General features: G+C 67.0%; 48 protein-coding genes and 1 pseudogene (1 of these 49 running past the window's edge). 18 read left to right on the forward strand and 31 right to left on the reverse strand.

The window, feature by feature from the left end; genetic code table 11:
• Positions 1-744 precede the first annotated feature (744 nt).
• Positions 745-1,506 (forward strand): heparan-alpha-glucosaminide N-acetyltransferase, encoded by a 762-nt coding sequence (locus HNP48_RS33135; RefSeq protein WP_184865488.1) that lies wholly within the window; start codon positions 745-747, stop codon positions 1,504-1,506.
• Between the two features lie 80 nt (positions 1,507-1,586).
• Here the strand turns inward: HNP48_RS33135 and HNP48_RS33140 are convergent, their stop codons facing one another.
• The 5 genes from HNP48_RS33140 to HNP48_RS33160 form a co-directional block, all read right to left on the reverse strand.
• Positions 1,587-2,372 (reverse strand): peptidylprolyl isomerase, encoded by a 786-nt coding sequence (locus HNP48_RS33140; RefSeq protein WP_184865490.1) that lies wholly within the window; start codon positions 2,370-2,372, stop codon positions 1,587-1,589.
• Between the two features lie 67 nt (positions 2,373-2,439).
• Positions 2,440-2,727 (reverse strand): BolA family protein, encoded by a 288-nt coding sequence (locus HNP48_RS33145; RefSeq protein ID WP_409362596.1) that lies wholly within the window; start codon positions 2,725-2,727, stop codon positions 2,440-2,442.
• Positions 2,728-2,729: 2 nt separating this feature from the next.
• A complete protein-coding gene (locus HNP48_RS33150) occupies positions 2,730-3,269 on the reverse strand; it encodes a septation protein A (protein WP_184865494.1) in 540 nt (179 codons plus the stop codon).
• Between the two features lie 150 nt (positions 3,270-3,419).
• Positions 3,420-3,827 (reverse strand): peptide-methionine (R)-S-oxide reductase MsrB, encoded by a 408-nt coding sequence (gene msrB / locus HNP48_RS33155; protein ID WP_184865495.1) that lies wholly within the window; start codon positions 3,825-3,827, stop codon positions 3,420-3,422.
• Positions 3,824-5,308 carry a YdiU family protein gene (locus HNP48_RS33160; protein WP_184865496.1) on the reverse strand — a complete coding sequence of 495 codons (1,485 nt, stop codon included), beginning with the start codon at positions 5,306-5,308 and terminating at the stop codon, positions 3,824-3,826. The genes msrB and HNP48_RS33160 overlap by 4 nt, the downstream gene beginning before the upstream one ends.
• A gap of 423 nt (positions 5,309-5,731) precedes the next feature.
• On the opposite strand from HNP48_RS33160, the gene HNP48_RS33165 reads away from it, so the two are divergent.
• The 3 genes from HNP48_RS33165 (at position 5,732) to HNP48_RS33175 (ending at position 8,440) form a co-directional block, all read left to right on the forward strand.
• Positions 5,732-6,025, forward strand: coding sequence for a DUF4148 domain-containing protein (locus tag HNP48_RS33165; RefSeq protein WP_184865497.1), 294 nt, complete (start codon positions 5,732-5,734; stop codon positions 6,023-6,025).
• 53 nt (positions 6,026-6,078) lie between these two features.
• The gene (locus tag HNP48_RS33170; protein WP_184865498.1) at positions 6,079-6,372 is read left to right on the forward strand and encodes a DUF4148 domain-containing protein; all 294 of its coding nucleotides are present in this window, start codon (positions 6,079-6,081) and stop codon (positions 6,370-6,372) included.
• 187 nt (positions 6,373-6,559) lie between these two features.
• Complete coding sequence (locus tag HNP48_RS33175; RefSeq protein WP_184865499.1) at positions 6,560-8,440, forward strand: DUF1963 domain-containing protein; 1,881 nt, start codon at positions 6,560-6,562, stop codon at positions 8,438-8,440.
• A 120-nt stretch (positions 8,441-8,560) separates the two neighbouring features.
• Here the strand turns inward: HNP48_RS33175 and HNP48_RS33180 are convergent, their stop codons facing one another.
• From HNP48_RS33180 to HNP48_RS33190, 3 genes are read right to left on the reverse strand one after another with little or no spacing between them, the layout of a single operon-like run.
• Complete coding sequence (locus tag HNP48_RS33180; RefSeq protein WP_094290671.1) at positions 8,561-9,316, reverse strand: GntR family transcriptional regulator; 756 nt, start codon at positions 9,314-9,316, stop codon at positions 8,561-8,563.
• Between the two features lies 1 nt (position 9,317).
• Positions 9,318-11,090 carry a glycerol-3-phosphate dehydrogenase/oxidase gene (locus HNP48_RS33185; protein WP_184865500.1) on the reverse strand — a complete coding sequence of 591 codons (1,773 nt, stop codon included), beginning with the start codon at positions 11,088-11,090 and terminating at the stop codon, positions 9,318-9,320.
• Positions 11,087-12,631: an FGGY family carbohydrate kinase gene (locus HNP48_RS33190; protein WP_184865501.1), complete on the reverse strand. Its 1,545-nt coding sequence runs from the start codon at positions 12,629-12,631 to the stop codon at positions 11,087-11,089. The genes HNP48_RS33185 and HNP48_RS33190 overlap by 4 nt, the downstream gene beginning before the upstream one ends.
• Before the next feature lie 181 nt (positions 12,632-12,812).
• Between HNP48_RS33190 and HNP48_RS33195 the strand changes: the two genes are divergently transcribed.
• From HNP48_RS33195 to HNP48_RS33235, 9 genes are all read left to right on the forward strand, one after another.
• Complete coding sequence (locus HNP48_RS33195; protein WP_184865503.1) at positions 12,813-13,859, forward strand: substrate-binding domain-containing protein; 1,047 nt, start codon at positions 12,813-12,815, stop codon at positions 13,857-13,859.
• Positions 13,860-13,870: 11 nt separating this feature from the next.
• On the forward strand, positions 13,871-15,391 hold the full coding sequence (locus HNP48_RS33200) for a sugar ABC transporter ATP-binding protein (RefSeq protein ID WP_184865583.1): 1,521 nt from the start codon (positions 13,871-13,873) through the stop codon (positions 15,389-15,391).
• Positions 15,388-16,428, forward strand: a complete 1,041-nt coding sequence (locus HNP48_RS33205; protein WP_184865505.1) for an ABC transporter permease — start codon at positions 15,388-15,390, stop codon at positions 16,426-16,428. Before HNP48_RS33200 ends, HNP48_RS33205 begins: the two co-directional genes overlap by 4 nt.
• Positions 16,425-17,432: an aldo/keto reductase gene (locus HNP48_RS33210; RefSeq protein ID WP_184865508.1), complete on the forward strand. Its 1,008-nt coding sequence runs from the start codon at positions 16,425-16,427 to the stop codon at positions 17,430-17,432. Before HNP48_RS33205 ends, HNP48_RS33210 begins: the two co-directional genes overlap by 4 nt.
• Positions 17,433-17,471: 39 nt before the next feature.
• A complete protein-coding gene (locus HNP48_RS33215; RefSeq protein WP_184865510.1) occupies positions 17,472-18,320 on the forward strand; it encodes a class I fructose-bisphosphate aldolase in 849 nt (282 codons plus the stop codon).
• Between the two features lie 5 nt (positions 18,321-18,325).
• The gene (locus tag HNP48_RS33220; protein ID WP_184865512.1) at positions 18,326-19,507 is read left to right on the forward strand and encodes an ABC transporter substrate-binding protein; all 1,182 of its coding nucleotides are present in this window, start codon (positions 18,326-18,328) and stop codon (positions 19,505-19,507) included.
• Between the two features lie 274 nt (positions 19,508-19,781).
• Positions 19,782-24,461, forward strand: coding sequence for an Ig-like domain-containing protein (locus tag HNP48_RS33225; RefSeq protein WP_184865514.1), 4,680 nt, complete (start codon positions 19,782-19,784; stop codon positions 24,459-24,461).
• Positions 24,462-24,704: 243 nt separating this feature from the next.
• Positions 24,705-24,998 carry a DUF4148 domain-containing protein gene (locus HNP48_RS33230; RefSeq protein WP_184865516.1) on the forward strand — a complete coding sequence of 98 codons (294 nt, stop codon included), beginning with the start codon at positions 24,705-24,707 and terminating at the stop codon, positions 24,996-24,998.
• A gap of 55 nt (positions 24,999-25,053) precedes the next feature.
• A complete protein-coding gene (locus HNP48_RS33235) occupies positions 25,054-25,347 on the forward strand; it encodes a DUF4148 domain-containing protein (protein ID WP_184865517.1) in 294 nt (97 codons plus the stop codon).
• Between the two features lie 97 nt (positions 25,348-25,444).
• On the opposite strand, the gene HNP48_RS33240 is transcribed toward HNP48_RS33235, so the two are convergent.
• A complete protein-coding gene (locus HNP48_RS33240; RefSeq protein ID WP_184865519.1) occupies positions 25,445-26,083 on the reverse strand; it encodes a 3-oxoacid CoA-transferase subunit B in 639 nt (212 codons plus the stop codon).
• Positions 26,084-26,085: 2 nt separating this feature from the next.
• Positions 26,086-26,793, reverse strand: coding sequence for a CoA transferase subunit A (locus tag HNP48_RS33245; RefSeq protein WP_184865521.1), 708 nt, complete (start codon positions 26,791-26,793; stop codon positions 26,086-26,088).
• 77 nt (positions 26,794-26,870) lie between these two features.
• Here HNP48_RS33245 and HNP48_RS33250 point away from each other — a divergent pair, with 77 nt between their 5' ends.
• Positions 26,871-27,416, forward strand: coding sequence for a PAS and helix-turn-helix domain-containing protein (locus HNP48_RS33250; RefSeq protein WP_184865523.1), 546 nt, complete (start codon positions 26,871-26,873; stop codon positions 27,414-27,416).
• A 3-nt stretch (positions 27,417-27,419) separates the two neighbouring features.
• Here the strand turns inward: HNP48_RS33250 and HNP48_RS33255 are convergent, their stop codons facing one another.
• The 7 genes from HNP48_RS33255 to HNP48_RS33285 form a co-directional block, all read right to left on the reverse strand.
• Positions 27,420-27,815 carry a carboxymuconolactone decarboxylase family protein gene (locus HNP48_RS33255; protein WP_184865524.1) on the reverse strand — a complete coding sequence of 132 codons (396 nt, stop codon included), beginning with the start codon at positions 27,813-27,815 and terminating at the stop codon, positions 27,420-27,422.
• A gap of 106 nt (positions 27,816-27,921) precedes the next feature.
• On the reverse strand, positions 27,922-30,111 hold the full coding sequence (gene katG, locus HNP48_RS33260; protein ID WP_184865526.1) for a catalase/peroxidase HPI: 2,190 nt from the start codon (positions 30,109-30,111) through the stop codon (positions 27,922-27,924).
• A gap of 154 nt (positions 30,112-30,265) precedes the next feature.
• Positions 30,266-31,183, reverse strand: coding sequence for an SMP-30/gluconolactonase/LRE family protein (locus HNP48_RS33265; protein ID WP_184865528.1), 918 nt, complete (start codon positions 31,181-31,183; stop codon positions 30,266-30,268).
• Positions 31,184-31,205: 22 nt separating this feature from the next.
• A complete protein-coding gene (locus HNP48_RS33270; RefSeq protein WP_184865530.1) occupies positions 31,206-32,186 on the reverse strand; it encodes a tripartite tricarboxylate transporter substrate binding protein in 981 nt (326 codons plus the stop codon).
• A 35-nt stretch (positions 32,187-32,221) separates the two neighbouring features.
• On the reverse strand, positions 32,222-33,157 hold the full coding sequence (locus HNP48_RS33275) for an NAD(P)-dependent oxidoreductase (RefSeq protein WP_184865532.1): 936 nt from the start codon (positions 33,155-33,157) through the stop codon (positions 32,222-32,224).
• Entirely contained in the window at positions 33,154-33,840 is a 687-nt protein-coding gene (locus tag HNP48_RS33280) for an RraA family protein (RefSeq protein ID WP_184865534.1), read from the reverse strand. Before HNP48_RS33280 ends, HNP48_RS33275 begins: the two co-directional genes overlap by 4 nt.
• 119 nt (positions 33,841-33,959) lie before the next feature.
• Complete coding sequence (locus tag HNP48_RS33285) at positions 33,960-34,955, reverse strand: tripartite tricarboxylate transporter substrate binding protein (protein WP_184865536.1); 996 nt, start codon at positions 34,953-34,955, stop codon at positions 33,960-33,962.
• A gap of 120 nt (positions 34,956-35,075) precedes the next feature.
• On the opposite strand from HNP48_RS33285, the gene HNP48_RS33290 reads away from it, so the two are divergent.
• Genes HNP48_RS33290 through HNP48_RS33300 form a run of 3 tightly spaced genes read left to right on the forward strand, consistent with a single transcriptional unit; the run spans position 35,076 to position 37,232 of the window.
• The gene (locus HNP48_RS33290) at positions 35,076-35,870 is read left to right on the forward strand and encodes an IclR family transcriptional regulator (RefSeq protein ID WP_184865538.1); all 795 of its coding nucleotides are present in this window, start codon (positions 35,076-35,078) and stop codon (positions 35,868-35,870) included.
• 31 nt (positions 35,871-35,901) lie between these two features.
• Complete coding sequence (locus HNP48_RS33295) at positions 35,902-36,483, forward strand: peroxidase-related enzyme (protein ID WP_184865540.1); 582 nt, start codon at positions 35,902-35,904, stop codon at positions 36,481-36,483.
• 8 nt (positions 36,484-36,491) lie between these two features.
• On the forward strand, positions 36,492-37,232 hold the full coding sequence (locus HNP48_RS33300) for a hypothetical protein (RefSeq protein WP_184865542.1): 741 nt from the start codon (positions 36,492-36,494) through the stop codon (positions 37,230-37,232).
• Positions 37,233-37,234: 2 nt separating this feature from the next.
• On the opposite strand, the gene HNP48_RS33305 is transcribed toward HNP48_RS33300, so the two are convergent.
• From HNP48_RS33305 to HNP48_RS33320, 4 genes and pseudogenes are all read right to left on the reverse strand, one after another.
• Entirely contained in the window at positions 37,235-40,318 is a 3,084-nt protein-coding gene (locus HNP48_RS33305) for an EAL domain-containing protein (protein ID WP_221480441.1), read from the reverse strand.
• 348 nt (positions 40,319-40,666) lie between these two features.
• Positions 40,667-41,089 carry a thioesterase family protein gene (locus HNP48_RS33310; protein ID WP_184865546.1) on the reverse strand — a complete coding sequence of 141 codons (423 nt, stop codon included), beginning with the start codon at positions 41,087-41,089 and terminating at the stop codon, positions 40,667-40,669.
• Positions 41,086-41,982 (reverse strand): annotated as a pseudogene (locus HNP48_RS33315) (DMT family transporter). The gene HNP48_RS33310 and the pseudogene HNP48_RS33315 overlap by 4 nt, the downstream one beginning before the upstream one ends.
• A gap of 6 nt (positions 41,983-41,988) precedes the next feature.
• A complete protein-coding gene (locus HNP48_RS33320; RefSeq protein WP_184865548.1) occupies positions 41,989-42,771 on the reverse strand; it encodes an SDR family oxidoreductase in 783 nt (260 codons plus the stop codon).
• Between the two features lie 140 nt (positions 42,772-42,911).
• Between HNP48_RS33320 and HNP48_RS33325 the strand changes: the two genes are divergently transcribed.
• A complete protein-coding gene (locus tag HNP48_RS33325) occupies positions 42,912-44,618 on the forward strand; it encodes an electron transfer flavoprotein-ubiquinone oxidoreductase (protein ID WP_184865550.1) in 1,707 nt (568 codons plus the stop codon).
• 68 nt (positions 44,619-44,686) lie between these two features.
• Here HNP48_RS33325 and HNP48_RS33330 read toward each other — a convergent pair whose 3' ends face one another.
• From HNP48_RS33330 to HNP48_RS33375, 10 genes are all read right to left on the reverse strand, one after another.
• On the reverse strand, positions 44,687-45,805 hold the full coding sequence (locus HNP48_RS33330) for an AIR synthase-related protein (protein WP_184865552.1): 1,119 nt from the start codon (positions 45,803-45,805) through the stop codon (positions 44,687-44,689).
• A 90-nt stretch (positions 45,806-45,895) separates the two neighbouring features.
• Positions 45,896-47,563, reverse strand: coding sequence for a methyl-accepting chemotaxis protein (locus HNP48_RS33335; protein WP_184865555.1), 1,668 nt, complete (start codon positions 47,561-47,563; stop codon positions 45,896-45,898).
• A gap of 118 nt (positions 47,564-47,681) precedes the next feature.
• Positions 47,682-51,338 (reverse strand): hydantoinase B/oxoprolinase family protein, encoded by a 3,657-nt coding sequence (locus HNP48_RS33340; RefSeq protein ID WP_184865557.1) that lies wholly within the window; start codon positions 51,336-51,338, stop codon positions 47,682-47,684.
• Positions 51,339-51,378: 40 nt separating this feature from the next.
• Positions 51,379-51,927, reverse strand: coding sequence for a hypothetical protein (locus HNP48_RS33345; protein ID WP_184865559.1), 549 nt, complete (start codon positions 51,925-51,927; stop codon positions 51,379-51,381).
• A gap of 35 nt (positions 51,928-51,962) precedes the next feature.
• Positions 51,963-52,928: a TRAP transporter substrate-binding protein gene (locus tag HNP48_RS33350; RefSeq protein WP_184865561.1), complete on the reverse strand. Its 966-nt coding sequence runs from the start codon at positions 52,926-52,928 to the stop codon at positions 51,963-51,965.
• A gap of 79 nt (positions 52,929-53,007) precedes the next feature.
• Positions 53,008-54,318 (reverse strand): TRAP transporter large permease, encoded by a 1,311-nt coding sequence (locus HNP48_RS33355; RefSeq protein ID WP_184865563.1) that lies wholly within the window; start codon positions 54,316-54,318, stop codon positions 53,008-53,010.
• An 11-nt stretch (positions 54,319-54,329) separates the two neighbouring features.
• Positions 54,330-54,878: a TRAP transporter small permease subunit gene (locus tag HNP48_RS33360; RefSeq protein ID WP_184865585.1), complete on the reverse strand. Its 549-nt coding sequence runs from the start codon at positions 54,876-54,878 to the stop codon at positions 54,330-54,332.
• 67 nt (positions 54,879-54,945) lie between these two features.
• A complete protein-coding gene (locus tag HNP48_RS33365) occupies positions 54,946-55,914 on the reverse strand; it encodes a TRAP transporter substrate-binding protein (protein WP_184865565.1) in 969 nt (322 codons plus the stop codon).
• A 15-nt stretch (positions 55,915-55,929) separates the two neighbouring features.
• Positions 55,930-56,688: a putative hydro-lyase gene (locus HNP48_RS33370; RefSeq protein WP_184865587.1), complete on the reverse strand. Its 759-nt coding sequence runs from the start codon at positions 56,686-56,688 to the stop codon at positions 55,930-55,932.
• Between the two features lie 522 nt (positions 56,689-57,210).
• A protein-coding gene (locus tag HNP48_RS33375) for a LysR family transcriptional regulator (protein WP_184865567.1) crosses the window boundary here: on the reverse strand, positions 57,211-57,671 show its 3' portion. The gene runs 448 nt beyond the window's last position; 461 of the gene's 909 nt are visible here — the last part of the coding sequence; its start codon lies off the right edge, out of view; its stop codon occupies positions 57,211-57,213.

Genomic DNA, 57,671 nt, shown 5'->3' on the forward strand with positions numbered 1-57,671 from the left:
GCGTTATCGCCAAAGGGTATTGCACAACCTCGCCACAAAGGCCAAGGTCATGGGGATGCAACTCGTCCCTTGCGGCAGCGCTGTTTAAGAACCTCAGGAAAATCAACTGGTTGTCTGTTGTTTCTTGAGAGATCACGAAGCGTGTGTGTCCTGCGGCACACACGCCACCCCAGCTTCTGCGCTTCTCGGCACGGTCAGAAGGGGGTGGATACCGAGACGGGCCATTGCTTCGCTCGGCCCGATCTGCCTCGCTGCGCTTGGCCTTGCAGAGCGATCGCGCCCACGCGTCGGCAGCGCGCAGCGCGTAACCGACACCCGGCGTAGCTGCGCAGCAGCAGCCGTCTCTGACCCCGCTCCCACCCCTTCTGGCTGCGCCGAGAAGCGCAGGAGCTGGGGTGGGTGCATGTGCCGAAGGACACATGCACTTCGTCGTCTGGCTCGTCGATGCTGTTTGACCGGAGCTGCCTCGCAGAGGCAGCGCAGGGAGTTCATCGACGCCCACCCCAGTTCCGAGCATCGCAGGCTGCCCCCATCGCCCTTCGGGCGATGGGGGACGCAGACTGGGGGTCGCCTTCTCTTTGGTGACTTTCTCTTGGCGACGCAAGAGAAAGTTACTGCGCCGCCGAGCGCACATCCCGGCCTCCGCCCTCAAAACAAAAGCCGAAGCACCCACAACCACAAACGGCAACACGCCCCCCCCACCACGCTACGATCCACCCCAAGCCCACCGCGCTTGCGCCCCGAATGAACCCACTCTCAAAACCAACCCGTTACGAAGCCGTAGACGCCCTGCGCGCAGCCGCCATGGTCTGGATGGCCGCCTTCCACTTCTGCTTCGACCTGGCCCATTTCGGCGTCTGGCCCCAGGACTTCCGCAATGACCCGGTCTGGACCACCCAGCGCACCCTGATCCTGAGCCTGTTCCTGTTCTGCGCCGGCCTGGGCCAGGCCATCGCGCTGCACCAGGGCCAGACCTTCCAGCGATTCACCCGCCGCTGGCTGCAGATCGCCGGCTGCGCCCTGCTGGTGAGCCTGGGCTCGTTCTTCATGTTCCCGCGCAGCTTCATCTACTTCGGCGTGCTGCAGGGCATGGCGGTGATGCTGCTGATCGCGCGCTTCACCGCCGGATGGGGCGCCTGGCTGTGGCTGTGCGGCCTGGTGGCCCTGGCCCTGCCCGCGGCGGCCACCCATCTGCTGACGGGGGCGTGGAGCGACCTGGCCCCGGCCTTCAATGCGCGCACGCTCAACTGGCTGGGCCTCGTGGCGCGCAAGCCCTTCACCGAGGACTATGTGCCCATCTTCCCCTGGCTGGGTGTGCTCTGGTGGGGGCTGGCTGCGGGCCAGTGGGCCCTGCGCAGGGGGAGCAGCGGCTGGCTGCAGGCGCCGCTGCCCAGGATGTTCACCCCCCTGGCGGTGCTGGGCCGCTGGTCCCTGAGCTTTTACATGGTGCACCAGCCGGTGCTCATTCCCATCGCGATGGGGCTGGCCTGGGTCTCCAAGCCGTGACGTGATTGGCCAAGCAAATCCCATGAAAAAACGCGGCCGAGGCCGCGTTTTTGCTGGGAGGGGGGCTTATTGGGGATCGATTACTCGACCTTGGCCTTGGAGCGCAGCTCTTCCTGGTACTTGGCCAGCTTTTGCTGTTGCAGTTGCTGGGCGACCTGGGGCTTCACGTCTTCGAGCTTGGGCAGCTCGGCCTGGCGCACGTCGTCCAGACGGATGATGTGGTAGCCGAACTGGCTCTTGACCGGGGTCTGCGACATCTTGCCCTTTTCGAGCTTGATCATGGCTTCGGTGAATTCCGAGACATAGCTCGAAGGGCTGGCCCAGTCCATGGCGCCGCCGTTGGCACCGGAGCCTGGGTCCTTGGATTGCTTCTTGGCGATCTCTTCGAACTTGGCGCCCTTGTTGATGGCGGCGATGGCGGCCTTGGCGTCGGCTTCCTTCTCGATCAGGATGTGGCTGGCCTTGTATTCCTTGCCGCTGTTGGCGGCAACGAACTTGTCGTACTCGGCCTTGATTTCCTCGTCCGTCACGGGATTGTTCTTCTGGAAGTCCACGAACAGTTCACGGATCAGGATGGTCTGGCGTGCCATTTCCATCTGGACCTTGAAGTCACCCGAGGTTTCCAGGCCGCGCTTTTGCGCTTCCTGCATGAAGACTTCGCGGGTGATCAGTTCGTCCTTGATCTGGCCTTCGACTTCCGGCGTCACGGGGCGGCCCGAGTTGGCCAGTTGGCGCTTGAACACTTCAGCGCGTTCCTTGGGGATGGCCTTGCCATTGACGATGGCGAGATTCTGGGCGGAAACGGGCAGGGCCATCGTGCCCAGCACGGCAGCGGCCACGAGGCCGGACAGGAGCTGTTTCTTCATGCGGAATCCAAAAAATGAGAAGGTAATTTGCCAGCTGAAATCCGGCAGATGGAGATATAAGGCCGGTTCAGAGAATTTCAATGGCAAGGGCGTGAACGCCCTGGTCGATAAATTCCTGCAGCGAATCATACACAAGCCGGTGGCGCGCCACCCGGGCCTTGCCTGTAAACATTGGTGAGGCGATCCGCACGCGAAAGTGGGTGCCAAAGCCGGTTCCATTGGCGCCCGCGTGGCCGGCATGGTCGGCGCTCTCGTCGATCACCTCCAGCGCCGTGGGCGCCAGGCGCTCGGCCAGGCGCGCCTGCATCTGCCGGGCCAGGGAGGGCGTGGCGGCGGCATCGGGGGTCGTCGCCATGGTCATGCAGCGGGCTCGTCGTTCTTGAGGTGGGGCGCAATGTAGATGCCCTGCGCCACCAAAAAGACCAGCGGAAACGCATAGCCCCAGAGCTTGAACTCCACCCAGGCCTCGGTGCTGAAATTGAGCACCACATAGGCATTGATGGCTGACATGAAGGCGCAGTAGAGCACCCAGGCCACGTTCAGGCGCATCCAGACGCCCTCGGGCAGCTCCATCTGGCTGCCCAGCAGCAGCTTGAGGTAGTTCTTCTTGAGAATCCACAGCGCCACCGCGAGCGCCAACGCCATGGCGCCATAGAGCACCGTCGGCTTCCACTTGATGAAACGGTCATCCTGCAGCACCAGGGTGAGCGTGCCGAACAGCAGGATCAGCACCAGCGTCACCTTGTGCATGGTCTGCAGGCGCCGGTCGATCAGGTAGATCAGGGCCATCTGCACCACCGTGGCCGCCATCAGCACGCCGGTGGCCACATAGATGTTGTAGAACTTGTAGGCGCCGACGAACAGCAGGATGGGGAAGAAGTCGATCAGGATTTTCATTGAATGCGAACGTCAGTTCTTCATGTATTGCGCTGCACCCCACACGGCGCGCTGGCCAGACCAGCGGCCGCCGCGCAAGGGCCGCCCCGCCGCGCTGGCGGCGTCCCCCTTGAGGGGGAAGGCGCGAAGCGACTCAGGGGGTGCTTCATTTCACTTGTCTTCGAAATCGAGAGAGGCCGAATTCATGCAGTAACGCAGGCCGGTGGGCTGGGGACCGTCTTCGAACACATGGCCCAGGTGGGCCCCGCATTGTGCACACACCGTCTCGGTGCGCACCATGCCATGGCTGTGGTCCACGATTTCCTGGATGGCGCCCGGCACGGCTTCGGAAAAACTGGGCCAGCCGCAGCCCGCGTCGAACTTGGTGTGCGAATCGAACAGCTTGGCGCCGCAGCAGATGCAGTGGTAGCTGCCGTCGGCCCAGTGGGCCTCGTACTTGCCGGTGAAGGGGCGTTCGGTGGCAGCGTAGCGCGTTACCTGCAGGGCCGCGGGTTCGGCGCCCTTTTCCTGGAGCACGGCCTGCCATTGGGCATCGGTCTTGTGGACGGGATAGGTCATGATGAACAGCTGATCTCGATGGTGGACGCCCAGGCGGGCGGGAAGGCAGCGTAGGAATCGTGCCCCGGATGCTCCTCACATGGGCTCGCCAGCAGCCGCTGCAAGGTTTGGAGCACGCTGAAGTCGCCAAGTTTCGCTGCACGGATGGCTTCTTCGCACAAATGGTTGCGCAGCACGAACTTGGGGTTCACGGCCAGCATGGCCTCCGATGCACGGGCCCGGTCGGCCAGCCGGGGCTCGGCCAGGTACGTGGCCAGCCAGGCATCCCAGCCCTCCTGGTCGGGCACCATGCCGCGCACAGGCTCGAATTCGCCCGTGCCGACAGCATGCGACAGGCGGCGCCAGAAGATGGGGTAGTCCACGCCGCCCTTGGCCAGCAGCACCAGCAGGCCATCGACCAGTTCGGCATCGCCCTCCCCGGCCACAGTGCCCAGGCCCAGCTTGGCACGCATGCGGGCCATGAATTCGGCCGGGAACACTGTCTTGTACGACTCCAGCGCGGCCATGGCCAGTTCCTGGTCGCCGATCAGCGGCAGCAGCGCCTGCGCCAGGCAGAACACATTCCAGTACGCCACATTGGGCTGGCGGTTGTAGGCATAGCGGCCCTGGGTGTCGCTGTGGTTGCAGACATGGCCGGGCACGAAGGAGTCGAGGAACTGGAACGGGCCGTAGTCGATGGTCAGGCCCAGGATGCTCATGTTGTCGGTGTTCATCACCCCATGGCAGAAGCCCACGGCCTGCCACTGCGCCATGAGCACGGCCGTGCGCTCGCTCACCGCCTGCAGCAGCGCGGCGTAGGGGTTGCCCGCCAACTCGCTGCGCCCCCGGCATTCAGGGTAGTAGCGGTCGATCACATAGTCGGCCAGGGCCTTGAGCTCCGCCTCCATGCCATTGGCCGAGAAATGCTCGAAGTGCCCGAAGCGGATGAAGCTGGGCGCCACGCGGGTCACCACGGCCGCCGTCTCGACCTCTTCGCGGCGCACCGGCGCGGGCGAACCCGTGATGCACAGCGCGCGCGTGGTCGGCACGCCCAGGGCATGCATGGCTTCGCTGCACAGGAACTCGCGGATGCTCGAGCGCAGCACGGCACGGCCATCGCCCATGCGGGAATACGGCGTGCGGCCAGCCCCTTTGAGCTGGATCTCGTAGCCACCAGCCGTTTCGCCCAGAAGGATGGCACGGCCATCGCCCAGTTGCCCCGCCCAGATGCCGAACTGGTGCCCGCTGTAGACGCTGGCCAGCGGCCGTGAGCCCGGCAGCACCGTGTTGCCCGTGAAGGCCTGCAGGGCCGCGTCGCTGCGCAGCCACGCCTCGCTGATGCCCAACAGGCCTGCCACGTCGGCGCTGGCCCCCACCCAATGGGGGCTGGGCAAGGGCGTGGGCTGCAGCTCGGTGAAAAACGCCGGGCCCAGGCCCGCAAACCCGTGGCGCCAGGCCAGGCCGGATGCCGATGCGGCCTCGCTGTCGATGGACATGTTCATGCCCCGATTGTCCCCGAGCCGCGAGGCCCCGCTCCCAGTCGGGACATGCCGAGGTTTGCGGCCTGTTTTGTCACCAATCGTTTCCAGACCGGCAACGATCCGCGCAGGACTTCAGAAAAACCTTCGGGACCATGAAAAAGCAGGAAAACCCAATTCAATCAATACCTTAAACGGATTTCACCGACCCCGACAAGACATCGTCACACAGGGCAATCACAGGGTAAACCCGCTGCTTTTACTGCAATCATTATTCCTAAAACTGAAATAGATAGTTCGCGACTGAATGGTTTTTTCATGAACACCATCGGCGTACAGTTCAACCCATCGATGAGCCGAACCCGCAAGGCGACTCACCGAACCCGGTCCGAAATGGTTTCGCTCCGGTTTGTCTGAGACGCTGTTTTACTTTCAAAGGATTTCATCATGAACACGACCGCCCGCTTCCTCTCCATCGCCGCTGTGGCTGCTTTCGCTTCCTTCGGTGCCCACGCCGACGAAGCCGATGCTTCGCAATTTGCCACCAAGTTCGACACCAACCGCACCCGCGCCGAAGTGGCAGCCGAAGCCGCCACCGTGGCACAAACGCGCAGCATCGAGCCCGCTGGTTCGCGTGTGGCGACCTACAAGTCCACCGCCGACCGCGCTGCTGTGCGTGCCCAGGCTGCTAACGCTGTGCGCACCGGCCAGATCTCCCACGGCGAAGTCGGCGCCCTGTAAGACGCGCTGTACCGGCCCCTGCTCCATTGACCAAATCAAGAATCGAGATCACCATGAACAAGACCGCACGTTTCCTGTCCATCGCCGCTGTGGCTGCTTTCTCTGCCTTTGGCGCCCACGCTGACGAAGCTGACGCTTCGCAGTTCGCCCTGAAGTTCGACACGAACCGCACCCGCGCCGAAGTGGCCGCTGAAGCCGCTACCGTGGCCCAGACCCGCAGCCTGGAACCCGCTGGTTCGCGCGTCGTGACTTACAAGTCCACCGCCGACCGCGCTGCCGTGCGCGCCGCCGCTGCCGAAGCCGTGCGCCTGGGCCAGATCCCTTCGGGCGAAATCAGCGCCTTCTGAACACCCAGCCTGACAAGGCTCGTCAGTTGCGGGCCTTCCCATGGTGGTGGTGTTTCACGGTCGTGGGCACCGCCACCATGTGGAAGTGTTTCCCCCATACTCTTAAAAGGGCTCCCATGCGGGAGCCCTTTTTCATGGGCGCGGGTTTGCCACAATCGACAGGGACATTTGCCGACCTGCCCGCACCATGACCCGTACCTCCACCGCCCCGCCCCAGGACGTTTTCCAGATCGGCACCACCTCGTTCTCGTTCTCCGCAGATTCCAAGGTGGTGTTCGAAGACGGTGGCATGCGTTTCGATTTCAAGGCCAACCCTGTGCCCGCGCGCGGTACGCTGCGCGAGGAAGCCCTGCGCGCCTGGGATGGCACCCCTGCACCGCATCTTTGGTCCAGCGGCCTGTTCCATTTCGACGACCGCGCGGGGGAACCGCATCGCGTGTTTTCCTACCCGAACACCGACCCGGGCTCCCCATTCCATCTCTACGTCCAGGGTGTGGCGTACGGCCTGCGCTTTTTCGGCCAGGTCGAGCTGGCCCCTGACCGCATCGCCCTGCGCGGCGTGCTGCGCCAGGAGCACCATGACGATGCAGAGGGCACGCCACTGCATCTGGTGCGCCACTTTCCGCGGGGCGAAGTACGCCCCAGGCCACGTGACTTCCACAGCCTGGACGCCGCACAGGCCGTGCCCGCCGGCACAGTGCGCCACCTGACCTTGCGCCAGCAATGGCGACCGGAGACCCCCAAGACAGACCGGTTTCCCGAAGAAGTGCTGGCGTTCACCGCCATCGAGTCGCTGATCCTGGACTACGCCTCCACGGACCACGCCCGTTTCACGGAACTGCCCGAGGCCATCGGCACGCTGCAACAGCTGACCCGGCTGGACCTGTCGAACACCAGCGTGCGCCACCTGCCCGACGCCATCGGGCAACTGAGCCAATTGCGCCACCTGGCCATGTCCCCCGGGATGCTCACCAGCGTGTCCGAACAGATCGCCCAACTGCCCCACCTCGAACGGCTGGACCTGGCCTACAACCAGCTCACGTCACTGCCCGAAGCCATAGGCCACATGCCCTCGCTCAAGGCACTGAATCTGAGCGGCAATGCCTTCACCTCGCTGCCCGCGTCGATCGACCGCATCGAGAACCTGCAGGTGGACGTGCGCTACCTGCCGCTGTTTCGCGACATGCGCTACCGCCCCGAAATCGAGGTGACCACGAGCGCCGAGCCGTTTCTGGCCCGCAGCAGCCCGGCGCATGCCGCCCTGCTGCATGACGGCCTGGCCCGGCACGGGCTTCTGGACCACGAACCCCTTTTGCTGCGCCACGCGCGCCAGGCGCTGCGCTGGCGCACGACCGACCCCGACGCGCCGCCGGTACTGGGCGGCACCCGATTTGGCGGGGCGCCGGACCTGCCGCCCGGCCTGCCCTACCCCACCACCGATGGCAAGCCCTGGCACTTCTATGCGCAGCTGGACCTCGACGCCATCGCAGGGCTGCAAAGCTGGCTGCCGCGTACCGGACGGCTGTATTTCTTTGCCGAGAGCCAGGACCCGTCCGACGGCGTGCGCGTGTTGCACGACACGTCCCCGCGGGCGTCCCTCGCACCCCATACCTGGGGGCCAGAGGTCGATTCGGTGGACGACATCGATGTGTCACGGGCCTACAAGGGCTACCGCGCCGTGGTGGACGCCACCGTGTCCCTGCCCATCCTCTACAACGGCCATGATCGCTACACGGGCGAGGATGCCGGACTCATGGAGATCTATGGGGATGACGCACTGAGCGATACCTATGCAGAGCTGGCCGACGAACTGGCATTCAGCCCGGACAACCAGCATGGCGTGCACCTGCAGAACGCCTTTGTCTTCACCCAGCACGAAAGCCCCGAAGAACAATCCGTGGCGCTGCAACGCGGCAGCCCTGGAGAGTGGGTGGTCCTGTTGCGCCTGGGCTCCGACCAGCACCCGGGCTTCGAGTTCTGGGATGCCGGCACACTGACCTTTACCATCCACCGCAAGGACCTGGCCTTGGGTGACTTCTCGCGCGTGCTGGGCTTCATCGAGTCTTGAGTGATCGAAAGAGCGGCAAACAAAGCTCAGCGAAGCGGTTCTGGCTAGGCGCTGCGTCGCAGGCAGTACGGGTAGTACGACAAGACGCAGCAACGACGCCAGAAGAGCTTTTTTTGCCGCTCAGGTCGTGGTTTGCACATGCAGGCGGCTCGACTTGCAGCGGTGCAAGGCGTTGTAATACTCCAGGCGCCGGCCATTGGCGCCATAGGCGATGGACTCGATGCGCAGCAGCGGCTCAGGGGTTTCCAGCTGCAGCAGGCCGCAGGTCTCGGCATCGGGCAGCACGGCGTCGATCCAGCGCTCGGCGCGCACCAGGCGCACGCCGTACTGGCGGCGCAGCACGTCATAGAGCGAGCGGTCGTCCAGGCGCATGCGGTGCAGGCCGGGCGCCAGGTCGGCGGGCACCACGGTCTCCACCAGCAGGCGCAACTCGCCGTCCACGCTGCGCAGCCGCTTCAGGGCCACGACCTGGGTGTCGTCGGTGAGGCCCAGCGCGCTGATCTCCTGCGGCGTGGGGTCACGCAGTTGCTGCGACAGGATCTGCGTGCGCACCGAGCGGCCCTTGCGCTCCATTTCGTCGGAGAAGCCGAGCACGGTGGAGACAAAATCCTCGTCGCGCTCACGCGCCGCGACAAAGGCACCGCGGCCCTTGATCTTGTAGATCAGGTTGTTGCGCACCAGGTCGGCCAGGGCCTCGCGCACCACGATGCGCGAGATGCCGAACTGCTCGCCCAGTTCGGCCTCGGAGGGCAGCTTGGCGCCGATGGCCAGGTCACCCTGCAGGATCTGCAGGCGCAGGGCATCGCGGAACTGCGCCCACAGGGGCGATTCGGAATTGCGGTCGAGAAGCGGCTGGAGTTCGTTCGGTGAATTCACGTCATGTCGGGCTCAGGGCCGGATGGGTGGTCAAAGGTGCATGGAAAGCCGGCACGGCATCGGAATCGGGGGCTGCGGGGGCCAGGCGCACGCCATGGCGCTCGCGCAGTGCAGTGGTGCAATTGTGCAACTCCTGCCGCTCGCGCCCTGCATCCCAGCCCAAAGCCTCTGCGGCAATGCCGGCCATCTCGGCCAGCGCGGCATCGGTGACCAGGCCGCGAATGGCCAGCAGCGTGCGGCGGATCACGAGGTCGTCGAGGTGGATCACACCGGTTTCGGTGCACAGCCAGGCCACCTCGGCCGCCGAGTAGTCAGGGGCGTGCTGCAGTGGCACGTCGCCTGCCACCTTGAAACGCGGGGCCATGCGCAAGGCCTCGGAGCCGTAGCGGCGCAGCAGCGCCTGGGCGCGCTCGCGCGCCAGGCCCGCATCCTGGGCAATGCGCTCGATGAAACGCTCGGTCGCCTGCCCGCCCTGCGGCATGCCCGAGCCCCCGCCAATCGGCAATTGCCGCGTGGAGGCCGTGCGCTCGCGACCCAACAGATGCAGCACCTCGTTGGTGGCCTCTTCGGCCAGCGCACGGAAGGTGGTCCACTTGCCGCCCACCAGGCCCACGACCGGAATGTCGCGCGAAGGAGACGGAGGGTCGATCACCACCGAATGGTCGCGCGAGATCTGCCCGGGCTTGTCCGCGTCCGAGCGCGCCAGGGGCCGCACACCCACATAGGTGTAGACCACATCCTTGCGCCCGAAGGACAGGTTGGGGAAGACCTCGCCCAGCACCTCCAGCAGGTAATCCACCTCGGCCGGCTCGGTGGCGATCTGGTCGGGGTCGTCCACCGGGATGTCGGTGGAACCCACGAGCACGCGGTCCAGGAAAGGGTAGACGATGCACACACGGCCATCGAGCGCCTCGAAATACGCCATGCGCCCCTGCAGGGCATCGCGCAGCGCCGGGTGGTCGAGCACCAGGTGCGAGCCCTTGGTGCCCATCACGCGCGGCACGGCGCCACCGAGCAGTGCCGTGCTGCGGTCCAGCCAGGCGCCGCTGGCATTGACCACTGCATCGGCCGTCACCTGCACCACCTCGCCCGTGGTCTCGTCGCGCAGCGTGAGGGTCTTGCCCGCGCAGCCCATCACACGGCAGTGGTTGGCCGCCGCAGAGCGGGGCTGGTCGCGGCAGGCATCGCGCACCAGCTCCAGCACCAGCCATTCGGGGTGGCTGATCCAGGCGTCGAAGAACGTTGCGGTCCAGCGCACGGCGGCGCGGAACAGCTGGCGGTCGGCCGGCTGCACGCGGCTGATGCGGTGGTTGGGCATCACGCGCTGGCGCCGGCCCAGCAGGTCGTACAGGCGCAGGCCCGTGGCCACGGCCAGCAGGCCACGCGTGCGTTGGGGCGGCGTGCGCCCCAGGAACTTGAGCGCACTGCTCATCAGCCCGCCGAAGAAGCTCGACAGCGGCACCACGGTCTTGAGCGGCTGTACCAGGTGCGGCGCGTTGCGCAAAAGCAGGTTGCGCTCGCGCGTGGCCTCGGCCACCAGTGAGAAGCTGCCGCTCTCCAGGTATCGCAGGCCACCGTGGATCATGCGCGAGGGCGCGCTGCTGGCACCCGCACTGAAATCACCCTTGTCGACGATGAGGCAGTCCACCCCCTGCAGCGACAGGTCGCGGAACACGCCCACGCCGTTGATGCCCGCGCCCACGATCACCGTGGAGAAATGGCGGCCAGCCACGGCGGCCGGGCGCACGAAAGGCAGTGCCGATGTGGTGCTCATGGCAATGCCTCCACCTGCTGCACAGGAACAGGCGCCGGGATCGGCGTGGCGGGTGCGGGCGCGCGCTCTGGCGCATGGCCGGCCAGGTGGCCGAAGACAGGGGACATGGTGGTGATCAGCTCGTTGAAGTCGGCGTTGAAATCCGCATGGGCCCGGGCCTGGCCGGCATCGGGCTCGACCGTGTCGCACGGTGCGCACAAGGGGGCCGCGTCGATGCCCTGCGACATCGCGGCGTAGATCGCCGCCCCCCGCGCACCGGTCTCGTCGTCGGCGCAGCGCTCCACCGGGTGCCCCAGCAGGCCGGCCAGCAGGCGCACCAGGCGCGTATCGCTGGCGCCGCCGCCCAGCACGGTGGAGGCCGAAACCGGCAGGCCCCCGGCGGCCAGCCGGGCGGTGTGGCGCGCATGCAGCGCCGCCACTGCATCGACCACGGCCCGCGCCATGTCACCGCGCGTGTGGTGGCTCTTGAGGCCCACGAAGCCCGCGGTGACGCCGCCGCCGCCGTTCACGAAGGGCAAGAAGCGCAGGCCCCCGGCCCCCAGCGGCACCGACATCGCCAGATCGACCACTGCGCGTGCATCGGGCAGGCCCAGCACACCGGCCAGCCAGGCGATGTTGGCCATCGACGAAGGGCTGTTTTCCATGTACAGGCGCCGATCGTGCGGGCCGAAATTGACGGTGGAGGCCACGTCCGGCCCGGGCGACAGCACCGGGCCGATGACGGCGTTCACGCACCAGGTGCCCAGCACGGAGACCGCACGGCCCCGCTCCTCGGCCCGCACCGCCGTCATCGCCGCCAGGAGGTCGATGGCGCCCATGGCCACCGGAATACCGGCCGGCAGGCCGTAGGCGGACGCTGCTGCCGGCTGCACCGTGCCGATGACCTCGCCACTGCGCACCAGCGGCCCGAAGGCCTGGGGCGCCAGGCCGGCAATGCCGGAAGCGGCAAAGGCCAGCGGCGACCAGGTGCCCGTGGCCACCGACAGCAGGCCTGCGGTGCTGGCATCGCTGGCATCGGTGGCGATCTCGCCGCTGAGCAGAAAGCCCACGTAGTCCTTGGCAAACATCAGCCGCTGCAGGGCACCGCTGCGCACCGCATCGCGGCCCAGCAGCTCGGCGGCAATCACGGTCGGCTGGCCCGGCCAGGGCTGGCAGCCCACCTCGGCCAGGAGCTCAGGCCCGCGACTGGCGGCAAGCGACTGGGCCCGCGCCGCGGCGCGCTGGTCGGTCGAGGCCACGGCACGGCCGCCGGCCAGTTCATGGCGTGCATCCAGCGCGTACAGGCCGGCGCCATGCCCGGTGCAGCCGATGGCGCGGACATCGTCCACCCGGTTGCCCAGCTGGTGCGCCACATCGCGCAGCACACTGGACAGGGCCGAGCGGATCATGGGCGCCCCCACTTCGCAGCCACCGCCGGGCAGGCGGTCGTGCTGCAGGGGCATGCGGGACAGGGCCACGGTGCGGCCGCTCGCGGCCTCCAGGGCCAGGGCTTTGAGGCTGCTCGACCCGAGGTCGATGCCGATCAGTAGTTGGGTCTTCATGTCATAACAGCTTCCGTCGAACCAGCGGGCTTATCCAGTAGTGTTTCCCCTAACTATCTGGCGATTCGATCCACGCTTACATTCTACCTGTCATAACAACTGTCGTGACACCAAGCACCCCATCCCAGCCCTGGAGAAAGCAGCACCATGCGCTGCCCTGTTCAACAAGAGGAGACAAAAAATGAGGCGTAATTTCCTGAAGTCCGCAGCAGCCGCCGGCATCGGCCTGGCTGGTACCAGCGCATTCGCGCAGCAGCCCGCAGCAGCCCCCGCCGCGGCGGGAGGGCTGCGTGGCAACCCCAGCGACGTCTACGTGATGAACGTGATGGTCTCGGGTGTGGAGTACTGGTTCCCGGTCTACGAAATGATGAAGCAGCTCGGCCGCACCCTGGGCGTGCGCACCCGCTACACCGGTACGCCCGAATACGACGTGAACAAGCAGCTGGCCTCGTTCGAGCAGGAGCTGGCACGCAAGCCCGCCGGCATTCTGCTGCACCCCATGAACCCCGATCCGTTCATCGAGCCCATCAACCGCGCCGCGGCCATGGGGATCCCGGTGGTCACCTTCGCGGCCGACTCGCCCAACTCCAAGCGCACCTCCTTCATCACCTCGGACAACGAGCGCGAAGGCGCGCAGGCGGCCGACGCCATCGCCGCGTCGATGAATGGCAAGGGCGAGTTCGCCGTGCTGGAGAACCCCGGCCAGGACAACCACGACCGCCGCATCGCCGCCTTCATCAACCGCATGAAGACCAAGCACCCCGGCATGAAGCTGGTGGGCCGCGCCGCCAGCAACCAGGACCCCAACAAGGCCTACCAGGCCGTGCAGAGCCTGGCGCAGGCCAACCCCAACCTGGGCGCCCTGTTCATGCCCGAGGCCAATTCGGCCCTGGGTGCCGCCCAGGCCAAGGTCGAGAGCAAGAAGAACATCAAGGTGATGTGCTGCGACGTGAACGCCAAGATCCTGGACATGATCAAGTCCGGCGACGTGTTCGGCGCCATCAACCCCAACCAGGGCATGCAGGGCTACATGGGCATGATGATGCTGTTCCTGGCCAAGAACCCCGGCCTCATCGACCCGATGAACGATGCCAAGCGCAACGGCACCAACCCCATGGCCGTGCCCTTCCTGGACAACGGTCTGGCCGTGGTCAGCAAGGCCAACGCCGACGACTTCTACTGGGACAAGTACCTCGCGCGCCGCGGCACCAAGGGCATCAGCGAGTGAGCACCACCACCATGGATGCCCCCCTGCTCGCGCTGCGCGGCATCTGCAAGCGCTTCGGCGCTTCGCATGCACTCTCGGGCGTGGACTTCTCGCTGCAGGCGGGCGAGATCCACGCCCTGTGCGGCGAGAACGGCGCGGGCAAGTCCACGCTGATGAACATCATCGATGGCATCCACCAGCCGGACGCGGGCGAGATAGCGCTCGATGGCCGCGTGGTCACCATCGATGGGCCGGCCCAGGCCATGCGCCTGGGCATCGGCCTGGTGCACCAGGAAATCGCCCTGTGCGCCGACGCCACCGTGGCCGAGAACATCTTCATGCCCGAGATCAATGCAGGTCGGCAGGCATGGATGGACTACGCCAGCCTCAATGAGCGCGCGGCCCGGGTGCTGCAGCGGCTGGGCCAGGACATCGACCCCGCGGCCTGCGTGGGCGACCTGCCCATCTCCAGCCAGCAGTTGATCGAGATCGCCAAGGCGCTCACGCTCGACTGCAAGGTGCTGATTCTCGATGAGCCGACCGCCGCGCTCACCGACAACGAGTCGGCCGCCCTCTTTCGCGTGCTGCACGACCTCAAGGACCAGGGCATCGGCATCATCTACATCAGCCACCGCATGGCCGAGATCTTTGCCCACTGCACGCGCGTGACCGTGCTGCGCGATGGGCGCAACGTGCATTCGGGCCCCCTGGCCGAACTCGACGCCGACGGTCTGGTGCGCCGCATGGTCGGGCGCGACCTGGGCAACTACTACCCGCCCAAGCAGCAGCAGGCCGATGCCACGGCCCCCGTGCTGGAGGTGCAGGACCTGGCCGATGGCGAGCGTGTGCACGGCGTCTCGTTCACCGTGCAGCGCGGCGAGGTGCTGGGCATCGCCGGGCTCATGGGCGCCGGGCGCAGCGAGATGGCACAGACCCTGTGCGGCCTGCGCCCCTCCACCGGTGGCAGCGTGCGCCTGAGCGGCAAGCCCATCGCCATCCGCAAGTACAGCGACGCGCTGCGCGCCGGCATCGCCTACCTGAGCGAGGACCGCAAGGCCGCGGGCGTCTACCTGGACCTGCCGATTGCGCAGAACATCGCCTCGATGGCGCTGGCACGCGTGAGCTCACGCTTCGGTCTGCTGCAACGCGCCAGCGAACACCGGCTGGCGCAGGAGCTGGGCACGCGCCTGAAGCTCAAGTCCGATGGCGTGCAGATCGAGGTGGCCAGCCTCTCCGGCGGCAACCAGCAGAAAGTGGCCATCGCCAAGCTGCTGGCCACCAACCCGGCCGTGCTGCTGATGGACGAGCCCACGCGCGGCGTGGACGTGGGGGCCAAGTCGGAGATCCACCACATCCTGCGCGACCTGGCCTGCCAGGGCGTGGGCGTGGTGGTCATCTCCTCGGAGCTGCCCGAAATCATCGGCCTGTGCGACCGGGCCCTGGTCATCCGCGATGGCCGCGTCGCGGGCGAGGTGCAAGGCAAGGACATGACGGAAGAGGCCCTGCTGCGGCTGGCCTCGGGACTGGAACGACAACACGAGGAAATGGCATGAATCACCCCGCACAACTGGATGCCGGCAGCGTGGCCGGCCTGCAGCCCCTGCGCGAGACCCAGCAACCGGGAGGGCCCGGAAAGCCGGGCGGAACCAAGCTCACCAGCATGCGCGAGATGGGCCTCCTGGTCATCATCCTGGCGCTGTGCGTGGGCATGAGCTTCGCCTCGCCCTACTTCCTGACCTGGGACAACATCCGCGCCATGCTGCTCTCGTTCTCCATCGAGGGCATCGTGGTCGTGGGCATGACCATTCTGCTCATCGTGGGAGGCATCGATCTGTCGGTGGGCTCCGTCGTCTGCTTTGCCATGGTGGTCACGGGCAAGCTGTTCCTCATGGGCTTGGACCCGTGGACGGCCGGGCTCATTGCGATCGCCGCCAGTGCCCTCATCGGCGCCATGATCGGCGGCTGCGTGGTGCGCATCGGGCTCAACCACTTCATCGCCTCGCTGGCCTTCATGGTCATCGTGCGCGGCCTGTGCCTGGCGCTCACGCAGGGCACGCCGCAATCGCTGTTCTCACTGCCGGCCTCGTTCAAGTTCATCGGCCAGGGCAACCTGTTCGGCATTCCGGCGGTGATCCTGATCTTCCTCTTCATCGTGGTGGTCAGCGACTTCGTGCTGCGCCGCGCCAGCCTGCTGCGCCGCGTGTTCTACACCGGCAGCAACGAGAAGGCGGCGCTGTATTCGGGCATCCGCGTGGGCCACGTGAAGTTCTGGGTCACGGTGCTGTGCGCAGCCTCGGCGGGCCTGGCCGGCGTGATCTACACCGCACGCTTCGGCGCCGCCACACCGACCTTTGGCGTGGGCATGGAGCTCAACGTGATCGCGGCCGCCGTGATCGGCGGCGCCAGCCTCAAGGGCGGCTCGGGCACGGTGCTGGGCGCCGTGCTGGGCCTGGCCCTGCTCTCGGTGGTGACCAGCTCGCTGATCCTGCTGGATGTCTCGCCCTACTGGCAGGACGTGATCAAGGGCCTGATCCTGCTGGCCGCCGTGACCATCGACCACCTCATGAACACCCGAAAGACCAAGCGATGAATGCCGTGATGATGAACGCCGCGATGAAGACCACCACCCTGGGGGCCTCGGGCATCCAGTGCTCGGCCATTGGCCTGGGCACCTGGGCCATGGGCGGCTGGATGTGGGGCGGGCAGGACAGCGCTGCCGCCACCGAAGCCATACACGCCTCGCTCGATGCCGGGGTGACGCTGGTCGACACCGCGCCGGCCTACGGCCTGGGTGCCTCCGAACGCCTCGTGGGCGCCGCGCTCAAGGGCCGTCGCCACGAAGCCGTGATCGCCACCAAGTGCGGCCTGGTCTGGCACACGCAGCAGGGCACGCACTTCTTCGATGAAGACGGCCACCCGGTCTACCGCCACCTGGGTCGCGCGTCGATCTTCCACGAAGCCGAGGAGAGCCTGAAGCGCCTGCAGACCGACTACATCGACCTGTACATCACCCACTGGCAGGACAGCACCACGCCCGTGGAAGAGACCATGGACGCGCTGCTCGACCTCAAGAAGCAGGGCAAGATCCGCGCGATCGGCGTGAGCAATGTGGACGCCCCGACGCTGGCCGAGTACCTGCGCCATGGCCCCGTGGATGCCGCGCAGGAGCGCTACAGCCTGATCGACCGCGAGATCGAACAGACCCTGCTGCCCCTGTGCGGCCGCAACAACGTGGCCATCCTGGGCTATTCCTCGCTGGCGCTGGGCCTGCTGGCCGGCCCCATCGACCCGGCGCGCCAGTTCACGGGCGACGACCAGCGCGCCACCAACCCGCGTTTCAGCGCGGCCAACCGCACCCGCCTCCAGGCCTTCTTCGATGAGCTGGAGCCCCTGCGCCGGCAGTTCGGCTGCTCCTTCGGGCAGTTGATGATCGCCTGGACACTGGCCAGCGGCAGCGTCTCGGTGGCGCTGTGCGGTGCGCGCACGCGGGCGCAGGCCACCGAGAACGCGACCGCCGGCGCCCTGGATCTGCCAGAGGAAGCCGTGCAGCGCATCGACGATGCCGCCAGCGCCCACCTGAAGGCCCTGGCCTGACCCCTGTTCCCCAACACCCCAACCCAAGGATTTTTTCGTATGTCGAAAGACAAGACCGCGCGCCTGAACCGTTTGCTGACCCACGGGCGCTGCCTGGACATCGCGCTGGACCATGGCGTGTGCAATGAGCCCAGCTTCCTCAATGGCCTGGAGGACATGCCCGGCGTGATGGACAAGCTCGTCGCCGCCGCGCCCGATGCCATCCAGCTCAACTACGGCCAGGCCGACCTGCTGCAGGACCGCCCGGGCCGCAGCAAGCCTGCGCTGGTGATGCGCCTGGACATGGGCAACCCCTACAACGCCACGGCCCACCGCGTGATGTGGGCCGTGCTGCAGAACGAGCACGACCCGGTGCTGCCCGCCGTGCAGCGCGACGCGGCCTGCGTGGTGGTCAACCTGTTCATGCTGCCCAATGAGCCCGACCTGTTCCGCCAATGCGTGCAGAACATCGCCCGCGTGCGCGCCGACTGCGACCGCTATGGCATGCCGCTGATGATCGAACCGCTGGTGATGCGCCCGCACAGTGACCAGGGCGGCTACATGGTCGACGGCGATGCCGAGAAGATCGTCACCCTGGTACGCCTGGCGCGCGAGATGGGGGCCGACATCGTGAAGGCCGACCCCACCACCGACCCGGCCGATTTCCACCGCGTGGTGCAGGCCGCGCGCTGCCCGGTGCTGGTGCGCGGCGGCGGCCGCGAGGACCTGCAGCAGGTGTTCGCCCGCTCGCGCGTGCTGCTGGACCAGGGCGCCGTGGGCATGGTCTATGGCCGCAACGTGTACCAGCACGCCAACCCCTCGGCCGTGGTGAATGCGCTGATGTCGATGATCCACCGCGGCGCCAGCGCTGCCGAGGCGTGGCGCCTGTACGAATCCACTCCCGCCTGACCCCCATGAAAGCGTCCTGGATCCTCGCCGCAGCGCTGTTTTCGGCGGGCGCATTCGCACAGGGTGCTCCAGTGCGTATCGGCGTGATCGGCCCATTCACCGGCGGATCGGCCGATGTGGGCACAGCCATGCTCAACGGCATCCGCATGGCTGTGGACGAGATCAATGCGGTGGGCGGCTACCTGGGCCGCTCGCTGGAACTCGAAATCCGGGACGACTTTGCCGTTCCTGAGAAGGGCCTGGCCGCGGCCAAGGAATTGGTGGCGCAGAACGTGGTGGCCACCATCGGCGTCTGCGACAACGGCGTGGGCATGAAGGTGGTGGATGTCTTTCAGCAAGCCAAGGTGCCGCTCATGATCCCGTGCGCCACGGGCACGCCGCTGACCGCAAAGTTCCCCCCAGCGCAGAGTTTCATCTTCCGCACCGCCCCCCGCGATGCGATCCAGGCGGCGTTCATCGTCGACGACATTCTCAAACGCGGCTGGAATCGGGTGGCGGTGTTTGCAGACGCCACGGACTACGGCAGTGCCGGTTTGCACGACGCCGTGCAGGCCCTGGCACGACAGGGCATCAGACCGGTGTACACAGCGCGCGTCGAAGCCAACGCAAAGGATGTGGTGGCGCAACTGACCGAGGCCAGAGCAGCCCACGCCAATGTCATCCTGAGTTACGCCGCAGGCCCTGAGGCCGCCACCATCGCCAACGGCCGCAAGGCCATGGGCTGGAAGGTACCGCAGGTGGGTGCCTGGCCCCTTTCGTTCCCCAACTACATCGACGGCGCCTACGGCGGCGCGGAAGGATCGCTCATGGCGCAGACCTTCATCGCCGAGCCGAGCAACGAGCGCCGCGCCGCCTTCCTCAGCACCTATGCCCGCAAATTCAGCATGTCCCGCATCCGCGTGCCCATGGCGGCGGCCCAGGCCTATGACGCGACCTATCTGCTGACATACGCGTTGCTGGGCATCCACAACGGTGACCTGAATGGGTCGGCCGTCAAGCACGCGCTGGAGACCATGCCCCGCGTCTTCTACGGTGTTGTCGCCACCTACGAAAAGCCGTTTTCACTGGAGGACAAGGAGGCCATCAGCCAGAACATGCTGGTGGTGGGACTGGTGCGCAATTCCAGCGTCACCTTTGCCTATCCCGAGGATGCACGTCGCAACCTTTTCGTGCAAAGAAAGAAGTAAGTCCTGAACGCACCCGGTCGTGTGCTCGTGGATGCCCACGCGCCCGATGCCTTGGCAGGCACCGGGCCGACCTGGGCCGCGAGCACCAAGGGTGAGAAGAAGAAAAAAGGAAGAGAGTGAGCGAGAGAGAGGGAAAAAGAGGAGCTCTGAGGCCGGTGGCATACGCACCACTGACCGAAAGCGCCCACGCGTTTTCGTGTGCACTCGACCTGCACAGGCATGACGGAACAACCGAAGAAAAAGTTCGGTGAGCCCCCACAACCAGGAGACGACAATGAAGATCCGGTACTACTTGATGGCACTGTTGCTACCGTTCGCCACCTTGCTCACGCATGCGGCGATCACGGGGGTCAGCCCCATGGCCACCCTCACCACCATGGCGTCCGCCATCACCCAGGCGGCCGAGGTCCCTCTGCCGCTGCAGGGACCGGGGCTGGGCAATCTCACCTACACCTCGGCCGAGCTGTTCAAGCCGGTCTCCATGATCACCCGCGCCTCGGGCGACGTTCCAGCCACCTACCCCGGCCGCAAGGACTACGGGCTGAACGTGGGCATCATGCTCAACGGTTACTTCCTGACCTCCTTCGCGCCCGACAGCGGCCTGGGCCCGGGGGGCTTTCTGCTCTACGACGTGTCCAACCCGCGCTCCATCGTGCTGGTCAAGAAGATCTACGAGCCCGAAGGGCGCACCAAGGAGTTCCGCGAGGCCCACGCCTTCGGCACCGCGAAGATCGGCGGCAAACAGTACGTGGTGGTGCCCAGCATCAAGGGCATCGAGTTCTGGGACTTCACCGACATCAACAACATCCAGCAGGTCAAGAAGCTCTCGCTGCCCACCGTCAATGGCGGTGACTACACCAACGTGGCCTGGCAGCTGTGGTGGCAGGCCCCCTATGTGTACGTGGCCTCGGCCAACGACGGCGTGTACATCGTGGACGCCACCGACCCGGCCAATGCCGTGATCGCCGACCGCGGCGCGGGCAAGCTCAACCCCGTGCCCACGGGCGAGCTCGGTGGCTTTCGCGTCGGGCCCATCTTCACCATGGGCAACCACATGGTGCTGACCTCGATGGACAACACCGACGGTTTTGCCAGCCTCGATATCTCCGACCCGCTCAACCCCAAGGTGCTGGACACCGTGGGCTCCAACCCCAACTACTACGCCACCTGCTTCGACGGCCGCAACCTGCATGCCTCGGCCCGCGGCGGCGGCGCCAGGATGTACAGCTACGACCTGCTGGACCGCACGCAGTTCGTGGTGGAGGACAACCGCCTGGTCATCGACGAGCAGCTGTACTGCGGCACGCAGGACCACTACGTCTTCCAGGGAGCGCAGTTCAAGGTGCACAAGGTGGACGTGAGCAACCCGCTCAACCATGTCGAGGTGGGCCAGGGCAGCCTGTTCGCCACCAACGATCCCGAGTACTCGCACTCCGACCACGGCCAGGTCGCACCCATGGGCAACCTGCTGTTCATCGGCAACGACCATGGCTCTGGCAGCGGCTTCATCGTGCACCAGACGGCGCCCGACACCACGCCGCCGGCCGTCAAGCAGACCTCGCCCGCCAACGGCGCCAGGCAGCAGGCGCTGACCTCGCGCATCGGCGTGGGCCTCACCGACAGCATCCGGCCCGAGAGCGTGCACGCCGGCACCTTCATCGTGCGCCCGGTCAACGGCAATGCCTTGCCCGGCACCTACAGCGTGCAGCTGGGCATCATCAACTTCCACCCCACGCAGCCCCTGGTGGCCGGCACCAGCTATGAGATCGTGCTCACCGCGGGCGGCGTGAAGGACTATGCGGGCAACGGCATCGCGGCCGAGTACAAGGCCGTGTTCCACACCGGCAATGCCACCGACATCAGCCTCATGAACCACTGGCCGCTGTCGACCACCCTGACCGACGAGATCGGCGCCAACAACGGCACGGCCTCGGCCGCCGACCAGTTCGGCAGCATCGGCCTGAACTTCGCGCAGCGCACGGGCGGCGTGCCGCTCAAGAACGACGGCGTGGCCACGGCCCTGGGCGGCACGGCCTCGCTCGCCTTCTACATGAAGACCACACAAAACGGCTCGGCCAATGCCTGGACGGCACCCGGAATCTTCGGCCGCGACCAGAGCGGTGGAGCCGACGACGTGTTCTGGGGCTGGATCGACAACACCGGGCGCCTGAACCTCTCGGTGGGCAATGTGGCTGGCAACAACCCCGGCACCCGCTCGGCCGCCGCCGTGAACGACGGCAACTGGCACCATGTGGTGATGACGCGCGATGCCGCCTCGGGCGCACAGACGCTCTACATCGACGGCAACAAGACCAGCTCCACCGGCCTCACGGGCACCAAGGGTCTGTCCAACAAGTTCGCGCTGCTCGGGCAGATCCAGGGCAATACCGACTTCTTCCGCGGCAGCCTGGCCGACGTGCGCGTCTATGGCCGCGTGCTCAGCGATACGGACGTCACGCAGCTGCGCTCGCAGGCCATCATCGGCGATGCCGGCGTGAGCGCCAGCCCGCAGCTGGTGAACGGGCAGCTGAGCTTCGCCCCCACCCGGCTGGGCGGAGACACGGGCGTCACCTACCGCTGGAATTTCGGCAACGGCACGCAGACCGCCTTCTCGTCCCAGTCCAACACCACCTACAGCTACAACCGCCCCGGCCACTACACGGTAACGCTGACGGTGCGCAATGCCGCAGGCCAGGAGACCTTCTACACCTACAACGTGACGGTGACCTTCCCGGTGACGGCCACGGCGCCCACGCATTCGAGCAACATCGTGGGCGATGCCAACAGCGTCTATGCGGTGAACCCGGACAGTGGCACGGTGGCCGCCATCGATGCACAGGCCCTGACCAAGCGCTGGGAGACCCGCGTGGGCGACGAGCCCAAGACCCTGGCGCGCGCCCCTGACGGCCGCATCTGGGTCACCGTGCAGGGCGAGGACAAGCTCGTGGCCCTGAACCCGGCCGATGGCAGCATCTCGGCCACGGTAAACCTGGCCTACGGCAGCGGCCCCTACGGCGTGGCCTTCACGCCCAACGGCAGCAAGGGCCTGCTCACGCTGGAGAGCAAGTCCACCCTACTCACCTTCGACCCCGCCAACGGCAACACCACGGGCACGCTGGCGCTCGAGGGCGACCTGCGCGGCATTGCCGTGGCAGCCGATTCGCAGACGGCCTACGTCACGCGCTTCAAGTCCAAGATGACGGGCGGGCAATTGCACAAGGTGGGCCTCAACACCCTGGGCCTGCTCTCCACCATTGCCCTGCCGGTGGACACGACGACGATCGATACCGAGAACAGTTCGCGCGGCGTGGCCAACTACCTGAGCCAGGTGGTGATCTCGCCCGACGGCTCGCGCGCGGTGCTGCCGGGCAAGAAGGACAATATCGTGCGCGGGCGCTTCCGTGATGGCAACGACCTGCTGCACGACCAGACGGTGCGCTCCATCCTCTCGCAGGTGGACCTGTCAGCGGCCACGCACCTGCTGCCCGAGCAGATCGACTTCGACGACCGTGCCCCGGCGCGCGCCGCCCTCTTCTCCCCTGCGGGCGACTACCTGTTCGTCGCGCAGATGGAGGGCAACAACATCGCCATCGTCGATGCCTACACCCGTGCCGTGCGCGGCGAGATCAATGCCAGCAGCGCGCCCCACGGCCTGTACCTGGACGCCACGCGCAAGCGCCTGTTCGTGAACAACTTCCTCGCCCGCTCGGTCACCGTGCACGATGTGGCCGACGTGCTGGCCTCGCGCAGCGCAGCCGCCGTGTTCCAGCAGAACATCACCACGGTGGCGCAAGAACCGCTGGCGGCGGCAGCACTGCGCGGCAAGCAGGTGTTCTACAACGCCGCCGACCGGCGCATGAGCAAGGACAACTACATGTCCTGCGCCAGCTGCCACGCCGACGGCGGCGACGACGGCATGGTCTGGGACTTCACCCAGCGCGGCGAGGGCCTGCGCCGCACCATCAGCCTGCAGGGCCGGCGCGGACTGGGCCATGGCAAGCTGCACTGGAGCGCCAACTTCGACGAGGTGCAGGACTTCGAGAACGACATGCGCAGCGCCTTCGGGGGCACCGGCTTCCTGAGCGACGCGGACTTCGCCGCCACCAGCGACCCGCTGGGTGCGCCCAAGGCCGGCCGCAATGCGCAGCTCGACGACCTCGCGGCCTACCTGGCCTCGCTCAACAAGTACATGCGCAGCCCGGCGCGTGCGGCCGATGGCAGCCTCACGGTCGAGGCCGCGCGCGGGCAGACCCTGTTCGCCAACGCGAACTGCGCCAGTTGCCATGCGGGCGGCACCTTCCAGGACGGCCTCAGGCACGATGTGGGAACCATCCAGCCCTCGTCGGGCAAGGGTGCGAACCAGCCGCTGGCCGGCGTGGGCTTCGACACCCCTACCCTGCTGGGCAGCTGGGCCGCCAAGTCCTACCTGCACAACGGCCAAAAGGCCAGCGTGCTGGACGTGATCGCGGGCGGCCACGGCAACGTGGCAGGCCTGCCCGCAGCCGACCGGCAGGCACTGGCCGACTACGTGCGCTCGCTGGACACGGCGGCCGAGTACACGACACGCCTGCGCTCCAGCCACAGCAGCCTGTGCGTGAACATCCGCGGCGCCTCGGCGGCCAGCGGTGCGGTCGCCATCCAGTGGCCTTGCGGCACGGCGAACAACGAGACCTTCACGGTGCGCAACCTCGCGGGCGGCTATGTGCAGCTCGTGGCCAAGCACAGCAACCTGTGCCTGGCGCAGGACAGCGCAGCCACCAGCGGCGCAGGCGTCGTGCAACTGGCCTGCACGGTGGGCAACACGGCGCAGTGGACGCTGTCGGGATCGACCGTGCGCAACCGCGCCTCGGGCGCCTGCCTCGATGTGCCCAACAACTCCACGGCGCAGGACATCCCCCTGCTCACATGGACCTGCAACGGCGGCAACAACCAAAATTGGACACAGTTGCCCTGAGCACCTGAACCCGCTCGTCCAAAAGCCCGCCGCTGCACCCGCAGCGCGGGCTTTTTTACGCCCGCTACTGTTTTCAAAACTGGAACAGTCAGTTCGCGACTGAGTGGTTTTTCCTTGGACGACACGGGCGTACAGTTCATCCCATCGATGAGCCGAACCCGCATGGCGACTCACCGAACCCGGTTCAGGAATGGTTTCTGGGCCGGTTTTTCGAGACGCTTTTTTGACCCCAAGGATTTCATCATGAACACCACTGCACGTTTCCTCTCCATCGCCGCCGTTGCCGCTTTCGCATCGTTCGGCGCCCAGGCCGATGAGGCCGATGGCTCGCAATTCGCCCTGAAGTTCGAGACCAACCGCACCCGCGCCGAAGTCATCGCCGAAGCCGCCGCAGAAGCCCGCACGCACAGCATGGAGCCCGCCGGCTCCCGCGTGCTGAGCTACCAGTCGACGGCCGACCGCGCCACCGTGCGCGCCCAGGCTGCAGAAGCCCTGCGCACCGGCCAGATCTCGTCGGGCGAAGCCGGTTACCTGTAATCAGCCCCTGCAAGAACACCACCCATTCCAGAATTTGATTGATCGGAGCACCACCATGAACAACACCGCCCGTTTCCTCTCTGTCGCCGCCCTGGCCGTCTTTGCCTCCTTCGGTGCCCATGCCGATGAAGCCGACAGCTCGCAATTTGCCCTGAAGTTCGAGACCAACCGCACCCGCGCCGAAGTGGCCGCCGAAGCCGCCGTGGAAGCCCGCACGCACAGCATGGAGCCCGCCGGCTCCCGCGTGGTGACCTACCAATCGAAGGCCGACCGCGCCGCCGTGCGTGCCGCTGCTGCCGAAGCCGTGCGCACCGGCCAGATCCCCTCGGGCGAGATCGGCGTGCTGTAAGCAGCACCCGCGCAAGGCTGCAGACCGCAACTGGAGCCCGCATGCAAAAAAGGCCGGGGCCCCTCGCGGGGCCCCGGCCTTTTTGCTGGCTGGTGCCTTATTGCAGCACGGTCACGCCGGTCTTGGCCTGCAGGGCTTCGAACGTCACGCCAGGGGCCAGCTCGATGAGTTTGAGGCCTTGGGGCGTCACGTCCAGCACGGCCAGGTCGGTGATGATGCGGTCCACCACGCCCACGCCCGTGAGGGGCAGCGTGCACTGGGGCAGGATCTTCAGGTCTTCGGTGCCGTCCTTCTTCTTGGCCACATGCTCCATGAGCACGATCACGCGCTTGACGCCGGCCACCAGGTCCATGGCGCCGCCCATGCCCTTGACCATCTTGCCCGGGATCATCCAGTTGGCCAGGTCGCCCTTTTCGCTGACCTGCATGGCACCCAGGATGGACAGGTTGATCTTGCCGCCGCGGATCATGGCAAACGACTGGTCGCTGCCGAAGATGGACGAGCCCTTGATGGTAGTCACGGTCTGCTTGCCGGCGTTGATCAGGTCGGCGTCCACTGCGTCTTCGGTCGGGAACGGGCCGATGCCCAGCATGCCGTTCTCGGACTGCAGCCACACTTCCTTGTCACCCGTGAAGTTGGCCACCAGCGTGGGGATGCCGATGCCCAGGTTCACGTAGAAACCGTCTTCGAGTTCTTGCGCCGCACGGGCGGCCATCTGGTCTTGGGTCCACGGCATGGTCAGGCTCCTGCTTTCTCGGTGATGGTGCGTTTTTCGATGCGTTTTTCGGGGTGGGCGTTGTGCACGATGCGGTGCACATAGATGCCGGGCAGGTGGATGTGGTCGGGCTCGATGGCGCCGGTCTCCACGACTTCTTCCACTTCCACGATGCAGACCTTGCCGGCCGTGGCGGCAGCGGGGTTGAAGTTGCGCGCCGTGAGGCGGAACTGCAGGTTGCCGGACTTGTCGGCGCGCCAGGCCTTGACCAGCGAGACGTCGGGCACCAGCGAGCGCTCCATCACATAGGTCTCGCCATCGAATTCGCGCAGTTCCTTGCCTTCGGCCACGATGGTGCCCACGCCGGTCTTGGTGAAGAAGGCCGGGATGCCCGCGCCGCCAGCGCGCAGCTTCTCGGCCAGCGTGCCCTGGGGCGTGAATTCGAGCTCCAGCTCGCCCGCCAGGTACTGGCGCTCGAACTCCTTGTTCTCGCCCACGTAGGAGGAGATCATCTTCTTGATCTGGCGCGTCTCGAGCAGCTTGCCCAGGCCGAAGCCGTCAACACCGGCGTTGTTGGAGATCACGGTGAGGTTCTTCACGGCCGAGTCGCGCAGCGCGTCGATCAGCGCCTCAGGGATGCCGCACAGCCCGAAACCACCGACGGCCAGCAACTGGCCATCTGCCACCACGCCTTCCAGCGCCTTGGCTGCGGAGGGAAAAATCTTGTTCACCACGATCTCCTTGCGAATGTTGGATGCGATACGATACTACGTATAGACATAAGTAGTACCCCGTAAAGACTTGCACTATGGACGTAGATTACCGGCTGGCGTTTGACATGGCCCCTGTGGGGTTGGTGCTGTCGCGCAACCGCACCATGGTGGACTGCAACCGCCATGTCTGCGAAATGTTCGGCGCCTCGCGCGAGGTGCTGATCGGCCAGTCGTTCCAGGTCCTGTACCCCAGCGCCGACGAGTACGAGCGCCTGGGCGCGCACATGGAGCCCATCCTCAACGCCAAGGGCCACTACGCCGACAACCGCATCATGAAGCGCGCCAATGGCGAGGTCTTCTGGTGCCATGTGTCAGGCCGCGCCCTGAACCGCGAAGACCCCCATGCCTCGGGCATCTGGAGCTTCGAGGACCTGAGCTCGCAGCGCCCCGTGAAGGCAGAGCTCACCGGGCGTGAACGCGAGGTCGCCGCCCGCCTGCTGGAAGGCCTGACCTCCAAGGAGATCGGCCGCGCGCTGGAGATCAGCCACCGCACGGTGGAGATCTACCGCGCACGCCTCATGCGCAAGTACAACGCATCCACGGCAGCGGACCTGGTGCACAAGCTCCTGGCCGGAGACTGAACCTTACTTCGGCCCGTCCACGACCTCTGCCGCGGTACGGAAGGCCTCCACCGCCGCCGGCAGGCCGCAGTAGATGCTGGCGTGCAGCAGCACCTCCTGGATCTCGGCCGCCGTGGCGCCGTTGTTGAGCGCGCCGCGCACATGGCCCTTGAGCTCGTGCTGCTTGCCCAGCGCCGTGAGAAAGGCCACGGTGATGAGACTGCGTGTCTTCATGTCCAGGCCCGGGCGCTGCCACACATCGCCCCAGGCATTGCGCGTGATGAACTCCTGGATGGGCTGGGTGAACTCCGTGGCATTGCCAAAGGCCTTGGCCACGAAGTCTTCGCCCATGACCTGCTTGCGCGTGGCCAGGCCCTTGTCGAAGTCTTTGCTGCTGGATGGGGGTTGCTGCTGCGTCATGCGGGCTCTCCGGTTGGTGTGAGGCCGCGATGGTAGCCGCATGGAAAAAACGCCCCCTGCCACCCCATTCACCGGGGCCTGCAGGAGGCGCTTTCATTCAGTCCGCTCAGGCCTTGAGGTCAAAACGATCCAGCTCCATGACCTTGGTCCAGGCCTTCACAAAGTCCTGCACGAAGACCGCTTGCGCGTCGCTGCTGCCATAGACCTCGGCCAGCGCACGCAGTTGCGAGTTGGAGCCGAACACCAGGTCGGCCACGGTGCCCGTCCACTTTGCGGCGCCGCTGGCGCGGTCCACGCCCTCCAGCACACCGGCAGCCGATGTCGACTTCTGCCACTTGGTGCGCATGTCCAGCAGGTTCACGAAGAAATCGTTCGTGAGGGCACCGGTTCGCTGGGTGAAGACGCCATGCTGGCTGCCGTCGGCATTGGCACCCAGGGCGCGCAGCCCCCCCACCAGCACGGTCATCTCGGGGCCAGTCAGCGTGAGCTGGTTGGCGCGGTCGATCAGCAGCTCGGCCACGGCCCCTTCGAGGCCGGGGCGCACGTAGTTGCGGAAACCATCGGCCAACGGCTCCATGACCTCGAACGAGGGCACGTCGGTCTGCTCCTGCGAGGCATCCATGCGGCCCGGGGCGAAAGGCACCGTCACCTCCTGGCCGGCGCTGCGGGCGGCCGATTCGATGGCGGCGGCACCGCCGAGCACTATCAGGTCGGCGATGGAGACCTTCTTGCCGCCCGCCTGCGCGGCATTGAACTCGCCCTGGATGGCTTCGAGCTTGCCCAGCACCTTGGCGAGTTGCGCGGGCTGGTTCACCGCCCAGTCCTTCTGCGGTGCCAGGCGCACACGGGCGCCGTTGGCACCGCCGCGCTTGTCGCCGCCGCGGTAGGTGGAGGCCGAGGCCCAGGCGGTCGACACCAGCTCGGGCACCGACAGGCCCGAGGCCAGGATCTTGGCCTTGAGCACCGTCACGTCCTGCGCGTCCACCAAGGCGTGGTCCACCTCGGGGATGGGGTCCTGCCAGATCAGCACTTCGGCCGGCACCTCGGGACCCAGGTAGCGCACGCGGGGGCCCATGTCGCGGTGGGTCAGCTTGAACCAGGCGCGGGCGAAGGCATTGGCGAACTGCGCGGGGTTTTCCAGGAAGCGGCGCGAGATCTTCTCGTAGGCCGGATCGAAGCGCAGCGACAGGTCGGTGGTGAGCATGGTGGGCACGCGCTTCTTGGCGGGGTCGTGCGCATCGGGGATGGTCGCCTCGGCACCCTTGGCGGTCCACTGGTGGGCGCCGGCCGGGCTCTTGGTCAGCTCCCACTCGAAGCCGAACAGGTTCTCGAAGAAATTGTTGCTCCACTGCGTGGGCGTCGTGGTCCAGGTGACTTCCAGGCCGCTGGTGATGGCGTCGCCGCCAAAGCCGCTGCCGTGCTTGCTGATCCAGCCGAAGCCCTGGTCTTCGATGCCGCCGCCCTCGGGCTCCTTGCCCACCAGCGCGGCATCGCCCGCGCCGTGGGTCTTGCCGAAGGTATGGCCGCCGGCGATCAAGGCCACGGTCTCTTCATCGTCCATGGCCATGCGCGCAAAGGTGTCGCGGATGTCGCGCGCTGCGGCAATCGGGTCGGGGTTGCCGTTCGGGCCTTCGGGGTTCACATAGATCAGGCCCATCTGCACGGCGGCCAGCGGCGTGGCCAGGTCACGCTCACCGCTGTAGCGCTGGTCGCCGCCCAGCCAGGTGGTCTCCGCGCCCCAGTAGACATTCTCATCGGGTTCCCACACATCTGGGCGGCCGCCGCCGAAGCCGAAGGTCTTGAAACCCATGGATTCGAGTGCCACGTTGCCCGTGAGGATCATCAGATCGGCCCAGGAGATCTTGCGGCCGTACTTCTGCTTGATGGGCCAGAGCAGGCGCCGGGCCTTGTCCAGGTTGGCGTTGTCAGGCCAGCTGTTGAGTGGCGCGAAGCGCTGCTGCCCAGCACCGGCACCGCCGCGGCCGTCGGCCAGGCGGTAGGTGCCGGCGCTGTGCCAGGCCATGCGGATGAACAGCGGGCCGTAGTGGCCGAAGTCGGCCGGCCACCAGTCCTGCGAGTCGGTCATCAGCGCATGCAGGTCGGCCTTCACGGCCGCGAGGTCGAGGCTCTTGAATTCCTCGGCGTAGTTGAAGCCGTCACCCATGGGGTCGACGAGCGGAGAGCTCTGGTTGAGCGGGCGCAGATTGAGCTGGTTGGGCCACCAGTCGGCGTTGCCGCGGCCCTTGGGGGCGGCTGCCTTGGTGTGGTCGAACGGGCATTTGGCTTCTGTCGTCATGGGGTCTCTCCTGGTTGAGCGGTCCAAGCACTTACTTGGTGCGACCAATGGTAGGAACCAATCCATGGCACGTAAATTGAAACGATTGAATGCCTTTAATAGTCAATATTTATCGAATTAAAAAACCCATTGCCTCTGGCTGGATATGCTTCCGTCAACGGCCATGCGCCAATGGCAGCCCAGCCGCGTCCATGCGCGCCCGCAGGATCTGGCCATGGGTGGAGTTGGTCACGAACACGGTCTGCCCGCCCTCCCCGCCAAATGCCAGGTTGGTGGTGGAGGCACCCGCCGGCCCGCGCAGCACGGTCTCGGGCTCGGCGCGGTGGTTGAGCACCCAGACATAACCCAGTCCGGGGTTGGCCACCAGCAGCCGGCCCTTGGCATCCACCGCCAGCCCGTCGGGGCCACTCGGGCCGTAGGAGGTGAAGAACTGCCCCACCTTGGCCACACTGCCATCGGGCAGCAGCGGCACGCGCCACACGCAGTTGCCACGCGTCACGGCCAGGTAGAGCACGCGCCCGTCGGGCGACAGGGCCACGCCATTGGGGCTGGGCACATTGGCCAGCAGCAGGTCGAGCAGGCCATTGGGCCGCAGTCGGTACAGGCGCCCGCTCGGGTCATGCAGGCCGCTCTGGCCCTGGTCGGTGAAGTACAGGTTGCCTTCGGCATCGAACACCAGGTCGTTCACGCCCTTGAAGCGCTCGCTGTTGCGGCGCTCCAGATAGGGCGTGACCTTGCCGCTCGCCATATCCAACCGCATGAGGCCGTTCTTGTAATCGGTGATGAGCAGCGTGTCGGCATCAAGGAACTTCATGCCATTGGGCTCGCCGTCGTACTCGGCCACCAGGGTCCAGGCGCCCTGAGGGTCGATGCGCAGGATGCGGCCCCAGGGGATATCGGTCACATAGAGGTTGCCGGCACCATCGAACACCGGGCCTTCAAGGAAGGAGTCGGTGACGGCGCCCGCGCGGTTGGCGTCGGCCCAGGCGCTGCGCTCGGGCCGGCGCAAGGCATCGGGCATGGTGGTGAACAGTTCCAGGTCTCGCACCTGGGGTGGCTGCAGCAGGAACATCGTGGCCTTTCTGGCGGTCGAATCACTGTTTCTCGAACCCGGTCTTGGCAGCGATGGTGCCCCACATCGCATGGCTTTCGCCCAGGATCTTCGCGAAGGCGGTGGCATCCACCTGGCGCGGATCGGCCCCCATGCCTTCGGCAAAGGACTTCATGTCGGGTGTGGCCATGGCAGCGGCGATTTCTTTTTGCAGGCGCTGCAGCACGGGGGCTGGCGTGCCTTTGGGTGCCCAAAGGCCCGTCCAGTTGACCACACCGAACCCCTTCACGCCCGCCTCGGCAAAGGTGGGTACATCGGGCAGCACCGCCAGGCGCCTGTCGCCGCTGACGGCCAGCAGGCGCAGCTTGCCGCCACGCACATTGCCCATCACGCCCGTGGTGGAGGCGAACTGCATGTCGATGGTATTGCCCAGCACGGCTTGTGTGGCTTCGGCCGCGCCCTTGAAGGGCACGTGCATGAACCGGGCGCCTGCAGCCATGCCCAGCGCCTCGGCGGCAAAGTGCGGCGTAGTGCCAGCGCCGCCCGATCCATAGGTCACGGCACCCGGATCCTGGCGCGCTTTGCCCAGCAGGTCGGCCAGTGTCCTGTAAGGGCCTGCGGCATTCACCACCAGGGCCATGGGCGCGAACACATAGGCAGCGACCGGCACCAGATCCTTCTCGTGGTCGAATGGCAGCTTCTTGAAGATGTGCGGCAACAGCGAGTAGGTGGTGTCGTTGGCTACCAGCGTGTAGCCGTCGGCCTCGGCGCGCGCAACCTGCGTCACGCCAATGGTGCCGGTGGCGCCCGGGCGGTTCTCCACGATGAAGCTCTGTCCGGTCTGCTCGGTGAGCTTCTGCGCCATCTTGCGGGTGGCCACGTCGACGGCACCGCCGGGGCCATAAGGCACGATCACGCGCACGGGCTTGGCCGGCCATGGCTCCTGGGCATGGCCCGCGCCGGCCAGGCCCAAGGCCAGGCAAGCCAGTGCGATGCTGCGGCGCTGGAAGAGAAAGGGGGTCATGGAGTCTCCTGGTGTTTGAATGGCAAGCCGCGCGCTCACGCGGCAGTGGTTCGCTGACGCTCCAGCACCGCAAGCACGTTCCTGGCTGCGCCCACACCCATGTTCACGTAGGCATCGCTGGTCACGCCGCCGATATGCGGCGACAGGATGAAATGCGCCTCGCCCTGGAAGGGGTGGCCTGCCACCATGGGCTCCACGGCAAAACTGTCCAGGCCCGCCGCCATCACCTGGCCGCTGCGCACGGCAGCCAGCAGCGCCGCCTCGTCGATCAGGCCGCCACGTGCGGTGTTCACCACCACCACGCCGCGCTTGCATTGCGCCAGGGTGGCGGCGTTGAGCATGCCGCGGTTCTCGTCGGTCAGCGGGCAGTGCAGCGAGATCGCGTCGGACTCGCGCCAGAGGGTGGCCAGGTCCACGCTTTCGATGTAGGCCGGCAGGTTCTTGGCGAACGGGTCGAAGCCGATCACGCGCATGCCCAGCGCATCGGCCATCTTCGCAAACCGCAGGCCGATGGCGCCCAGGCCGACCACGCCCACCGTGCGGCCGTTCAACTCCAGGCTCTTGTGCGTGGCCTTGTCCCAGTGGCCGGCGTGCATGCGCGCATCGAGTGCCACCACCGATTTGGCGCAGGCCAGCAGCAGCGCCAGGGCCTGCTCGGCCACGGCGGCGGCATTGGCGCCCACGGCGGCCGCCACCTCGATGCCACGTGCCTTCGCAGCGGCCTTGTCGATGGTGTCCGTGCCGCTGCCGTGCTTGGAGATGACCTTGAGCGAGGGCGCCGCGTCCATCACGGCCGCGCCCACCTTGCCGTAGCGCACGATGATGGCCACGGGGTCGTGCTGGCGGCACAGGGCCACCAGGTCGTCCTCGGTGGGTGCCTTGCCGGCATAGACGATGTCGAAATCCGTGAGCAGCGCCAGGGCCTGCTCCGCCAGGTCGGCACCGGTCACGATGAGGGTAGCGCGGCTCACAGCGATTCCCCTTCCTTGAGCACACCGGCAGCGCGCAGGGCGGCGGGCAGCCATTTCGAGGCCGTATCGCCGCGGGCGATGGCCTCGATGCGCGCGGCCTCGTCGGCCACCTTCTTGTCGGCCAGGGCCATCATCGCGGGGGCCTTTTCGCGCTCGATCACCACCACGCCATCGGCATCGCCCACGACCAGGTCGCCCGGGTGCACCATGGTGCCGCCGGCCGAGATGGGGTGGTTGATGCGGCCGGGCACGAACTTGGTGGGCCCAGCAGGGTTGAAGCCCGCGCTGAACACCGGAAAGCCCAGGTCCAGGATTTCCAGCTTGTCGCGGATCGCGCCGTCGACGATGACGCCGGCCAGGCCCAGCTTCTTGCAGGCGCTGAGCATCAGCGTGCCCATCAGGGCGGCGGTCTGGTCGCCCTTGCCGTCGATCACCAGCACGTCACCGGGCTTCGCGAGCGCAATTGCAGCATGGATCATGAGGTTGTCGCCGGGGCGCACCTCGACGGTGAAAGCCGGGCCTGCGACCTGCATGTCCTGCTGCACGGGGGCCACGCGGGCATGCATGGTGCCGCGGCGGCCCGCCACGTCGGCGAGGATGGCGGCCTGGAAGGTGGCGGCTTTCCGGACGACCTCGGGGCTGACGCGTTCGATGTCACGGATGATTTCGGGAAGCTGGCTCATGGTGCGGTCCTGGAGAGTGGGGGGAGAGAAGGTGGTTGGCGCATGCCGCAGCCCACCACCCCACGGCAGGGCGGTGAATGCGGGGAGACAAGTGGGGGCGGTGGGCGTCTGGTGCGGCGTCAGTCCAGGCTCGCGCCCGAATCCTTGACGATCTTTCCCCAGCGCGGCACTTCGGTGCGCAGCAGCTGGCTGAACTGCTCGGGGCTTCCGCCCATCACGTCGCCACCTTCGCTGCGCAGCTTCTCGGCCACGTCGGGCTGCTGCAGGGCCAGGTTGATGGCCTTGTTGAGCTGGGCCACGACGGGTGCGGGTGTACCGGCCGGCGCGAGGATGCCGAACCAGGTCACGGCATCGAAGCCCTTGTAGCCCGACTCGGCCAGGGTGGGCACATCGGGCAACTGGCTGGCGCGCTTGGCCGAGGTGATCGCGATGACCTTGAGCTTGCCATTGCGCACCTGGCCGAGCAGCGTGGGCACGGAGGACATGTACAGATCGATCTGCCCGCCCACCAGGTCGGTCATGGCCTGGGCGGCACCCTTGTAGGGGATGTGGCGCAGCTGGATGCCGGCGGCGTTCTCGGCCAGCTCACCGGCCAGGTGGGCCACCGTGCCATTGCCCGAATAGCCCAGGGTGATGGTGTCGGACTTGCCCTTGGCAGCGGCCACCACATCGGCAAAGGTCTTGAAGCGCGAGTTCACGGGCGCCGCCATCACGATGGGCGAGGACGACACCAGCGCCACGGGGACCAGGTCCTTGAGCGGGTCGTAGGGCAGCTTGGGGTAGAGCGTGGGGTTGATGGCCAGGTTGCTGGTCTGGCCCATGACCAGGGTGTAGCCATCGGGTGCGGACTTGGCCGCAGCGTCCACGCCCAGGTTGCCGCCTGCGCCGGGCCGGTTGTCCACGATCACATTCCACTTGTTCTGGTCGGTGAGCTTTTGCGCCACGGTGCGCGCGATCATGTCGGTGCCGCCGCCGGGCGGAAACGGCACGATGAGGCGGATCGGCTTGCTGGGGTAGGCGGCTTGCGCCAGCGCAGCACCCGTGGGCAGGGCGGCGGCAGCCAGGCCCAGGAAGGCGGCGCACAAGGAACGCGAGAGCGAGGTGAAGGCAGTCATGGATGTGTCTCCGTTGTAGTGGTCGTCCGCACCTGCGGCAGGCCCGGTGCGATGGACGCGACTGTACGCAGGCGTTTCAACCCATACAATGCAGTTGCACTGTATGAAACGAATTGCGCCATGAGCAACCGCCCCCCCAAGCCCCCTCTTCCGGCCGAGCCAACCGCCCCAGGCACGGCCAGCGACGCCAGCGGCGGCGTCATTGCCGTCACCCGCGCGCTGCAGGTGCTGGAGGCGTTTGCACTGGGCGAGTCAAGCCTGTCGCTGGCCGAGCTGAGCCGGCGCTGCAGCCTGCACAAGACCACGGTGCTGCGCCTGGCACGCACGCTGGCGCAGTCGGGTTTCATGGTGCAGCGCGAGGACGGTGACTGGCGCCTGGGCCCGGCCGCGGGCTGGCTGGGGGCGCGCTACCAGGCAGGCTTTGACGTGCAGAACGTGCTGGAACCGGCACTGCGCGAACTCACCCATGCCACGGGCGAGAGCGCCGCCTTCTACGTGCGCGAAGGCCAGGTGCGCACCTGCCTCGTACGCGTGGAAGGCCCGCAGGCGCTGCGCCACCATGCGCGCATGGGCGAGGGCCTGCCGCTGGACAAGGGCTCGCCGGGCCGCGTGATCCTGGCCTTCTCGGGCGAGCCCGGCAAGGCCTACGAAGAGATCCGCAAGAAGGGCTACCACTGGTCCATCGGCGAGCGCGAACAGGGCGTGGCCACCGTGTCGGCCCCGGTGTTTGGCATGCACTGGCGGCTCATGGGCTCGGTGTGCATCTCGGGCCCGGCCTCGCGCCTGCCGGCCGAGAAGCTCGAAGCCCTCGCGCAGACCGTGATGGCCGCCGCCACGCAGCTGTCGTACGCGCTGGCAGGCAACACGGCGGCCCCATCGCACAGCCCCGTGCGCGCCACCCACTGGCATCCCTGATACTGGCGGTAGAAAACCCCAGGAGACCGACGTGACCCGCTACCCTTTCCCATCGCTCGACAGCCTGCCCGAGGACATCCGCACCCGCATCCTCGAAGTGCAGGAAAAGGCCGGCTTCGTACCCAATGTGTTCCTGGCCTTTGCGCGGCGCCCGGCCGAGTGGCGTGCCTTTTTCGCCTACCACGATGCGCTGATGCTCAAGGAGGAAGGCAGCCTGACCAAGGGCGAGCGCGAGATGATCGTCACCACCACCAGCGCGGCCAACCAGTGCCTGTACTGCGTGGTGGCGCATGGCGCGATCCTGCGCATCTACGAGAAGAAGCCATTGGTGGCCGACCAGGTGGCCGTGAACTATCGCAAGGCCGAGATCAGCCCGCGCCAGCGCGCCATGCTCGACTTCGCCATGAAGGTCTGTGAGCGCTCGCACGAGATCGAGGACGCCGACTTCACCGCCCTGCACGCGCACGGCTTCGACGACGAGGACATCTGGGACATTGCGGCCATCACCGCCTTCTTCGGGCTGAGCAACCGCATGGCCAGCTTTGCCGGCATGCAGCCCAACCCCGAGTTCTACCTGATGGGCCGCGTGCCCAAGGCCAAACCCGCCGCTTGAGGCGCCCCATGCAGCCCACCCGCCTCCTGGCTGCCGGGCTGTGCGCGGCCGCCGCCTTCGCGGCCTGCAGCAGCGCCCACGCGGCCTCCGGCGGCTTTGCGCCGGGCAGCGGCACGCTCGATGCACGGCCCCTGAGCGTGCACGTACCGGCCGGCACGCTCTCGCCCCTGTCGAGCACCATGCCGCCCCTGCTGCTGCGCCGGGAAGACGGAGCCGGGCCTGTGTACTACCTGGCCTCAGGCCTGGGTGTGCCGCGCTACGGTATTGCCGACCTGCCCGGCGCCGCGGCCTGGCGCGTGGTGCCCGATGCGGACTGCGCCAGCCTGGTGCCGGTGGCGCTCGACGAGGTCAAGCAAGCTTCCGTGCAGGTCGTCACGGTGCAGCAGAACCCCCTGCCCATGGCATGCGCCGCCGCGTTCGAAGGCAGTTGCACCAGCCGTGACCAGCGCCTGCGCATCGGCACCACCTTCCAGGGCACACGGCGCACGGCGCGCGCCGGTGGCGGCTTCTTCGGCACCGAAGGAAAGATCACCACGACCTTCCACACCGGTGTGCGCACGCTGACCATCGAGCACCTGCCCTCGGGCCGCCAGTGGCGCATGGACGAGGCGCTGCAGGACTCCGCCGCCTACAGCGCACCGCAGACGGCCATCCGCTACCTGCCGGAGTGGCAGCGGGTGCTGCTGCTCGGTGTCAGCACGGGAACCGAGGGCGCGCAAGGCCGCTGCATCGCGTTGCCGCCAAGCTGATTTCAAGCCATGTCGCCTTGCGGCTGGGCGCTGCGCGCGCGTTGTGCGAGCAGCGCCGTCGCGGCCTCCACGGACATCGGCCGGGCATACAGGTAGCCCTGCACCTCGTCGCAGCCATGGTCCTTGAGAAAGTCACGCTGCTCGGCGGTCTCCACGCCTTCGGCGATCACGCGCAGTTGGAGGCTCTTGGCCATGGCGATGACGGCCGAGGCGATGGCCTCGGCCCCCTCGTTCCCATGCTTGCCCAAGTCCAGCACGAAGGAGCGGTCGATCTTGAGCTTGCTCACCGGAAAGCGGCGCAGGTAGCTCAGGCTGGAGTACCCCGTGCCGAAGTCATCGATGGCGATCTGGATGCCCTTGCCCACCAACTGGTGCAAGGTCTCCACGGCAGCATCCGTGTTGGCCATCAGCGTGCCTTCGGTCAGCTCCATCTCCAGCGCGCCGGCAGGCAGGTCGAATTCCGAAAGGACACGGCCCACCTCGTGCAAAAAGTCGGGTGCCTGGAACTGCACGGCCGAGAGGTTCACCGCGATGGGCAGGGGCACCAGGCCCTCGCTGCGCCAGCGCGACCAGATGCGCGCCGCCTCGCGCAGCACCCAGTTGCCGATCTCCGCGATCATGCCCGAGGATTCGGCAATGGGGATGAAGCGCGCCGGGGACACCGGGCCGCGTGTGCGGTGCGTCCAGCGCAGCAGGGCCTCCATGCCCACGGGCTGGCCCTGCGCCAGGGTGAACTGGGGCTGCAGGTGCAGCTCGAGCTCGCCGACGTCGATGGCCTGGCGCAGGTCCACGGCCAGCAGCATGTCATCGTAGGCCGAGGCGTTCATCTCGGGCGCATACAGGCGCCAGGTGTTGCGCCCATGCGCCTTGGCGATGCGCATCGCGGCTTCGACGTTGTGCAGCAGGTCTTCGGCATTCTGCGCATGCTCGGGATAGCTCGCGATGCCGATGCTGGCCGTGGGCGACACCGGGTGCTCCTGCAGCCCCAGGCGGATGGGCGGGGCCAGCAGCGCACGCACCTGGCTGATCAGCAGGGCATGGGTGACGGGATTGCCTGCAAGCACGAGCATGAACTCATCGCCGCCGTAGCGGTACAGGCCCTTGAGGTCGGAACACAGCCCCCGCAGCCGCTCGGCCACCTGGACCAGCAGCGCATCCCCCTGCGCATAGCCGAACGATTCGTTGATGCCCTTGAAGCGGTCCAGGTTGACCAAAGCCAGCGACAGGCTGTGGTGCCCCGGTGCAGCCTGGGCCTGCACCGCCGCGATGTACTGCGGCAGGTCCTGCTCCAGCCGGGCCCGGTTGGGCAGCCCGGTGACCGGGTCATGGATGGCCAGGTACTCGGCCTGGCTCTCGGCCTGCTTGAGGCGGGTCAGGTCGGTGAAGAAATCCACATGCTGCTCCACCTGGCCATCGGCGCCGCGGTGCGCGCAGACCAGCAGGCGGGCCGGGAACACCGTTCCGTCCTTGCGGCGGATGTGCACCTCTCCCTCCCAGAAGTCTTCCGTCTGCAGGATGGCGCGCGCGCGCTCGACCACGGCGGGGTCCAGACCCGCATTGAGCACCACGGTGGGCTGGCCCTGCAGGTCCGCGAGCGTATAACCGGTGATCTTCGTCAGATGGGGGTTGATGGAGACGATGCGCTTGTCGCGGTCGCCGACCACGATGGCGGCGGCCGAGCGCTCGAAGAAGCTCGCGGCCACGCGCAGCTGCATGTCCACCTGGGCCTGGCGCGTGACGTCGCGGCCTATGCCCACGAAATAGCGCTTGCCGTCCGACTCGAAGCAGCCCACGGTGCCTTCGAGCAAGAAGGTGCTGCCATCGGCCCGCAGCCGCGGGATGCGGATGTGCTTGGACTCCCCTGGCTCCATGGCGTCCAGCAGCGCCGCCTGCTCTGCCGCATGGGCCGGTGGCCGCATGCGCTGCGCGCCCATGCCGATAAGCTGTTCGCGCGGGTAGCCATACACGTCGGCCGCCGCCTGGCTCACGTCCAGGATGGTGCCCTCATGGTCGGTCAGCAGAAAGATGTCGGCCGAGCCGCGCAGCATGTGCTCGTAGTGCCGGCGCAGCCCCGCCTCCCGGGCCGCATGGCGGTGGTGGTCGCCGCGCCGCCAGGTTGCATAGAGCAGCGAACCCAGCAGCAACAGCGCCAGGACCCCGGCAACCAGCACGTGGGTGCGGTCCTCGATGGCTGCGTAGACCGCCTTCTCGGGCATCTGGCTCACCACCGTCCATCCGGGCAGCAGGATCGCTTCGCGCCGGGCCAGCACCAGGGCCCCGTCCCGGTTGGGCCCCTGCGCCTGAGAAGGCGCACCGGCAGCGGTGAGCAGGCTTTCGACGGACTCCCGGGCCTGGCGCGGGCGTACGGCCAGGGGCCGCGCGCCGCCCGCCGGAGACAGAAGCTGCAGGCCCTGCGCACCGCGGCGCACCAGGAGGGTCTCGCCCCCCCAGTTCGCAGGGCGGGCCTTGGTCAGCGAATCCACCAGCCACCGGGGATCCATCTCCAGGTACAGCACAAGGCCGGTCTGCTGGACGCCATCGGTGATGTTGCGCACCAGGCCCAGGCGCAGGCCGGTGTCGCTGCCCTCGCCCAGTTCGATCCACTGCGCCCGGCTGCCCGCCTCCGTGCGCGCCAGCTGTCCGGTCTGCCCGGCATCGAGGGCGGCCCCGCTGCTGAAGGCGGCCGCTCCGGACTGGCGGTCGATGATGGCCACCGTCCGGTAGGCATAGAGGTGCTGCATGCGTTCGACATGCCGAAGCAACAGGGCCTCGGCATCCGCATGCCCCGCCCCGGCATGCCGCCAATGCGCGAGCGCCTGTACCAGCAAGGCACTGGTGCCGATGGCATCCGCGTCCGCGGTGCGCTCGGCCAGCCAGGTATCGAGCGAGTGGGCCGAGAGCTCGGACGTCACGCGCAGGGAGTCCCACGCGGACAGCTCGGCAGACCGCTTGGCCTGCAGGTGCAGCGCCAGCCCGAGCGCGATGACGCCCGCGACAAAGGCGGCAAAGACCAGGGGCACCAGCCAGCGGGCCCGCCACGGCGCCGGCGCGGTATCCGGCGCACCCGCCAGCGTACCGCCGGACAAGGAAGCTTTGTCAGTTGCCATGGCCAACCCCCCCCCCGTTGCAGCGCGGCAGATGGGCCAGGGATTCAGCCGCCGCGCATGTTCTGATCGCCCACGGCTTCGTGGGCCGCGCGCACTGTGTCTGCCGGGTCCATTTAGTCGGATTCGCACCGGGGTGTCAACGGCAAGACCCCTGGAGTGAAACACCCCCTGAGGCGCTTCGCGCCTTCACCCTCTCTCGCATTGCTGCGCAATGCGGGAGGGGGACGCTCCCAGTGCGGCGGGGCGGCCCTTGCACGGGAGCACTGGCGCGGGCCGTGCCAGTTTCATGCTCTACGGGTGGCGCCATGGGCAACTGCAGTGCAGGCCTCAGCCCGAGACGATGGCCAGCATCCACTCCGGCAGGGCCACGGCCTTCTTCTGGGGGAAATCGACCCAGATCGTGGTCGCCCCGCCGGCCGCGCAGATCACGCCCGGCCGGTCCACCCGCTCCATGGTGCCCCAGGTCTCGAAGGTGGTGCGCCCCGGATCGCTCACGTAGAACTTGAGCAGCACATCGGCCGGGTATTCGAGTTGCTGGTAGAAGTTGCAGAACGCATTGACGATCACCGGGCCCTGGCCCGAGGGATCGGGGTTGCAGCCCACCGACACCATCCAGTCGATGCGCGCCGTCTCCAGGTAGCGGAAGTACACGGTGTTGTTCACATGGCCCATGGCGTCCATGTCGCCCCAGCGCACGGGAAAGCGCATCTCGTGCACCAGCTTCTTCTTTTCGGGGATTTCAATCTTCATCGGTGTGCCTTGATGGAAGCGAGGATGCCCAATGTAAACAACACGGCGGCAGCCCATTGCGCCGGGGTGGGCCAGCGGCCATCCCAGGCGAAGGAATAGACGAGCGCGAACAGGGTCTCGCTCACGATCAACTGCCCGCACAGGCTGGCGGACAGGCGCTGGCTGGCGATGTTCCACAAAATGGTGGCCAGCCAGCTCGAACCGAAGCCCAGCGCCAGGCACACGGCCATGAAGCTGCCAAACCCCGGCTGAGCGACCAGCGCGGGCAGGCTGGTGCCGCCTGCCAGCCACAGCAGCAGGCCACCCAGGCCGGTGGCCACGCCCAGCCAGTTGGCCCAGTCGGTGGCGCGCACCTCGGGGTGGCGCTTGAGCCAGGCCGAGTTGAGGATGGCAAAGGCCGTCCAGAACACCAGGGCCACGAGGGCGATGGCAATGCCGCGCCAGTAGCTGCCGGCGCCGGGCGCGGCGGCATCGCCGTGTGGCGCCTCGGCCATGAGCACCGGGCCGGCCACGGTGAGCAACAGCCCCGGCACCAGGGCGGCCCAGCGCAGGCCCTGCGGCTTGCCCAGCAGCATGACCTAGACCGGGATGGTGCCAATGATCAGCGCCGGCATCTCGGCCCCCGCGTCGCGGATGGCCCAGACCAGCAGCAGGTAGTAACCCGTGAAGCCCAGTACCGAGAGCCACAGTGCGGCCCAGGCCTGGGCGAGGGTTGGCCGGCGGGAACTGCCGCGCAGGCCCCACAGCAGCATGCCCACGGCCACGGCGCCATAGGCCACGAAGCGGCCCGCCGTCAGGTCCACCGAGGCGAACGAACCCGCCATGTGCGGCGCAACGAACACCAGACCCCAGAGCGCGCCCGCGGCGAGCCCGGCCAGGATGCCGGTCAGCATCCAGGCTCAAACGGCAAAGCCATCGTCTGCGGCGATCACGGCACCGTTGATGAAGTGGCTCTGGTCGCTGGCCAGCATGACGATCAGCGCGTCCAGATTCTCGGGCGCGCCCACGCGCTTGCGCGGCAGCATGTCGATGAGCTTCTTGCCCTGCTCGGTCTGCCAGTGGCGGTGGTTGATCTCGGTGTCGATGTAGCCGGGGCAGATGGCATTGGTGTTGATGCCGAACTTGCCCCACTCCATGGCCATGGCCTTGGTCATCTGCACCACGGCGGCCTTGCTCATGCAGTAGGCGCCGATCTGCGGCAGCACCTTGAGACCGGCCATGGAGGCGATGTTGATGATGCGCCCGCCCGTGAAGCTGCCCGGCGCCGCGCCGCGCGAACGCGCCAGCATGCGCTTGCCAACCTCTTGGGCCACGAAGAACGCGCCCTTGACGTTGGTGTCGAAGATGAAGTCGTAGTCCTCGGGCGTCACGTCCTGCAAGCGCTGCGTGGTGCTCACGCCCGAGTTGTTGACCAGGATGTCGATGGAGCCCATTTCGGTCTCGGCATGGGCCACGGCGGACTTGATGGAGGCGTGGTCGGTCACATCGAGCTCGATCACGTGGGCGTCGCCGCCCTCGCCCTCGATGCGGGCACGCAGTTCCTTGAGCTTTTCGATGCGCCGGCTGGCCAGCACCACCCCGGCCCCGGCGCGCGCCAGCGTGCGCGCGAACTGCGCTCCCAAGCCGCTGGAGGCGCCGGTGATGAAGGCCACCCGGCCGGAAAGATCGATGCTGTATGCCATTTAGAGAGCCTCCACTGCAGAAAAAAGAACGATCGTTCGATTATTTAAAATAGGGCAATACAATCAGTCTCCAGGCAGACAGAATCCCTGCCGCTGTCCGACGACAATCGACACGATATCAAACGCCCGACGAAACACCCATGACGAACGAAGAAATCCTCGCCCAGTATGGTCCCCGTGAAGCAATGGAATACGACGTGGTCGTCGTGGGCGGTGGCCCCGGCGGCATGGCCACCGCGATCCGGCTCAAGCAATTGGCGGCCGAAAAGGGCCAGGACATCTCGGTCGTGGTGCTCGAAAAAGGCTCCGAGCCCGGCGCGCACATCCTGTCTGGCGCCATCATGGACCCCAAGGCCCTCACGGAGCTGATCCCCGACTGGAAGGCCAAGGGCGCGCCCCTGAACCAGCCCGTGACCGACGACGCGATGATTTTCCTGGGCGAGAAGTCGTCCTTCCGCGTGCCCAATGTGTTCCTGCCCCACAACTTCCAGAACCACGGCAACTACGTGGTGCGCCTGGGCAATGTGGTCAAGTGGCTGGGCGAGCAGGCCGAAGCCCTGGGCGTGGAGATCTTCCCCGGCTTCTCGGCGGCCGAGGTGCTCTACAACGAGAACGGCTCCGTCAAGGGCGTGGCCACGGGCAACATGGGCATCAGCAAGGAAGGCGAGCCCACGGGCGACTTCCAACTGGGCATGGAACTGCATGCCAAGTACACCATCTTCGCCGAAGGCTCGCGCGGCCACCTGGGCAAGCAGCTGATCTCGCGTTTCAAGCTCGACGCGCATTCCGACCCGCAGAGCTATGCCATCGGCATCAAGGAACTGTGGGAGATCGACCCACAGCGCCACCAGCCCGGCTTCGTGATGCACACCGCCGGCTGGCCCATGGAGAACGACACCTACGGCGGCGCCTTCCTGTACCATCTGGACGACAACAAGGTGACCCTGGGCTTCATCACCGGTCTGGGCTATTCCAACCCCTACCTCAGCCCGTTCGAGGAATTCCAGCGCTGGAAGACCCACGCCAACATCCGCTGGTACCTGGAGGGCGACGAGTCCAAGGGCATCAAGCCCGCCAAGCGCATCAGCTATGGCGCGCGCGCCATCACGGCCGGCGGCCTGCTGAGCCTGCCCAAGACCATCTTCCCGGGCGGCGCGCTGATCGGCTGCGACGCGGGCTACCTCAACGTGGGCCGCATCAAGGGCAGCCACGCCGCCATCAAGTCCGGCATGCTGGCCGCCGAGGCCGCCTACGACGCCGTGGTGGCCGGGCGCCAGCACGATGAACTGAGCGCCTACCCTGAGGCCTTCGAGAAGAGCTGGCTGCACACCGAGCTCAACAAGGACCGCAACTTCAAGAACTGGTTCAAGAAGGGCCTGGTCACCGCCACCATCATGAACGGCATCGAGCAGTTCGTGCTCAAGGGCAACATCCCCTGGACGCTGCACCGCGACAAGCCCGACCACGTGCACTTGAAGCCCGCGTCCGAGTGCAAGCCCATCATCTACCCCAAGCCCGATGGCAAGCTGACCTTCGACCGCCTGTCCAGCGTGTTCATCAGCAACACCAACCACGCCGAGAACCAGCCGGCCCACCTGACGCTCAAGGATGCGAGCGTGCCGGTGAACATCAACCTGGCCAAGTACGCCGGCCCCGAGGCCCGCTACTGCCCGGCCGGTGTGTACGAGTTCGTGCCCGACACCGCCAAGGGCGGCGACAACCAGCGCCTGCAGATCAACGCGCAGAACTGCGTGCACTGCAAGACCTGCGACATCAAGGACCCCACGCAGAACATCGTGTGGGTGACGCCCGAAGGCGGCGGCGGCCCGAACTACTCGGGCATGTAACCGACCCAAGACAAAGGGCCTGCAATGCAGGCCCTTTTTCATTGGCGTCCCAGGGAGGGATGCAGGGGTCAGCGAAGCTGCAGCTCGTCCGCGCCGTAGACGACCTGGATCGGCTCGATCAGCACCTGCTTGGGCCCCTCTTCCACAGACCCTGCGACCAGCGCCGGGATGCCGAGGCCCTGCGCCACCTCGACCACGCGGGCCGCGTCCTTGGCCGCCACGAACAGGGCGAAACCCGCCCCCATGTTGAGCGTGCCATAGGCCTCGTGGTCGTCGAGCTGGCATTCCTTCTGCATGAACGCCAGCACCGGGCTCACCGGCGGCACCTGCGCAATGCGGTAGGTCAGCGGCTTGGGGTGGCGCAGCAGCTTGCGCCAGCCGTGGCCGGTGATATTGGCGCAGTAATGGGGGTTGATGCCCTGTGCCGCCAGGGCCTCGGTCACCGGCGAGTACAGCACGGTGGGCGCGAGCAGCGCTTCGCCAAAGGTCTGGCCGTTGCCGATGTCCGTGAGATAGCCCTGGGGCAACCGCTCGGCCAGCTTGCGCGCCAGGGACACGCCGTTGGCGTGGATGCCGCTGGAGGCCAGCAGCACGATGGCATCGCCGGCCCCCAACCGGTCGCCCACCGACAGCCGCTCCTTGGGGCTGATGATGCCGGTGCACGAGGCCGCCAGGTCCACCCGGCCGTCGGCCACCACCCCGGCCAGGGCCGGGGTTTCGCCACCGCCCCAGGCCACCTTGCAGATGTCGCAGGCACGCTTCCAGCCCGCCACGAGCGCCTGCGAACGCTGGGCGTCGCCAAACCAGTCGGAACCGCCGGCGGCCCAGTAGGCCTGCACGACCAGCGGGGTCGCGCCCACGGTGATCAGGTCGTTGACCGCCATGGCGATCGTGTCCTGGGCAATACCGTCGTAGTAGCTCTTGCCCGTGAGCCGGGCCATCTCATCGGCCAGCAGGGCCTTGGTGCCCAGGCATTCGACGATGCTGGCCAGGTACATGGGGCCGACGTCGACCACATAGGCCGACTCCCCGCGCGAAGCAGCCACTTCGCTGAAGCCGTGGCCGGCCATGTGCGCCCCGGTCTGGGCCGCCGCACGCTGGGCCGCGACCTTCAAGGGGTCGATCAGTTCGTAGTTGACGCCCGTCTGGTCATAGGTCAACGGGGCGGAGGCGGGGGCAGCAGTCATGGATGGCGTTCTCGGCGGAGTCAGGGCCGCTATTATCGCAAGAGCCCCAGTGCGATCCATCCAAGGCCTTGGGCAGCCCGCGAGCAGGCCCTATGTGGCCCCACCCACGCTCAGGTGGAACTGCCCCATCGCCCCCGCCAGCCGGTTGGCCTGGTCCTTGAGGCTCTGCGCCGCCGCGGCCCCCTGCTCCACCAGTGCGGCGTTCTGCTGCGTCATGTGGTCGAGCTGGTCCACGGCCTGGCTGACCTGGCCGATCTGGCTGCTCTGTTCGCTGCTGGCGGCATGGATCTCGGACATCAGCGCAGTGACCTGCTGCACGCTGGTGACGATGTCCTGCATGGTGGAGCCCGCGGTGACCACCAGGCGTGCACCGTCGCTCACCTTGTCCACGCTGGTGGCGATCAGGGCCTTGATCTCCTTGGCGGCGTTGGCGCTGCGGCCCGCGAGGTTGCGCACCTCGCTGGCCACCACGGCGAAGCCCCGGCCCTGCTCGCCGGCACGCGCCGCCTCCACGGCGGCGTTGAGCGCGAGGATGTTGGTCTGGAAGGCAATGCCGTCGATGATGCCCACGATGTCGGCGATCTTCCGGCTGCTGGCGTTGATCTCGTCCATGGTCTTGACCACCTCGCCGACCACATCGCCGCCCTTCTTCGCCACCTGGGCGGCGCTGTGGGCCAGGCTGTTGGCCTGGCGCGTGCTGTCGGCATTGGCGGCCACGGTCTGCGCCAGTTGCGAAATGCTCGCGGCCGTCTGCTGCAGGCTGCTGGCCGTGTGCTCGGTGCGCGCGCTCAGGTCGGTGTTGCCGGCCGCCACTTCGGAGCTGGCGACATGGATAGACTCACCCGAATCGCGCACCTCGGTCACCACATAGTGCAGGGATTCGACCATCTGGTTGAGCGCGGTGAGCAGCTCGCCGATCTCGTCGCTGCGCTCGGTGGCCATGCGCACCGTGAGATCGCCCTGCGCCACCAGGGCGGCCGCGTCCGAAGCCTGGCGCAGCGGCAGCACGATGGAGCGGCGCAGCAGCCAGCCGAACAGCGCCGAGAGCGCGACCACGAAGGCCACGGCGAGCGCGCTGACCCACTGGGCACGCGAGGCATCGGCGATCATCGCCTGCGCGGCCGCCACCGAGGACTTTTCGGACTCGGCCAGCAACTGGTCGATGGCTTTGAGGTACTGGGCCAGCGCCGCCGCATGCTCCTGCAGCTCCTTCTGGCTGATGACCTTGGATTCGAGCGCGTTCTGCACCAGGGTGTCGCGCAGGACCGCATACTGCTGGCGCTGCGCCTGGGCCTGTTTCCAGGCCGGCAGGGTGCTGTCGGCCGACGATGACGCCGCGAGCGACTCGTCGATGCGCTTGCGCATGGCCTCTTCGGCCGCGAGTTGGGCGCGCATTTCGGCCACCAGGGGGAACACGTCCTGCGAACCCGTGGAACGCAGCGCGATCTGGCCGATGTGCACAGACTGTGTCTTGAACTCGCGCACCGCACGCTCGATGGGCAGTTGCTCTGCCGTGAGCAGCGTGGCCTGGCGTGTGGTGCCCTGGCCGGTGAGCCAGGTGGTGGAGCCCAGCAGCGCCACCGCCACCCCCAGCAGCCCGAAGGCCGCTGCCAGCTTCTGCCCCACGGTCAGGGTGCGCTGGCGGCTGCGCGGGGCTGGCGAAGCAGCGGGGCGGTCCGGCGCGCGGGGCGCGGTTGCAGGGGAGGCCGTGACAGCCTGGATGCGGGTGGCACCGGCTGTCGCTGGAAGGTAGTTCATGGCTTTCTCCGTGGTGTTGCGTATCGGCCGCCCCTCCCCAGGAAAGCGCGGCATGCCCTGCCAATGCAAGCCCTGTGCCACTGGGCCAGGGCATGGCGCCGTTGTCGTCAGGCCGGCTTCAGTCGACCACGGCGCAAGCGCCGAATCCGCCGCCGCCCGGCGTGGAGATCTCGAACACGTCGCCCGGCTCCATGAGCGCCGCGCCGATGTGGTCGAGATCTTCCACCTGGCCATTGGCCCGCAGCACGCGGTTGAGCCCGGTCAGCCCGGCCTGCCCGCCCGCCATGCCGAAGGCCGGCTTGACGCGGCCGTTGGACAAGATGCTCGCCGTCATCTGCTCCAGGAAACGCACGCGGCGCACGCCGCCATTGCCGCCCGCCCAACGGCCCCGGCCGCCCGAGCCCGCGCGGATCTCGTAGCTGTCGAGCACCACGGGGAAGCGGAACTCCAGGATCTCGGGGTCCGTGAGGCGCGAGTTGGTCATGTGCGTCTGCACCACGCTCGTGCCTTCGAAGCCGCGCACCACCTGTCCTTGTGCATCGAGCACCGCACCTGCACCACTGCCGCCCGCGATGGTCTCGTAGTACTGGTACTGCGCATTGCCGAAGGTGAAGTTGTTCATGGTGGGCTGGCTGCCCGCCATGACGCCGAGCGCACCGAACAGCGCATTCGTGATGCAGGTAGAGGTCTCCACATTGCCCGCCACCACCGAAGCCGGCGGGTTGGGGTTGAGCATGGAGCCCTGCGGGATGAGGACCTGCAGGGGCTTGAGGCAGCCGGCATTGAGCGGGATGTCGTCGTCCACCAGGGTGCGGAAAACGTAGAGCACCGCGGCCATGCACACCGCGCGCGGGGCGTTGAAGTTGTTGACCTGCTGCGCGCTGGTGCCCGCGAAGTCGATCACCGCACTACGCTCGGCGGCGTTGACCTTGACCGAGACACTGATCTGCGCGCCGTTGTCGAGAGGCAGGGTGAACTGGCCGTCCTTGAGGTGGGTGATCACGCGGCGCACCGACTCCTCGGCATTGTCCTGCACGTGGCGCATGTAGGCCTGCACGACATCGAGGCCGAACTGCGCCACCATCTTCGACAGCTCCTGCACGCCCTTCTCGTTGGCCGCGATCTGCGCACGCAGGTCGGCCAGGTTCTGGTGCGGATTGCGGCTGGGGTACGGCGTGGTGCCGCCGCCCGTGGCCAGCAGGTGGCGCACCGCCTCTTCCTGGAAGACGCCCTGGTCCACCAGCTTGACGTTGTTGATCTGCACACCCTCTTCCTCGATGCGCGTGGAGAACGGGGGCATGGAGCCCGGCGTGGTGCCGCCGATGTCGGCATGGTGGCCGCGCGAGCCCACATAGAAGGTCGGCTCCTTGCCACCGGCCACGTACACCGGAGTGATCACCGTGACATCGGGCAGGTGGGTGCCACCGTGGTAAGGGTCGTTGAGCATGTAGACGTCGCCCGGCTGCATGCGGCCCGTGTTCTCGCGGATCACGGTCTTGATGCTCTCGCCCATGGAGCCCAGGTGCACGGGCATGTGCGGCGCGTTGGCGATCAGATTGCCCTCGGCATCGAACAGCGCGCAGCTGAAGTCCAGGCGCTCCTTGATGTTCACCGAATAGGCCGTGTTCTGCAGCTGCAGACCCATCTGCTCGGCGATGTTCATGAACAGGTTGTTGAACACTTCGAGCAGCACTGGGTCCACCGTGGTGCCGGCGGCGTACTGCACCGTGCGTGCGGTCACGCGGTCGAGCACCAGGTGGTCCAGGTCCGTGAGGCGGGCCAGCCAGCCGGGCTCCACCACCGTGGTGGTGTTCTTCTCGGCAATGATGGCCGGGCCGGGGATGGCATCGCCGGGCCGCAGGTCTTCGCGCACCACCAGGGCGGCATCGTGCCACTGGCCGCCCGAGTACATGCGCACCGTCTCACGGCGCGGGTGCACGCGCTCGGCGTGCAGGGGCAGGCGTGGCTCGGCCGGTGCATCGCCGGGGATCACGGCCTCGACCGACACGGCCTCCACCACCAGGGACTTGCCCACCATCAGGAAGGCGAAGCGCTGGCGGTAGGCCGCCTCGAAGCCGGCCTGCACCGTGGCGATATCGCCGAACGGAACTACCAGGGCAGAGTCGGTGCCCTCGTAGCGCACATGCACGTTGTGGCGCACCTGCACCGGGTGGCTGCTGACCTGCTGGCGCGTGAGTTCGGCCTGGGCGGCCGCGCCCAGCACCTCCAGGCGCTCGGCGATCAAGGGCAGCGAGGCTGCGGCCAGCGGCAGCTCCACGGCCTGCTCGCGGATCACGGTCTGGTCCGCCAGGCCCATGCCGTAGGCACTGAGCACACCCGCCAGCGGGTGCACGAAGACGCGCGTCATGCCCAGGGCGTCGGCCACCAGGCAGGCATGCTGGCCGCCCGCACCGCCAAAGCACTGCAGGGTGTAGCGCGTCACATCGTAGCCGCGCGCCACCGAAATCTTCTTGATGGCATTGGCCATCTGCTGCACGGCGATCTGGATGAAGCCCTCGGCCACCTCTTCGGGCTGGCGATTCGTCTGCACGGCCAGCTCGGCAAAGCGTGCACGCACGGCCTGGGCGTCCAGGGTCTCGTTGGCGGCGGGGCCGAACACGCTGGGGAAATAGGCGGGCTGCACCTTGCCCACCATGACGTTGGCATCGGTCACGGCCAGCGGGCCGCCGCGGCGGTAGCTCACGGGGCCCGGGTTGGCGCCCGCACTCTCGGGGCCCACGCGGAAACGCGCACCGTCGTAGCTGAGCACCGAGCCCCCGCCAGCGGCCACGGTGTGGATGCTCATCATCGGGGCGCGCATGCGCACACCCGCCACATGGGTCTCGAACTCGCGCTCGAATTCGCCCGCGTAGTGGCTCACATCGGTGGACGTGCCGCCCATATCGAAACCGATCACGCGCTCCTGCCCGGCCAGGCCGGCCGTGCGCGCCATGCCCACAATGCCGCCGGCCGGGCCGGACAGGATCGCGTCCTTGCCCTGGAAGGTCGTCGCATCCGTCAGGCCGCCCGAGGACTGCATGAAGAACAGCTTGACGCCGGGCATCTCGCTGGCCACCTGCTCCACATAGCGGCGCAGGATGGGCGAGAGGTAGGCATCGACCACCGTGGTGTCGCCCCGGCTTACGAACTTCATCATGGGGCTGGTCTCGTGCGAGGTGCTGATCTGCGTGAATCCCACCTCCTTCGCAATGCGCCGTGCCAGTTGCTCATGTTCGGTATGGCGGTAGCCATGCATGAAGACGATGGCCACGCTGCGCAGGCCCCGGCCCCAGGCGGCCAGCAGGTCGCCGCGCAGGCTGGCCTCGTCCAGCGGCTGCATCACCTGGCCGTGCGCCCCCACGCGCTCGCGTGCCTCGACCACCTCGGTGTAGAGCAGCTCGGGCAGCAGGATGTGGCGATCGAACAGGCGCGGCCGGTTCTGGTAGGCGATGCGCAGCGCATCGCGGAAGCCCCGCGTGGTCACCAGCAGCGTGGGCTCGCCCTTGCGTTCGAGCAGCGCGTTGGTGGCCACCGTGGTGCCCATCTTCACGCATTCCACCAGCGCAGGCGTCACGGCCTCGCCGGGCGCCAGGCCCAGCAGGTGGCGGATGCCGGCCACAGCCGCATCCTTGTATTGCTCGGGGTTCTCGGACAGCAGCTTGTGCGTGACCAAGCTGCCGTCGGGGCGCTTGCCGACGATGTCGGTGAAGGTGCCCCCGCGGTCGATCCAGAACTGCCAGCGGGGAAGATGTACTTGGGGTGTCATTGCGTTCATGGTGTTTCCGATGGGAGAGATAAAGGGGTCAGGGCTGGATTCAGGCGGCATCGGCGCAGGCCGGGGCCAGGCGCTGCAGGAGCTGGCGCACGGCGGGAATGGGGGGCGCACTGGCCAGGGCATGCGCGCGCGGGCACCAGGGCCCGCCCAGCGCGGTGGCCCAGGCCATCACGGGCAGGATGTCGGCCGGTGGCAGGGTCTGCATGGCCTCGATCACGATGCGCAGCTCCTGCGCGAGGCGGTTGCCGGGCGCAAAGCGCCAGTGGTACTGGCCGCAGCCCACGCGCACGGCACGGCTGTCCTTCTCGGTCATGGCCACGAGCCAGTCGCAATGGAAGTCCGCGCAGTCCGTTGCAGGGGGATCGGCCAGGCAGACGGTGTAGATGTTCTCGAAGCTGCGGTTGAAATTGCGCACCAGGGTCTCGGCAATCGCCTCGCGCCCCTGGGCCGAAGGCGGAAACACCATGCCGCCCTGGCGCAGCTCCATCTGCAGCAGCGCGCCGCCGGCAAAGGCCTGGGCGATCAGGTGCGGGCGGTTGCCGTCCTTGGCGCGCAGATAGGTCTCGATGGAATCCTGGGGCGTGTGCATGGTGCTTCTCCGGCTGTGGATGGGAAGAATTCAATTCAACGCTGCGTGTAGTAGGGAATGAAGATCTGGTTGGCCTCACCGCCGACGGAACGCACCCACTCGCGTGAGAAGCGTTCGCCCAGGCGCTTGAGGTCGGCATCGAGCTCGGCGCTCGCACGCTCGACCTTGATGCCCTTGCGCTGCAATTCGCCCACGGACTCCTGGGCGATGGCCTCGCTCAGGGTCCAGCCGCGGGCCTCGGCGTCCGACGCGGCCTTGCTGACGGCCTGGCGCACCGGTGCCGGCAGCGCATCGAAGGCCTGCTGGTTCACGAACACGATGTTCTTGGGAAACCAGGCATTGATGCCGTAGTACTGGCGGATCTGGCCCCAGACCTGGTTCTCCACCCCCGTGAGGGCCGAGGTGATCATGGAGTCGAGCTGCCCTGCCGCCAGCGCCTTGTTGACCTCGACCATGGGCACATCCACCGGCGCTGCCCCCAGCATTTCGGCGATGCGCACCGTGGCGGGGTTGTAGGTGCGCATGCGCGTGCCCTTGAAATCGGCAGACGATTTCACCGGTGCAGTGGAGAACAGGCCCTGCGGCGGCCAGGGCACGGCATACAGCGCCTTGAGACCCTTGCGCGTGAAATGCCCTTCGATCAGCGGGCGCTGCAGCTCCCACAGCCGGCGCGCATCGGCATAGCTGCGCACCAGGAAGGGCACGGTGTCGGCCCCGGCGATGGGCATGTCCGCCACCAGGCTGGTCATGATGGTCTCGCCCGCCTGGGCCTTGCCGGCCTGCACCGCCTGGGGAATCTCCGCCAGTTTGGCCAGGCTGTTGTTGGCGTGTACCTCGATCTTCAGGGCCCCGGCGGAGGCCGCCTCCACTTCCTGGGCGAACTGCACCAGATTGCGCGTGTGGAAGGTCTCCGCGCGGTAGCCCGTGGCCAGTTTCCACTGTGCCTGGGCGTGCACCATCGGGGCCACGGCGAGCGCGGCCAACCAGACCATGTGTTTCATGGCAAGTTCCTGGGGTGGGGGAAGAAGGGCCAGCGCAGTGCGCGCCGGCGGACACAGAGGAAGGCGTAAGGCCTGGGGCCTACTTGGACGCGCCCATGACGAGGTCCGGGACGATGGTGACGATCTGCGGGAAGACCGTGATCAGGCCGATGCACACCACCAGGCAGAAGAAGAACGGGATGGCGGCCTTGGCAATGAGGTTGCTGTCCTTGCCGGTCATGTTCTGCAGCACGAAGAGGTTGAAGCCCACGGGCGGCGTGACCTCGGCGATCTCGACCAGCAGGATCACGAAGATGCCGAACCAGATCAGATCGAACCCGGCCTTCTCGATCATGGGCATCACCACGGCGGCGGTCAGCACGATCATGCTGATGCCGTCGAGCGCCGTGCCCAGCACCAGGTACACGCCCACCAGGCAGGCGATCAGCGCATAGGGAGACAGGTGCATGGAGTCGACCCAGGCGGCCAGCTCGCGCGGGATGCCGGTGAAGGCCATGGTCTTGGTCAGGAAGGCGGCGCCCGCCAGGATGAACATGATCATGCAGCTGGTGCGGGCCGAGCCGGCCAGGCCTTCCTTGAAGTTCTGCCAGGTCAATGCCTTGCACCAGGCGGCCAGGGCCAGGGCCCCCACCACGCCATAGGCCGCACATTCCGTCGCCGTGGCCCAGCCGGCCACCAGCGACCAGCAGATGAACACGATGAGCAGCGCGCAGGGAATCAGGTTGCGCGACAGGTGCAGCTTCTCGCGGAAGCTGAGCGCCGGCTCGTCCGGCGGCATACGGTCCTTGTTGCGCACCGACCACCAGGCGATGTAGCCCGAGAACAGCAGCATCAGCAGCAGGCCGGGCAAAAAGCCCGCCAGGAAGATGCGGATGATGGAGGCATCGGCCGCCACGGCGTACACCACCATGGTGATGGACGGCGGGATCAGGATGCCCAGGGTGCCGGCCGTGGCCAGCGAACCGATGGCGATGCCCTCGTCGTAGCCGCGCTTCTTGAGCGCCGGCAGCGAGACCTTGGCGATGGTGGCGCAGGTGGCCGCCGACGAGCCCGAGACCGAGCCGAAGATGCCGCAGCCCAGGATGGTGGTGTGGAACAGCCGCCCGGGCACCTTGCCCAGCCAGGGGGCCAGGCCACTGAACATGTCCTCGCTGAGCCGGGTGCGGAACAGGATCTCGCCCATCCAGATGAACAGCGGCAGGGCCGCCAGCTCCCAGCTCGCATTGCTTTCCCAGAAGGCGGAAAAGAGGTTCAGCCCGGCATGGCTGTTGGTGAAGAAGGCCTGGCCGACCCAGCCACAGATGGCCAGGGTCATGGCGATCCAGACACCGCCGGAGAGCATGAGCAGCATGATCACCAGCAGGAAGGCGCCGATGGAAAGAATGTCCATGGTCGTTCTCCTTACAGGTCCGACGAGAAGTCGCCCTTGGCGTGGCGCTCTTCCACCAGGCGCACGAAGGTGGGCACCCCGCCGCGCGCCACGATCCACCATTCATCGACCACGGCCATGAGGAACAGGATGGAGCCGACGGCAAAGCTCAGCTGGGGGATCCAGACCGGCACAGCCCACAGGCCCTGCGCCACTTCGTTGAATTTCCAGCTCTCGTAGGTGAAGGCGCAGGCCCACCAGGTGAGGTAGCCGATGGCCAGCACGGCCACCGACAGGCAGGCCAGCTCGAAGACGCGGCGCGTGGCCGGCGAGAGCTTTTCAAGCACCAGGGTCACGCGCACGAAGTCGCCGTGCTTGAAGGCATGGGCCATGGTCAGGAAGGCGGCAGCGGCGCACAGCCAGGCCACCACGTCGTTGATGGCGCCGGTGGGAAAGCCGAACTGGCGCCCCAGGGACTGCACCACCATCAGCACGCAGATGGCGGCGATGCACCAGGCACCGATGGTGCCTGCCACGTCGTAGCAGGCATCCAGCACGCGGCGCAGCAGGTGGGGTGGCATGGCCACCCCGGCCTGTACGCCGGCGGGCGCCGCAGAGGTTTGGGTCAGGGAAGACATGGTGGCCTCGTCACTTCTTGCTGTTGAAGGCCTCGATCACGGCCTTGCCTTCATCGCCGGCCACCTTGATCCAGTCGGCCGTCATGCGCTCGCCAATGGGCTTGAACTCGGCCTTGAGGTTGGCGGCCACGGTGTCGACCTGCATGCCCTTGGCGGCCAGTTCCTTGAGGTACTCCTGGTCCTTCTGCTCGCTCAGTGTCCAGCCGCGGCGCTCGGCGATCGCGGCTTGGGCCAGCACGGCCTCCTGCGTGGGCTTGTCCAGCGCGTCGAAGGTCTTCTGGTTCACCACCACGGCATTGCGCGGCAGGAAGGCCGAGACAGCGTAGAAGTACTTCACGCTCTCATAGAGCTTGCTTTCCACGCCGCTGGCGCTGGAAGTGAGGAAGTTGTCCACGGTGCCGGTGGTGAGCGCGGCGGGCAGCTCGGCCAGCTGGATGGTCACGGGCTGGGCGCCCACGGCCACGGCGATGCCCGAGGTCACGGGGTTGAAGGCGCGCATCTTGGTGCTCTTCAAATCCTTGAGCGCCGTGACGGGCTTGGTCGAGTACAGGCTCTGCGCAGGCCAGGCCACGGTGTACAGCAGCTTCATGCCCTGGGCGGCCAGGGTCTTGGTGAGCATGGGGCGCGAGACCTGGTCCAGGCGCTTGGCATCGGCATAGCTGGTGGCCAGGAAGGGGATGGAATCGAGGCCGTAGGCCGCCGACTCGTTGGCCGCGCCCGAGAGGATGAACTCACCGGCCGGAACCTGGCCCGACTGCACCGTGCGCTTGATCTCATTGGCCTTGAACAGCGAGGCATTGGGGTGCACCGTGATCTTGAGCTTGCCGCCCGTGGCTTTGTCCACGTCCTGCGCGAACTGCTGCAGGTTCTGCACCTGGAAGGTGTTGGTGGCATAGCCCGAGGGCAGGTCCCACTTGGCCTGGGCCTGGGCGATGCCGGCGAACGCGAGGGCACACATACTGAAAGCGATGGTTTTCATGGGGAGGCTCCTGGTTTAGAAACTGGCGAGTTGGTGGTTGAGCAGGTCGGAGATCAGCATGCAACCCGGGGCATGGGTGATGCAGAACGCGGGCTGGGCGTGCAGGATGGCGGACTGGGGCGTGACGCCACAGGCCCAGAAGACGGGAATCTCATCGGGCATGAGCGCCACGGCATCGCCGTAGTCGGGCTTGGCAAGATCGGCGATGCCGATCAGCGATGGGTCGCCGATGTGCACCGGCGCGCCGTGCACATTGGGAAAGCGCGAGGTCACCTGCACGGCACGGATCACGTCGGCCGCCTTCATGGGGCGCATGGTCACGACCATGGCGCCGCCGAAGGGGCCGGCCGGCTCGGTGGCTACATTGGTGCGGAACATGGCCACGTTCTTGCCCTCGTCGATGTGGCGCAGCGGGATGCCGGCCTCGATCAACGCCGACTCGAACGAGAACGAGCAGCCCAGGATGAAGGTCACGAGGTCGGGCCGCCAGAAGGCCGAGATGTCAGCCACCTCCTCGGCCAGCTCGCCATGGCGCCACACGCGGTACAGCGGCACGTCGCTGCGGATGTCGATGCCCTCACCCAGAGTGGGCAGCGAGAACTGGCCGGGCTCGCTCACCGCCAGTACCGGGCAGGGCTTGGGGTTGCGCTGGCAAAAGCGCAGGAAATCGCCGGCCTGCACCTCGGGCAGGATGACCAGGTTGCCCTGCACATGGCCATCGGCCAGGCCGCTGGTGTGCGAAGTCCACAGCCCCTGGCGGATCACGCTGCGCACGTGCCGGGGGTTGTCGCTGCCTTGCGGGCCAAAGACCTGGGGTGTGTTGTTGTGTGTGGAGTCCACCATGGGTTCCTTGCGTTGCGAAATGTCAAATGCATGACGATGGGGTGGATTGTGTTGGCGTGTAACCAAGCCTGGCAAATTCAAAAAATTTCTATCAGTTCATCGATTTTTTCGATGCACTACGCTGGAGCACAACTCACCCAACTTGGTGCTAAGTGAAAACCCTAGGAGCATCGAAGATGCGCAAATTGCACCCTCGTCGGGAACGGTGGCACCCCGGGAGTGCCACGGGTGCCAGCGCCTGCACCGCCCTGGCGATGGCGCGCGTGCTGAGGCAGCAGGGAAGCCGGCCAGGGGGATCCAAGGGAGGTGCACCTGCGCCCCGCACGGCAGGGCTGCACCAACTGCATGCACGGCTTCGGCCGCCAGGCCTGCGCAGTGCCCTTGCGGGCATCGGAGAAGCAGAGAAATGGCCGCCGCGGCGCCGTTGCGCGCGGCGTCGCTGTCAGCCTGTCTTCAGGTTTTGGCGCGGCCCTTGGCGCCTTCGGCCTGCAGCTCGACAAAGGCCAGGGCCGAGCGCACGACACCGTCCACCGCCGGCGAGGCCGGGTCTTCGCGGTAGCTCAGGTGGATGGGCAGCGGCCGCAGTTCGGCCTCGCAGGCCAGCGGGCGCAGATCGGGAAAGGCCAGCAGCCGCTGCACGGCCTGGCGCGGCAAGGTGGCCACGCCAAAGCCGCCCTGCACCAACTGCACCATGGCAGAGATGGAAGAAATGGTGTGCACGCAACGCGGCTCCACCTGGGCCTGGCGCAGCACGTCGAGCAAGGTCACATGGGGCTGGGAGCCACGCTGGAAGGTGAGGATGTCGGTCTCGGCAAAGTCCGCGAGTGCATAGCGCCGCTTGCGGTGCAGCTTGCTGTTGCCCACGAAGACCATCTCCATGGGGGTGAGCGCCTGCGTGCGTATGCCCTCGGCCG

The sequence above is a fragment of the Acidovorax soli genome (assembly GCF_014207955.1).
Taxonomy (GTDB): domain Bacteria; phylum Pseudomonadota; class Gammaproteobacteria; order Burkholderiales; family Burkholderiaceae_C; genus Acidovorax; species Acidovorax soli_A.

Bases quoted from the DNA above. Each gene is read 5' to 3' on its own strand.
- HNP48_RS33135 (WP_184865488.1), top strand. From the start codon at position 745: ATGAACCCACTCTCAAAACCAACCCGTTACGAAGCCGTAGACGCCCTG.
- HNP48_RS33140 (WP_184865490.1), bottom strand. From the start codon at position 2,372: ATGAAGAAACAGCTCCTGTCCGGCCTCGTGGCCGCTGCCGTGCTGGGC.
- HNP48_RS33145 (WP_409362596.1), bottom strand. From the start codon at position 2,727: ATGGCGACGACCCCCGATGCCGCCGCCACGCCCTCCCTGGCCCGGCAG.
- HNP48_RS33150 (WP_184865494.1), bottom strand. From the start codon at position 3,269: ATGAAAATCCTGATCGACTTCTTCCCCATCCTGCTGTTCGTCGGCGCC.
- msrB (WP_184865495.1), bottom strand. From the start codon at position 3,827: ATGACCTATCCCGTCCACAAGACCGATGCCCAATGGCAGGCCGTGCTC.
- HNP48_RS33160 (WP_184865496.1), bottom strand. From the start codon at position 5,308: ATGAACATGTCCATCGACAGCGAGGCCGCATCGGCATCCGGCCTGGCC.
- HNP48_RS33165 (WP_184865497.1), top strand. From the start codon at position 5,732: ATGAACACGACCGCCCGCTTCCTCTCCATCGCCGCTGTGGCTGCTTTC.
- HNP48_RS33170 (WP_184865498.1), top strand. From the start codon at position 6,079: ATGAACAAGACCGCACGTTTCCTGTCCATCGCCGCTGTGGCTGCTTTC.
- HNP48_RS33175 (WP_184865499.1), top strand. From the start codon at position 6,560: ATGACCCGTACCTCCACCGCCCCGCCCCAGGACGTTTTCCAGATCGGC.
- HNP48_RS33185 (WP_184865500.1), bottom strand. From the start codon at position 11,090: ATGAGCACCACATCGGCACTGCCTTTCGTGCGCCCGGCCGCCGTGGCT.
- HNP48_RS33190 (WP_184865501.1), bottom strand. From the start codon at position 12,631: ATGAAGACCCAACTACTGATCGGCATCGACCTCGGGTCGAGCAGCCTC.
- HNP48_RS33195 (WP_184865503.1), top strand. From the start codon at position 12,813: ATGAGGCGTAATTTCCTGAAGTCCGCAGCAGCCGCCGGCATCGGCCTG.
- HNP48_RS33200 (WP_184865583.1), top strand. From the start codon at position 13,871: ATGGATGCCCCCCTGCTCGCGCTGCGCGGCATCTGCAAGCGCTTCGGC.
- HNP48_RS33205 (WP_184865505.1), top strand. From the start codon at position 15,388: ATGAATCACCCCGCACAACTGGATGCCGGCAGCGTGGCCGGCCTGCAG.
- HNP48_RS33210 (WP_184865508.1), top strand. From the start codon at position 16,425: ATGAATGCCGTGATGATGAACGCCGCGATGAAGACCACCACCCTGGGG.
- HNP48_RS33215 (WP_184865510.1), top strand. From the start codon at position 17,472: ATGTCGAAAGACAAGACCGCGCGCCTGAACCGTTTGCTGACCCACGGG.
- HNP48_RS33220 (WP_184865512.1), top strand. From the start codon at position 18,326: ATGAAAGCGTCCTGGATCCTCGCCGCAGCGCTGTTTTCGGCGGGCGCA.
- HNP48_RS33225 (WP_184865514.1), top strand. From the start codon at position 19,782: ATGAAGATCCGGTACTACTTGATGGCACTGTTGCTACCGTTCGCCACC.
- HNP48_RS33230 (WP_184865516.1), top strand. From the start codon at position 24,705: ATGAACACCACTGCACGTTTCCTCTCCATCGCCGCCGTTGCCGCTTTC.
- HNP48_RS33235 (WP_184865517.1), top strand. From the start codon at position 25,054: ATGAACAACACCGCCCGTTTCCTCTCTGTCGCCGCCCTGGCCGTCTTT.
- HNP48_RS33240 (WP_184865519.1), bottom strand. From the start codon at position 26,083: ATGCCGTGGACCCAAGACCAGATGGCCGCCCGTGCGGCGCAAGAACTC.
- HNP48_RS33250 (WP_184865523.1), top strand. From the start codon at position 26,871: ATGGACGTAGATTACCGGCTGGCGTTTGACATGGCCCCTGTGGGGTTG.
- HNP48_RS33255 (WP_184865524.1), bottom strand. From the start codon at position 27,815: ATGACGCAGCAGCAACCCCCATCCAGCAGCAAAGACTTCGACAAGGGC.
- katG (WP_184865526.1), bottom strand. From the start codon at position 30,111: ATGACGACAGAAGCCAAATGCCCGTTCGACCACACCAAGGCAGCCGCC.
- HNP48_RS33265 (WP_184865528.1), bottom strand. From the start codon at position 31,183: ATGTTCCTGCTGCAGCCACCCCAGGTGCGAGACCTGGAACTGTTCACC.
- HNP48_RS33270 (WP_184865530.1), bottom strand. From the start codon at position 32,186: ATGACCCCCTTTCTCTTCCAGCGCCGCAGCATCGCACTGGCTTGCCTG.
- HNP48_RS33280 (WP_184865534.1), bottom strand. From the start codon at position 33,840: ATGAGCCAGCTTCCCGAAATCATCCGTGACATCGAACGCGTCAGCCCC.
- HNP48_RS33285 (WP_184865536.1), bottom strand. From the start codon at position 34,955: ATGACTGCCTTCACCTCGCTCTCGCGTTCCTTGTGCGCCGCCTTCCTG.
- HNP48_RS33290 (WP_184865538.1), top strand. From the start codon at position 35,076: ATGAGCAACCGCCCCCCCAAGCCCCCTCTTCCGGCCGAGCCAACCGCC.
- HNP48_RS33300 (WP_184865542.1), top strand. From the start codon at position 36,492: ATGCAGCCCACCCGCCTCCTGGCTGCCGGGCTGTGCGCGGCCGCCGCC.
- HNP48_RS33310 (WP_184865546.1), bottom strand. From the start codon at position 41,089: ATGAAGATTGAAATCCCCGAAAAGAAGAAGCTGGTGCACGAGATGCGC.
- HNP48_RS33320 (WP_184865548.1), bottom strand. From the start codon at position 42,771: ATGGCATACAGCATCGATCTTTCCGGCCGGGTGGCCTTCATCACCGGC.
- HNP48_RS33325 (WP_184865550.1), top strand. From the start codon at position 42,912: ATGACGAACGAAGAAATCCTCGCCCAGTATGGTCCCCGTGAAGCAATG.
- HNP48_RS33330 (WP_184865552.1), bottom strand. From the start codon at position 45,805: ATGACTGCTGCCCCCGCCTCCGCCCCGTTGACCTATGACCAGACGGGC.
- HNP48_RS33335 (WP_184865555.1), bottom strand. From the start codon at position 47,563: ATGAACTACCTTCCAGCGACAGCCGGTGCCACCCGCATCCAGGCTGTC.
- HNP48_RS33340 (WP_184865557.1), bottom strand. From the start codon at position 51,338: ATGAACGCAATGACACCCCAAGTACATCTTCCCCGCTGGCAGTTCTGG.
- HNP48_RS33345 (WP_184865559.1), bottom strand. From the start codon at position 51,927: ATGCACACGCCCCAGGATTCCATCGAGACCTATCTGCGCGCCAAGGAC.
- HNP48_RS33350 (WP_184865561.1), bottom strand. From the start codon at position 52,928: ATGAAACACATGGTCTGGTTGGCCGCGCTCGCCGTGGCCCCGATGGTG.
- HNP48_RS33355 (WP_184865563.1), bottom strand. From the start codon at position 54,318: ATGGACATTCTTTCCATCGGCGCCTTCCTGCTGGTGATCATGCTGCTC.
- HNP48_RS33360 (WP_184865585.1), bottom strand. From the start codon at position 54,878: ATGCCACCCCACCTGCTGCGCCGCGTGCTGGATGCCTGCTACGACGTG.
- HNP48_RS33365 (WP_184865565.1), bottom strand. From the start codon at position 55,914: ATGAAAACCATCGCTTTCAGTATGTGTGCCCTCGCGTTCGCCGGCATC.